Genomic DNA, 53582 nt, shown 5'->3' on the forward strand with positions numbered 1-53582 from the left:
ACTGGTCGAGATTGCCCCCGGCCTGGACCTGGACCGGGACATCCTCGCCTATATGGACTTCAGACCCGCCATTTCCAGCCGGCTGCATGTAACCGACCGCAGCCTCTACAGGCCCTGAAACGCCGGGATACCGAAAACAAAAAGGGGCGCCGCAATGGCGCCCCTTCTTCAACTGAAACAGTCCTTTACAGAACTTTCTTCAGTTCTTCCTCAAGCTGAGGTACCGCTTCGAACAGGTCCGCAACGAGGCCGTAGTCCGCGACCTGGAAGATCGGGGCTTCCTCGTCCTTGTTGATCGCAACGATCACCTTGGAGTCGGACATACCCGCCAGGTGCTGGATCGCGCCGGAGATACCGACGGCAATGTACAGCTGCGGAGCCACGATCTTACCGGTCTGACCGACCTGCATATCGTTCGGCACGAAGCCGGCGTCAACCGCGGCGCGGGAGGCACCAACCGCAGCGCCCAGCAGATCCGCGACTTTTTCCAGCATCTGGAAGTTCTCGCCGTTCTGCATGCCACGGCCACCGGAGATGACAATACCGGCACTGCCCAGGTCCGGACGATCGGACTCGGCCAGCTGCTCACTGACGAAGGAAGAGGTGCCCGCGTCGTGCGCACCGTCAACGGTCTCGACAGAAGCAGAGCCGCCTTCGCCGGCAACCGGATCGAACGCCGTCGGACGCACGGTGACGACCTTGATGTCGTCGCTGCTCTTCACCGTGGCGATGGCGTTACCCGCGTAGATCGGACGCACGAAGGTGTCTTCAGACTCGACGCGGATGATGTCGGAAACCTGGGCTACGTCCAGCAGGGCCGCAACGCGCGGCATGAAATCCTTACCGGTGGTACCGGCAACCGCGAAGATATGGCCGTAGTTCTTGCCCAGGTCGGCAACCAGCAGGGACAGGTTTTCCGCCAGGAAGTGGCCGTAAGCGGCGTTGTCCGCAACCAGGACCTTGTTGACGCCTTCGATCTTGGCCGCATCTTCGCCGACGGCTCCACAGTTCTCGCCGGCAACCAGAACGTCGATATCACCACCTACAGCCTTGGCCGCCGCGACGACATTCAGGGTCGCCTGCTTCAGGCTGCTGTTGTCATGTTCAGCAATTACAAGGATGCTCATTTAGATCACCTTCGCTTCGTTCTTCAGTTTGTCGACGAGTTCTGCCACATCGGCAACCTTGATACCGGCCTGGCGTGCAGCCGGTGCTTCCACCTTCAGGGTGGACAGGCGCGGAGCCACATCAACGCCCAGATCCGCCGGGCTCATGTTGTCCAGCGGCTTCTTCTTGGCTTTCATGATGTTCGGCAGCGAAGCGTAACGCGGTTCGTTCAGACGCAGGTCGGTAGTCACAACCGCCGGCAGGTTCAGGGAAACCGTCACCAGACCGCCGTCAACCTCGCGGGTCACGTTGACCTTCTCGCCTTCAACAACCACTTCGGAGGCAAAGGTGCCCTGAGCCATGCCGGCCAGTGCCGCCAGCATCTGGCCCGTCTGGTTGTTGTCGGTGTCGATGGACTGTTTGCCCAGGATAACCAGCTTGGGCTCTTCCTTATCGACCACCGCCTTGAGCAGCTTGGCGGCTTCCAGGGACTGGACTTCCTCGTCGGTCTCGACGTGGATACCGCGGTCGGCACCCAGTGCCAGTGCGGTACGGATCTGCTCCTGGGCAGCCTTGGGACCAATGGAAACCACAACAATTTCGGTGGCAACCCCTTTCTCTTTGAGGCGAACCGCTTCTTCAACAGCGATTTCGCAGAAAGGGTTCATCGCCATCTTGACGTTGGCAAGATCGACACCGGTGTTATCCGGCTTGACGCGAACCTTTACGTTGTAGTCGATTACACGTTTTACAGCGACCAGAACCTTCATAGATTCCTCGTTCTTCTACGATGGGTTTAAGACTTGCAATCATGCAGTATCTGACGGGCATTGCCTCATCCATACCAATGATTCCTGTCGCACCGATTCGTCCAAGGACCAATCGTACGGTTTCGTCGAGACCTCTTTTCCGGCTTTTCCAGCTCTTTATCAGACGGGCCTCTCACCAACGGTGCGTGCGGCAGCCGCACAAATGCACACAGAACCATGGGGCAGCTTGCAGTTTGGCCCCTTAGTAAAAGCGCCATAATACTGACGACAAAGCCCAGGGGGGTCAATAGTCGTGCAGGCATTACACAGCACCGTCATCGGTATTACAATGGCGCCCGGTAAGGCATTTAATGGCCGTCGCGTTGGCGACGCCACTATACAGCCGCCGGCAGCCGCTGACCTCTCCTGCCTGATTGCATTTGGGGCCAATGGTTCGCCACATTGCCACGGGGCATGGCGAATTTCAAACAAACGTTTGTTTGACTTTTATTATATTGTATCCTTTGCCCTTGTGACACAAGCCTTCAGGCGGTAACACGTTCGTTTGTCGCCCAGGCTTCGGGTACTATATACTCCGCACAGCGATTTACCAATACCGCAGTGCGAACCAGTCGATTCACAATATTGATCTTTGTCGTCTGGACACCCTAAAAACGAGAGAGAACCGGATTCTTCTTCGCTGCTTCAAAGGTGCGCGTCGAAATCCCAATATCCACAATGAAGTTTGAGGAGACCAACGTGGAACGCGAATCGATGGAATTTGATGTTCTGATCGTCGGTGCGGGCCCAGCAGGGCTGTCCGCGGCCTGCCGCATCATGCAGATGGCACAGGAATCCGGCGAGGAACTCACCGTATGCGTCGTCGAGAAGGGCTCGGAAGTGGGAGCCCATATCCTGGCCGGCACCGTTTTCGAGCCGACCGCCCTCAACGAGCTCTTCCCGGACTGGAAAGAGAAAGGCGCCCCGCTGAACACGCCGGTTACCCGCGACGACATCTTCGTCCTGCGCGGCCAGGACTCAGCCACCAAGGTCCCCAATGCCTTCGTGCCGCGTAACATGCACAACCACGGCAACTACATTATCAGCCTGGGCAACCTGTGCCGCTGGCTGGCGGAACAGGCCGAAGGCCTGGGCGTCGAGGTCTACCCAGGCTTTGCGGCCTCCGAAACCATCATCGAAGAGGGCCAGGTCAAGGGCATCATCACCGGCGACATGGGCGTGGCCCGTGACGGCAGCCATAAAGACGGCTACATGCCGGGCATGGAACTGCGCGCCAAGTACACCCTGTTCACAGAAGGTTGCCGCGGCCACCTGGGCAAGCGCCTGATCGAGGATTTCAAACTCGATGAAGGCAAGGATCCGCAGCACTACGGCATCGGCATCAAGGAACTGTGGGACATCGATCCGGAGAAGCACGAGCCGGGCCTGGTCATCCACACCACCGGCTGGCCGCTGAATGAGTCCGGCTCCACCGGCGGGTCCTTCCTGTATCATCTGGAAGGCGGCCAGGTGTACGTCGGCTTGATCACCGACCTGTCCTACAGCAACCCGCACATGAGCCCGTTCGAGGAATTCCAGCGCCTGAAGCTCCACCCGGAGATCCGCAAGCACCTGGAAGGCGGCAAGCGAGTGGCCTACGGCGCACGGGCCATCACCAAGGGTGGCTACAACGCCCTGCCCAAGATGAGCTTCCCGGGCGGCCTGCTGCTGGGCTGTGACGCCGGTACGCTGAACAGTTCCAAGATCAAGGGCTCCCACACCGCCATGAAATCCGGCCTGCTGGGCGCGGAAGCGGTCTTCGAGGCCCTGAAGGAAGGCAAGACCGGTGAGGAAATCACCAGCTTCGCCGAGCGTTTCGAGAACAGCTGGCTGTACAAGGAACTGTACGACGAGCGCAACTTCGGTCCGGCCATGCACAAGTTCGGCAACATCATCGGCGGCGGCATTGCCTACCTGGAGCAGAACATCCTGCATCGCAGTCTGCCGATCACCTTCCGGGATACCATCCCGGATTACGCCACGCTGAAGCCGGCCGATCAGGCGAAGAAGATCGACTATCCGAAGCCGGACAACAGCCTGACCTTCGACCGACTGTCCTCGGTGTTCATTTCCAACACCAACCACGAGGAAGATCAGCCGGTTCACCTGAAGCTGACCGATCCGGATATTCCAATCCAGGAGAACCTGCCGAAGTACAACGAACCGGCGCAGCGCTACTGCCCTGCCGGCGTGTACGAGGTGGTGGAAGCGGACGACGGCAGTGGCAAGAAGTTCCAGATCAACGCGCAGAACTGCGTCCACTGCAAGACCTGCGACATCAAGGATCCGGCCCAGAACATCACCTGGGTTACGCCGGAAGGCGGCGGTGGTCCGAACTATCCGAACATGTAATAACGTTCGGCCGGACTAAAAGGCGACCTTCGGGTCGCCTTTTTTATGGCAAGGTCATCGTCATACAGCCGGACTCGCGCCCCGCTTTTCTTCGGACATAAAAAAGCGGCTCAATGAGCCGCTTTTTCGATAACCCACCTGAGGCTTAGTGCACGTGGCCGTGCTCTACCTCTTCTTCGGTCGGCTCGCGGGTTTCGATGACTTCCACATCGAAGTTCAGGGTCTCACCGGCCAGCGGGTGGTTGGCATCGATGGTCACGCTGTCTTCCTGGACTTCAACGACACGAACGACCTGCGGGCCGCCCGGAGTCTGTGCCTGGAACTGCATGCCCGGCTCGATGGTGTCGACGCCTTCAAAGGCGGAGCGCGGAACCGGCTGCACCAGCTCTTCATTCTTCTCGCCGTAGCCTTCGGCCGGCTCAACGGAGACCTGCACCTGGTCACCAGCCTGCTTCTCGTTCAGCGCTGACTCCAGACCGCTGATAATGTTCTGTGCGCCTTCCAGATAGGTCAGCGGCTCACGACCTTCCACACGGGAAGAGTCGAGCTGCTCGCCCTGGTCGTTGGTGAGCGTGTAGTGAATGGTAACAACACGAGGTTGGGCCATGTGATCTCCTTGCGTGCCGCAAAATAAGCAATGTGTTTAACTCGGTAATCGAAAGTGTGCGTGAACAGGCGGACTGCACAGAGGGACTAACGACAACCATCCTCGTTCGAGAGCCAGGCTCGACAGTAAAACAAAGATGTTTAGTGCAACAGCTTAACAAAGGTCTCGCTGCGTACGCTACCTGAGGTTGAGACCGCAGCCCGGTTTTTCAAGGGGGCCGGCCAGATTTTTGGAGCAAGCCGTCCGGCCCCCGTCACAACGCCTGGCGTTGCATCAGACCTGTCCCAGTTCAAAGAACCGGCCATCGCTCCATACGCCCAGCACCCTGTCGTCCTCCGGGCTGGCCACGGCGTGTTCGGCCAACTCATAGTAGGCTGGCGTCACCAGCCGGGCCTCGAGGCCCTGAACAATGCCAACCAGCGGCCGTGGCTCGCCGTTGTCGTAATGGTCCATCCGCAGGGGATGCTCCGGGCCGATAACCAGCGATTCGCCGGTGTTGAGCGTCAGCGTCAGCATCTGTTCGCGCCCTTCCCCGCTGGCCTCAAGCCCATGAGCCAGCAAGGGCGTATCCTCGACCTCCAGGCGCCACTTCTCGACGGGCGTTACGAGATAGTATTCGCCGTCATCCTCGCGACGCAGGATGGTTGAGAAAAGCTGCACCATCGCCTGACGCTGCAAGGGGTTCCCCTGGAACAGCCAGGTGCCATCCCGCAGGATGCGCATATCGATGTCTCCGGACAGTTCCGGGTGCCACTTGTCCAGCGGCGGACGACCCTCGAAGGCGGCCCGAGCCTCGCTGATCTGCTCTTCAATGCGCTTGGTTTGGTCTGTCATGTTCTCTCCCGTTTATCGAATTCCGGCTCGCTCCGCCTGGGCTCCCTGATACTTGTCGATGGGAAAAGACCACATAGGTCTGGATGGCTCCGTCTCTGGTTCTCTGTGTGGTAGTGTCGTCCTGGTGGGCCCGACCCGGATCATTCAAGACGTCGACATGAGGATACCCAATCGTATCATGGACCTGGATCGCGAATTTAAACTCGACCCTGATATCAGCTACCTCAACCACGCCGCCGTTGCACCCTGGCCTGCCCGGGCCACCGACGCCGTCGCACGCTTTGCCCGCGAGAACGCCGAACGGGGCGCGCAGCACTATCCGCGCTGGATGGAGGTCGAGGGCCAGTTGCGCGAGAACCTCGCCCAACTGCTGAACGCCCCCTCAGCCGACGACATCGCGCTGGTCAAGAACACCTCGGAAGCCCTGTCCTTCGTGGCCTACGGACTGTCCTGGTCCCCCGGCGACGAGATCATTATCTCCGACCAGGAATTCCCATCCAACAGCATTGTCTGGGAATCCCTCGCCGACCAGGGGGTCAAGGTTCGCAAAGTCAGCCTCAACGGGCCCGATTGCGAAGCCGATATCATCGCCGCATTCAATGAACGCACCCGCCTGTTATCCATCAGCTCCGTGCAATACGGCACGGGGCTGCGGGTGGATCTGGAACGGCTCGGCCAGGCCTGCCGGGACGCCAATGTGCTGTTCTGCGTCGACGCCATCCAGAGTCTGGGCGCCCTGCCGATGGACGTACAGGCCGCGCAGATTGATTTCACCATGGCCGATGGCCACAAGTGGCTGCTGGGTCCAGAGGGCCTTGGGGTTTTCTATGTACGGCCGGAACTGCGGGACCAGCTCAGGCTGAGCGAATACGGCTGGCATATGGTGGATAAACGGGGCAACTTCGACCAGAAGAGCTGGCGTATCGCACCGTCGGCGGTTCGCTTCGAATGCGGAAGTCCCAACAGTCTGGCAGCCCATGCACTGGAAGCCAGTACGGCCCTGCTGCTGGAATATGGTATGGACCGTGTGCAGGCGCAGCTTTTCAACAAAGTCGACGTCCTGGCGGAGGCGCTGCGGCAGATCCCCAAACTCGAGATCCTGAGCCCATTGGACGAACGCCGGCGCTCAGGGATCCTGACGTTCCGGATCGATGGCCAGGATTCCCAGGATCTGTATAAGGCGCTCATGGACGAACGGGTGATCTGTGCCAACCGGGGCGGCGGCGTCCGCTTCTCCCCGCACTTCTACACGACGGAAAGTATGATGGGTCAGGCGGTGACCCGTCTTCGAAAGCGGCTTGGCACCCGCTGAATCAGGCGAGGAATTGCGCCTTCAGGTCGCCGCAACCGGGCCCGACGATGGGCAGGTCGAGTACCACTGCCTGGCTGGTCATGAACGGGATACCGCGGCGGTGGCCGTCCACCAGCAAGGTGGACAGCGATCCCACCAGGGGCATGTGGGAGATAATCATCAACGTATGCGGCAGGTTGTCCTCGGTCAGCAGCGCATCCAGGCACTCCCCCGGATCGTCGTCCGGGGTCAGGAACGGCCGTTCGATGACCGGCACGTTGATCACCTCGCCCACGATCGAGGCCGTCTGCTGGGCCCGGGTCAGGGTCGAGCACCAGATCAGCTCCGGCCGCCAGCGGGAGGACGCAATGTCACTGGCCACCCGGCCGCATGCGAAGCGGCCGGCCTCGGTCAGCTCCCGCATCTGGTCGATGCTGTGCCAGCCGGCTTCACCGTGTCGCATGATGATCAGTTTCACAGCAGCCACCCCTTACACCTCAGGATGACAGGGTGCGTGGCAGGATAAACTCCACGTCCGAATTCTGCACCGCTGTCATCAGCCCATTAATGACGTCATGGATCGAGGCATCGCTGTACAGGATCTTGTGCAGACCGCCAACCAGCGGCATGGGCACCCCCATGTCCTCGGCCTTGTCCTTGACCAGCTGCAGCGTGCGTATGCCTTCAGCCACCTGCCCCAGTTCGGCAACGGCATCCTCCAGTTCCTGACCCTTGCCGACAGCGTAACCGATACGGAAGTTCCGGCTCTTGGACGAGGTGCAGGTCACGATCAGATCGCCGACACCGGCCAGGCCCATGAACGTCATCGGGTTGGCCCCGAGACTCACGGCAAACCGGCTCATTTCCGCCAGACTCCGGGTGATCAGCATGGCGCGGGCATTCTCACCCAGCGACAGGGCCGACGCCATGCCCGCCACGATCGCATAGATATTCTTCAGGGCGCCGGCCAACTCCACGCCGTAGACATCGACATTGGCGTAGACCCGGAAATAGTCACACCCCAACAATTGTTGGACCCGATTACGGACTTCCGGCTCCTTGGCCGCAATAACGGTCGCCGTCAAATCCCGCTCAGCAATCTCCTGCGCGAGGTTGGGGCCGCTCAGCACGCCGATACGGGTGCGCGGAATCTCCTCCTGGAGGATTTCGCTCATCAGGCGGAAACCGTCCTTCTCAATGCCCTTGGTCAGGCTGACCACCACCTGCCCATCCTCGAATTCGGCCGCGTGCTCACGGATCACATCGCGAAACGCCTTGCTTGGAATCGCGAGAAAGATCGCTTCGGCGCCATGGACGGCTTCGCGAAAATCCGTGGTGGGTCGAATGTCGCCCGCCAGCACGACATCCGGCATGTATCGGGTGTTCGTTCCCTGGGTACGGACTTCCTCAACCTGCGTCTCATTTCGCATCCAGAAGCGGACGGTATGGCCGTTTTCCGCCAGGACCTTGGTCATCGCCGTGCCGAAACTGCCGCCGCCGAGTACGGCAACCTGCCGGCCGGTGGGAGCGGATGGATGGGCGGATGTCGCTGTTTTGCTGTCAGACATGAAAATACCGTGGTGTGTGAATCAGGGATGCAGGGCGACGGGCGGCGTTCGGGCGAAGCGGATCAGCATGGCAAAAACAGGCGGATGCGGCACCCCGGATCAGGGCTCCTCGCACTCCAGCGCCCGTACCAGGTTCTTGAACTCTTCGCGATTGCGGCTGTTCATGCCCATCAGGACCCGGTGTGCATCCAGTACCTTGTCACGGACCTGCTGCTCGCTGGCCCGCAGCACCGGAATCTCTTCCAGCTCTTCAATCCGGGAGGCGGGTTCGCGCACGATGATGAAAATCTTGTCGAATCCCATGGATGTAATGATGCGGGTTACGTCGGGATTGGTGGAGATCAGTGTCGGCAGGAAATGGCTGCGCTTCTCGGCTGCCATGGCGATCTTCGCCAGCAGCCCCAGCGTGGTGCTGTCGATAATCTCGGTTTCGGAGAGATCAATGACGACCGTGCGGAATTCGGGGTCGTTTGTGATGGACTCAACCAGATTGTCCAGCGTCGAACACAGGTTCAGCCGGATTTCACCGATAAACTTCAGGACATAAATCCCTTGTTGCTCAGCTTGCAGTATCTTGTAGCTAGACATCTTAGTTCGCCACTACGTCTGTCACTGTCACAATAGCGATATCGTCCGGCAATTCCGTGATTGCGTCGAGGTTCAGCGCATCACTCAGGGATGCGATAGTGTGACGACCTCCGGAGACGACTTCAAGTAGTTGTCGTTCCTTTTCATCGAGGCTGCGGGCCTTGATGACTTCCAGGATTCCGTCGGAAAACAGGATCAGGCGGAATCCCTCCTCCAGCGGCATCTCATAGACCTCCCAGGTCGGGCTCTCAAACAGGCCGACCGGCAAGCCGGTACCTTCCAGAAAATGCCACTCGCCCTTCGCATTACCGACCATCGGCATCGGGAAGTGTGCACCGACGGCATAGGCCAGTTTGCGCTCCCGATGGTAGATGATCCCGGCAAACACGGTCAGGTGCTTGCCCAGGCCGGTGTCCAGCAATTCCGAATTGATGCGCTGCAGGAACCGGTCCGGATACAGGATATCATTGCTTGATCCCCTTCTTACATTACGTTGTAGCCGATTCGTCAGATTCTTCAGTAATACGGTCACAAACGCCGAACTGGCGCCATGGCCGGAAACATCGGCAATGTAGACCAGCGTCCGGTTCTCATCCAGCGGGAAATAGTCGAGAAAATCGCCACTCAGGTAGAGGGACGGCTTGATCATATGATCGATAGACACCGCAGACGACTCAAAGTGCCGGTCCGGCAGCATCTTGAGCTGCACCTTGCGCCCGGCCCGCTGATCCGCCCGCAATTCCGCAATCCCGGCGCGAAGGTCGCGGTTGGCCGCTTCCAGTTCCTGGCGGTAGACCTGGTTCAGCCGCGACACCCTGACCCGGTCGAACATCTTGGCCAGGACGTCGTCCAGCAACTCCTTGTCGCGGTAGGGTTTGATCACGAAGTCGGCGGCACCGGCGCGCAGTGCCGAGATCACCTCTTCGGCCGTTTCCGAGGCATGGCAGGCGATGACCGGCACGAAGGCCTCTTCGTCATCCATACGGTCGACAAGTTTGCGGATGCCATCGGCGGAAACGTCGGCAAAAATCGCATCGGGCATGTCGTCCTCGAATGCGGCCTCGGCCTTCTTGATACTGGCGTGCATACTGACATAAAAGCCCCGGGATTCCAGGAAACGATCCAGTTCCTTGGCAGCCGCGGGGTCCGGATCAATAATCAGAATGCGCTCAGTGCGCGATCCCATTTAAACTTCCTCCGAGAACACCCGCTGTATCAACGGGATATCACATGGCCATTTCAGGGGCTCCCCTTATCCGCTATTCTGGCACGGCGGCGACATATAACAAGCCTGAGGAGGCCTTTCCCGCATGCCACGAGCGATAGATGACCTGCTGGGCGCCTACGACAAGCTCATCATGGATCCGGTACATGGCGGTATCCCCTTGTATCGCCACGAGATTCAGGTAATCGACCACCCGCTGTACCAGCGTCTGCGCAATATCTGCCAGAACGACATCCTGAGCCTGGTCTTCCCCGGGGCGACCCACTCGCGGTTCCTGCACAGCATCGGCGTGATGCACGTGGGAACCCGCATGTTCCGTTCGATGATCAACGCCTATCTGCGGGAACAACAGCTCAGCCGGGATGTGGACCTGACGCTGACGCAACTCGAGGCGATCGACTACCTGTCCAAGATCATTCGCCTGGCCTGCCTGCTGCACGACAGCGGGCATTCCAGCTTTTCGCACCAGTTCACCCAGGCGCGCCGGATCAAGGAACTGATGAGCCGTCCGAGCCGCTTCCGGGATCTCTGGGAAGGCATCGATATCAGCGACATCTATCGCCAGCCGCCGGAGGAACTGGAGCACGAGCACTACTCCGTCCGGGTCGCCTACGACGTCCTCGAAAACACTGATCTGGAAGCCGCCGGGCTGCATCGTAACGATGTCCTGGGCATTATGGAAACCACCCGCGTTTCCCCGTCCGACACCTTCTGCCGCCACGCCGAGACGTTCTGGTCGTTTATTGCCGGGCCGGACGCCCACGCCGGTGCCCTCCAGGACACCTCGACCCCCCGCCTGGTGATGGATCTGCTGTCCTCGATCGTGTCCGGCGAGATCGACGCGGACCGTGCCGACTACATGCTGAGGGACGGTTTCCACTCGTCCGTCACCATCGGCGGGTTCAATCTCGACCACCTCCTGAGCAACCTGCGCTTCGGCTGGAATGTGGAAGAGCCCTGGCTGGGACTGGCCATCACCCAGAAAGGCCTGGGCGCGCTGGAGGACTTCGTCTACAGCCGCTACCAGATGTACCGCAAGGTGTATGCCCACAAGACGGCGCTGGGCTTCGACTGGCTGTTGCGGGAAGCGATCAACGAGGTGCTGGAGGATCCGGAGACGTTCGACTGGGTCGATGTGTGCCTGAGCCGCATGGATTATTTCGCCGAGCTGACGGACAACTTCTTCTGGGAAGCCTTCCGACGCAAGGCCCGCCAGGTACCGAACAGCTACTCCAAGTGCATCGTGGACCGGATCCGGCTCGATCACCTCGATACCCGGGAGAACCTGGCACCGGAACAGCAACAGGCGCACATCGAGAAGTTGGCCGGCATGCTGGGCACGTCCCCGTCCGAGGTGGTCACCTGCACGATGCGCGCCCGCTTCTCCAACATCCAGGACAACTTCAACGGCATCAAGGTGCTGATGCGCGAACCGGTGACCCGGCGGCGCCACCTGAAGCGGATTACCGACGTCAGTGCCTTCTTCTCAAAGTTCGGGGACGGCACCATCACCCATTTCTATCGTCGTCCGGCCCTGCTTCGCGGGACCTGAGCATTGAGCCAGCCAGGGCCAGCCCGCTCTGGAAAGCGCCTTCGACCCGGCCCCCGGCCAGCCAGTCACCACAAAACCCGATACGCTCCCGGGCATGCCAGATATGGCCGGGGCGGTCGCCACCGTCCCGGGTCTTGGCGTAAAGCCAACGGTGCGTCAGGACCGTCTCCGGAAGCGTCGACAGGTGGGCACACGCGCCGAAGGCATCCAGTAACTGATGGGCAACCCAGTCCGGATCCGCGCCCCGGTGTTCTTCCGACCAGTCCGCACGGGCATGCAGCACCCACCAGCAACCGTCGTTCTCCCGGCCGGGCTTGCTGCTGTTGTTGGCGGCCCACTGCAAGGCCGGGTGCCGGCAACTGAAGCCATCCACGCCCGGACAGGGGTTCTCCGGAAAAGCCGCCATGACCGCCCAGCAGGCATCCAGTGGCAGCGCCACCAGTTCGTGGGCGGAGTCATCGAGGCCGGTGTCCGACGCCGCCAGCAAGTCGCGGATCTGCGCCGGCGGTGTGCTGATGACGACGGCATCGAACATGCCCTGCTCCACCCCTTCGGTATCCTCCAGCGCCCAACCGGATCCGGCCGGCAATACCCGGGCAATGCGGGTGTTGTAGTGAATCGCCAGGTCCGTTGCCAGGGCACGGGAGATGACGCTCATCCGCGGAACGCCGACGTACCGGGGGCCGGCCATGAAATCGGTCCAACGACCATCGTCCTGCTGGAAGCGGAGCTGGCCGTGCCATTCCCCAAATGAGTCATTTCCGGCCCAGTTTTCCAGGAACCGGCGAAACGCCGGATCGCGGATGGTGAAATACTGCGCCCCGATATCGATCGTTCCGTCCGGCACCCGCCGCGCAGCCAGGCGACCGCCCGGGCCACGGCCCTTCTCGAACAGGGTAACGCTCAGCCCGGCCTCCCTCAGTTGAATTGCAGCCGTCAGTCCGCTCATCCCTGAACCAACAATCGCGACGCTTCGTATAACGCTTTCGACTGGTTGAGTGTGATCCATGTGCAAGGTGAGGCATCCAAAGTGTTGGTTTTAAACGTACAGTCATCGCCGCCAGGTCCCGGGCGCAACCGGGGTCAGGGCATTCGCATCATCCAGACCGTGTATTGATAAGGCATCGACGTTCATGACCCGAGTTCAGCATTGCTATTACAGTATCCAAAGGTGGTTCGATTCCGAAGCGCATTCGGATCAGCTTGACCGGCAGTCCCGCGCTTTCAACTGGATTCGGGTGCTGCCCTTCCTGGCGCTTCACCTGGCCTGCCTTGGTGTGATCTGGACCGGATCCAGCGCGTTTGCCGTTGGCTTTGCGATTGCTTTCTTTGTGGTGCGCATGTTTGCCATCACCGGTTTCTACCATCGTTATTTCTCACACAAGACGTTCAAGACCAGCCGGGGCTGGCAGTTTGTCTTCGCCCTGCTGGGTGCCAGCGCCGCCCAACGCGGCCCGCTCTGGTGGGCGGCCCATCACCGGCACCACCATCAGCATTCCGACGCCCCGGAGGATCTGCATTCGCCCCAGCACGGCGGCTTCTGGTGGTCCCACATCGGCTGGTTCACCTGTGATGCCGGCTTCGCCATGGACGACAAGCGGGTGCGCGACTGGCTCAAATTCCCCGAGTTACGCTTTATCAACCGCTTCGACGCCCTGATGCCCGCCGTCTGTATCACCCTGATCTACCTGCTGGGCGAAGCCCTGGCCCGCTGGGCACCCGGTCTCGGCACCAGCGGCCTGCAACTGGTGGTCTGGGGTTTCTGCATCTCTACGGTTGCCCTGTTCCACGCCACAGTATCGATCAATTCCCTGGCCCATGTCTGGGGCCGGCGCCGCTTCGAAACCGAGGACGACAGCCGCAACAACGTCTGGCTTGCGCTGCTGACCCTGGGTGAAGGCTGGCACAACAATCATCACCGATGGCCACTGTCCGCCCGCCAGGGCTTCCGCTGGTACGAAATCGACGTTACCTATTACCTGCTGTGGCTGATGGAGAAGCTGGGCATCATCCATGACCTCAATCGCCTGCCCGAGCACATCCGTCAAGAGGCCATCGAGATTGACCGTCAACACCGGAGGGATGTCGCATGACCGTCATGCCGGAGACCTGCCTGGATCGATTCCAGCGGCTTTTCAACCAGATGTCCTCGGATCGGATCGGAGCACTGGAGACCGTCTACAGTCCCGATGTCCGGTTCACGGATCCGTTCGTCTCCATAGAAGGTCTGGACGCGGTGACTGATTATTTCACCAGCGCCTATACCAATGTTATCAGTTGCCGCTTCCACTTCGACGATGTGATCGGCGCCGATCACGCCGTCTGCCTGCCCTGGACGATGACGCTCCAGCATCGCCGCATCCGCCGCGGGGCGCCGGTACAGGTGGACGGTATCAGTCACTTGCAGCTGGCTGACGACCTGGTTATTGCGCATCGCGATTATTTCGACGCCGGTCAGTTACTTTACGAGCACTTGCCGGTGCTGGGCTCGGCGGTCCGTCTGATCAGGAAATACGCGGCATGAGCCACTCCACGCTTGACCGCCCGATAACCCTCTGGCTGACGGGCGCGACCTCCGGCATCGGCAGGGCGCTGGCCCAGGCCCTGCTGGAACAGGGCCAGCGGGTGATCGCCACCGGGAGGCGGCGCGAATCGCTGGAGACACTGGCCGCGTCCTACCCCGGTCAGGTCACCGTTGCGCCGGCCGACACCACGGATCGCGAAACCCTCGGCGCGCTGTCCGAAACGTTTACCAGACAGGCACCGGTGCAAATGGCGATTCTTAACGCCGGCACCTGCGAGTATCTGGACGTACGGAGCTTCGACGCCGATGTGATCGAACACAACCTGCATACCAACGTCACGGGCACCGCCCGCAGCATGGAAGCCGTGCTGCCCGCCCTGCGCCACGCCCGCCGCCAGGGCCTGCCCGCCGAACTGGTGATCGTCGGCTCCTCGGCCTGGTGGTTCCCATTCGGCCGGGCCGAGGGTTACGGCGCCTCCAAGGCGGCGCTGGCCTACCTGGCCCATTCTCTGCGGGCCGATCTGGCGGCCGAAGGTATCCGGGTCACGCTGGTTTCCCCGGGATTCGTGAGAACACCGCTAACCGATCGCAACGATTTCCCCATGCCCTGCCTCATCGAGGCCACCGAGGCCGCCGATCGTATCATCAGGGGACTGCATCGCGGCGCCGCCGAGATCCATTTCCCCCGGCGCTTTACGGTGACACTGAAACTGCTGGGCGCATTACCACAGAGCTGGATGGACCGACTGGCCGCCCGAATGACCCGATCATCCAAGGAACACCCTGAATGACAAACCGACAGAAAATAGCCGTCGTCGGCGGAGGTATCTCCGGCCTCACCAGCGCCTGGTTGCTGGCCGATCATCACGACGTGACCCTGTTCGAGGCAGCGGATTACGCCGGCGGTCACACCAACACCCGCCCGGCCGAACTGGGCGGTCGCACCTGGGCGGTCAACACCGGTTTCATTGTGTTCAATGACTGGACCTACCCCAATTTCATCAAGCTGATGGACCGGCTCAACGTTGCCTGGGAAGAGAGCGACATGAGCTTCAGCGTGGCCTGCGGGAGGACCGGGCTGGAATACAACGGCACCAGCCTCAACACCCTGTTCGCGCAGAGACGTAACCTGCTGAATCCGCCGTTCCTGAACATGGTCCGGGAGATTCTCAGGTTCAACAAGCAGACCCGCATTGATCTCGCCGCCGGCAGGATCAGTGACGACGAAACCCTGGGCGAGTATCTCAACCGCAACCGCTATTCCCGGTATTTCCGTAACTTCTACATCGTGCCGATGGGTGCCGCCATCTGGTCGGCTCCGGAAATCGTGCTGGAGCAGTTTCCGGTTCGGTTCTTCCTGCAGTTCTTCAACAACCACGGCATGCTGTCGGTGGACGACCGGCCCACCTGGCGCGTCATTTGCGGCGGGTCGGCCAGCTACGTCGACCGGATGATGGAGAAACTCGGGCCACTCACCCGGCTGAGCAGTCCCGTTTCCGCCATCCGCCGCTTTGACGATCACGTCGATGTCGCCGTTAATGGCCAGACCGAATCCTTCGACCAGGTGATCCTGGGCTGTCACAGCGATCAGGCGCTGGCGATGCTGGCCGATCCGACCGACGCGGAAGCGGATATCCTCGGGGCGATCGAATACCAGGATAACGACGTGGTGCTGCATACCGACGACCGGCTTCTGCCCCGCAGCCGCCGTGCCTGGGCCGCCTGGAACTATACGATTCCGGAACACCCGACCGAGCCGGTCTCAGTCACCTACGACATGAACATCCTGCAGAATTTCGACGACGCACCGGAAACCTTCTGCGTCACCCTGAACCGGTCCGATGCCATCGATCCGGCCCGCATTATCGAGCGATACAGTTACGCCCATCCGGTGTTCACGATGGCCGCGGTCAACGCCCAGCAACGCTACGCCGAGATTGGCGGTCACAACCGGACCCACTTCTGCGGCGCCTACTGGTTCAACGGCTTCCACGAAGACGGCGTGCGCAGCGCCCTGCGGGTGACCAGCGCCTTTGGGGTGGGGATATAGCCATGATGGACGCACGACTCCACAGCGCCTGGCTGGCCGGCCGCATACGCCATCGCCGGCTGCGGCCCGTCAGCCACCAGTTCCAGTACCGGACCGGGCTGCTGGCCCTGGATCTCGATGACTGGCCGCATATCGGCGGTATCAGCCGGCTGTTCTCCGTCGGCCGCTTCAACTGGCTGTCACTGCACCGCAGCGACTACCTGGCACCGGCAACGCCCGACCTGAAACAGGCGGTCCAGGACCAGGTGGAAGCCGCCACGGGCTGGCGTCCGGACGGCCGGATCGAGCTGATCACCCATCCCCGCTACCTGGGCTACATCTTCAATCCCGTGAGCTTCTACTGCTGCTACGCGCCCGAGGCGAGCCCGGAAAACGGCGACCTGCCCCGGGTCGTTGCCGCCCAGATCACCAACACACCGTGGCACGAACGCCATGTCTATTGCCTGGAGGGCGCCCCGCAACAGAACAGCCGGTCGGGATGGCACACACAGCAGTATCGCTTCCACAAACGCTTCCACGTGTCGCCCTACAACCCGATGGACCAGGAATACCATTGGGTTTTCAGTGCCCGCGGACCGGAGTTGCGCATCCACATGAATGTGCGCCGTGACGGAAACAGGGTTTTCGACGCGACACTGGAAGTCCAACGCACTCCTTTCAATCGTAAAACAGTCCGGAACCACATTCGCCGGTTTCCACTGGAAACCATTAAGGTGGCCGCCGGTATCTACTGGCACGCCCTGAGGCTGAAGCTCAAGGGGGCGGTTTTCCAGCCCCACCCCGACAAGCTCGACCGGCAGGACCCGGCCTACCGGCTGGGCCACGACGATCACGGCGAACGGGTTGATGACGCCGTACCCGGAACAGGAAAGGTAAGCTCATGGAGAACCTGAACAGCACCACCACTGAGCCCCGTCGCGCTTCGCTGGCCAGCGACTGGGCCCGCCGGATTGTGATCAGCCAGCTTCAGCAGCTCGAGGCTGGCGTACTGACCATCAGGGAAACGGGCCGCGCCGATACCATCTGCGGCGATGGAGACAGCCGGTTTCCGCCCGCCGAGATCCGCATCCATGAAGCCTCGGCCTGGCGCGACATTCTCACCGGTGGCGGCATCGGCGCCGCAGAGGCCTATGTCGCCGGCGACTGGACGTCACCGGACCTGACCGCACTGCTGCGATTCTTCACCCGCAACATCGATCGCATGAACGCCTTCGAGGACCGGTTCAACTGGATCACCAAGCCGGCGCTGAAAGGCCTGCACTGGCTCAACCGCAATAGCCGCGAAGGCTCACGCAAGAACATCCAGGCCCATTACGACCTCGGCAACGCGCTGTTCGAGATGTTTCTCGATCCGACAATGATGTACTCGTCCGCCGTTTATCCGGACGTCACTGCCAGTCTGGATGAAGCCGCGGTGTTCAAGCTGGACCTGATCTGCCGCAAGCTGGGTCTGGGACCAGAGGACCGGGTGATCGAGATCGGCACCGGCTGGGGCGGTTTCGCCCTGCACGCCGCCCGTCAATACGGCTGCCACGTCACCACGACCACCATTTCCCGGGAACAACACGACCGGGCGCTGGAGCGGATCCGCGGGGAAGGCCTGGAAGACCGCATCACCCTGCTGTTCGATGATTACCGGGACCTGACCGGCCAGTACGACAAGCTCGTGTCCATCGAGATGATCGAAGCCGTCGGCCCGCAGTACCTGGACAGCTACTTCAGTCAGATCAGCCATCTCCTGAAACCGTACGGGCTGGCGCTGATCCAGGCGATCAACATGCCGGAGCAACGCTACGACCGGGCCCTGCGCAACGTGGACTTCATCCAGCGCTACATCTTCCCGGGCAGCTTCATTCCGTCGTTCGGCGCCATCCTGGATTCGGTGCGGCGCCAGAGCGACCTGGTGATGATCCAGAGCGAGGACTTCGGCTTCCATTACGCGCGCACCCTGCGCGACTGGCGCCAGCGCTTCATGGCGGCCCGTGGCCGGATTCGTGGACTGGGCTATGACGAGGCCTTTATCCGGCTCTGGGACTTCTACTTCAGCTACTGCGCAGCCGGTTTCTCCGAGCGGGCCATCGGCGTGTCCCAGATCCTGTTCGCCAGGCCCGGCAACAAACAGGACCCGCGACTGACGCCATGAACAACCGGGGGCCGCTCCACAATGGCCTGAACTTTGTCCTGTTCCAGGCCGGCTGGCTGGTCTGCGTGGTCTATCCAGGGCCCGTAGCGGTGGTGTCCGCAATGCTCATACTGGCGCTGCATCTGGGCGTGATCAGCCGGTCACCGATGGGCGAGGCGCGCTTCATCCTGATCGGTACCCTGCTCGGCACCCTGCTGGACGGTCTCTGGTTCCGCGCCGGTCTCCTTGTCTGCCCGGAGGGGCAGCCGCTCTGGATCCCGCTCTGGCTGGTCGCGCTGTGGGCCCTGTTCATGACCACGCTGTGCCACTCGCTGGCCTGGCTGGGTGAGCACCGCAGCCTGATGGTGGCGCTGCCGCCCTTCGCAGGGCCGTTCGCCTACTGGAGCGCGGCCAAACTGGGCGCCGTTACGCTGCCAGAGCCCACCATCAGCCTCATCGCCATCGGGCTGGGCTGGCTGGTCCTGTTCCCACTCCTGATGGTAGTCCGCCAGCATACGGTCCGGGAGGATGCGCTGGTATGAAACAGCTGACGTCCCTGCTCCTGGTTCCGGCCCTGTGCCTGGGCGCTGACGGGCCGGCTGAGTACCGGTTCTCCGGGACGGCCACCGGTGACGATGGCATCCGGCTGTACGAGGAACATCACACGGTGAACGGCGAGTGCCGGAATGGTCACTTCGTGCCGCGGACACACGGCGTCGACTATGTCGCCCTCGACGAGTCACTGGGGCGGCTCAATCACACCTTCGCCCGCAAGCAGATCGATTACTCCCAATCGACCTGGCGTCCAACCGTGGATTTCTCCCAGCCCAACTTCGATGAGCGGCTGATGATCCGCAATGTGAACGACCGGCAGGCCCGGCTGCGCTGGCAGACACCCACCGGTGAGCAGGAGACCTTCGTCGTGCCGCTCGACCGGGACACCGTCATTGACGCCGGCTTCGTGCACTTCATTCGCGATCACTGGGCCTCGCTGGAACAGGGACAATCCGTGGCATTCAGCTTCCTGGCGCCAACCCGGGGCGAAACCTACGGGTTTGTCGCCGAGCCGACCACCAGCGATGCCGTCGATGCCCCGATGGTCATCAACATGCGCCCCACCGGTGTGTTGCTGCGCTGGGCCGTCGACCCGATCATCCTGGGCTTTGACGACCAGGGGCGCCTGACCGATTACGTCGGCCTGGGCAATATCCGCCGGGATCAGGATCGCAACTACAACGTCCAGTTGCGCTACCCCGGCGGCGACATTCCCTGTCCGCTCCTGCCCCAGGCCAATTGATCCGCAAGGCGTCACAGGTCGGGCAGTTCGACCCTTTGTCCCGCCGGCCGCTGTGGTAGACTCGCGTCATCACCTACCATCCGCCGAACAGGACAGACAGTCAGCCGATGATCGTCGCATCTTTCAACGTCAACAGTATCCGCACCCGCCTGCACCAGCTCCAGGCTGTTATCGATACCTACCACCCCGACATTATCGGTCTCCAGGAAACCAAGGTGACCGACGAGGAATTCCCGGCCGACGATATCCGTGCCATGGGGTACGACGTCTATTTTCACGGCCAGAAGACGCACTACGGCGTCGCCCTGCTGACCCGCCATGAGCCCGAATGCATCCAGAAAGGCTATCCCTGGGACGATGGCGAGGCCCAGCGCCGCATGATCGCCGGCCGCTTCAACATCGGCGGCAAAGATCTGACCGTCATTAACGGCTACTTTCCGCAGGGGGAGAACCGGGACCACCCGGTAAAGTTCCCGGCCAAGGAAAAGTTCTATGCCGACCTGAACCGCTACCTGGCGGAAGTCGCCAAACCCGACGACCCGGTGATTGTCATGGGTGACATGAACATTTCACCCCGGGATCAGGACATCGGCATTGGCGCCGACAATGCCAAGCGCTGGCTGCGAACCGGCAAGTGCAGCTTCCTGCCGGAAGAGCGGGAATGGATGAGCACGCTGGAAAGCTGGGGGTTGACCGACGTCTTCCGTCACCTGCATCCGGAAGAGGCGGACACCTTCAGTTGGTTCGACTACCGCAGCAAGGGCTTCGAGCGCGACCCGCGCCGCGGCCTGCGTATCGACCTGATCATGGCCAGCAACGGGCTCCTGCCCAAGGCGAAAGCCTCGGGTGTGTCCTACGACATCCGCGGCATGGAGCGCCCTTCGGATCATTGCCCGATCTGGGCCGAATTCGACCTCTGATCCGCCAGACCGGGCTACGGAACTGCCATGAAGGTGAAGACCCGCGACAGGATTCTGGACACCAGCCTGACCCTGTTCAATATGGTGGGCGAACCCAATGTCACCACCCTGCTGATCTCCGATGAGATGGAGATCAGCCCCGGTAACCTCTATTACCATTTCAAGAGCAAGGGCGACATCGTCGGCGAGCTGTTTGGCCGCTACGAGGAGGAATTGCTGGATCTGCTGGAAGTACCAACAGATGTGGACGTCAGCCTGGAACAGTTGGGCATCTTCCTGCACCTGACGTTCGAGGCCATCGCCCGCTATCGTTTTCTGTACCAGGACCTGGTCAACGTGCTGTCGCGCTACGACTCGCTGCAGAAGCGGTTCCGCAACATCCTGAAGCTCAAGCGCCGTGCGTTCGCGACGCTCTGCAGCAGTCTGCGCCGCCAGTCCTTCATGGCCATCCACGACCACGAACTCGATGCCCTGTGCGAACAGCTGACGCTGACCCTGAGTTACTGGGTCAGCTTCGAGCTGCTGTCGCACCTGAATAACAAGGATAACGTCGACCTGGGGCGCGGCGTGTTCCAGATGATTAACCTGATCACGCCCTACCTGACCGACGATGCGGCCGAGCAGGCCCGCCTGATGGCGCAGGATTACCTGTAATACGGGAAGGTCGCAGGAACAACGCCCGCGAATCGGCGGCTATTCCTCTTCGCTGCGGGTTTGCCTGCGCGCCTTCTCCTCACGCACAGCCTTGAGCTCGGCTTCCAGGGCCGAGATGCGGGCTTCCAGCGCCTCGATTTCTTCCCGGCGGTGGATGCCGAGTCGACGCAGGGCACCGGATACGCGCTGGTCAAACAGGCCTTCAAGGCGGTCCCAGGTGCCACTGGCCCGCTCCTTTACCCCTTCGACGTGCCCTTCCACGTTACGCACATGCCGCTCGACCACCCCCCGGGTCTTGCTTTCCAGTTCCTCGCCCTCATGGACCAGGCGATCGAAAAAACGGCCGGCGTCTTCCTCCGCCTTGGTGTACGCGCCCAGACCCGCCAGCCAGATCTGTCGGGCCGACCCTTTGATGCGATCCGCCAACTGGGCATCGCGCTCCTGGTCGTTGTCGTTGCCGTTGTCGTTGCCCTTCTCTTTGTCGCTGTCACTACTCATAGATACCTGCTCCAACAGCACGGCCGGATTGTAAAGACCGTTCTGAATAATGCCATTCCCGGCCTGTTTTCGTCGGGTCTCATTGTATTACATCCAACGCACAGAATCAGGCCCTGTGGGGACCGTTCGCTCCCCCGTGGAACGCCCCTCGGCAGCGCCGGGCCTGTCGTCGGCACAAGACAGGCCGATCGCCCGAGAAGCCGCGCCAGCACTGATCTTTCGACACGCTATAAGAGTCATTTCGTTAGAAGAAAATAATTTCAATCGAAGCGGCCAAAAACTTGAGATGTGTAAAATATAAACAATACTGAACTTACCGGTATCCCTGCTGATGCCGGTTTGTCTGGAAGTCTTTCATGGATACTACTCGCACGCCTCTGCCCGGCCTCCCGTGCCGGGCTTTTTTTCTGCCCCTCGATCGGTTTTTCGGTCTCCATCGCTTGCCGTCGCACACCAATATTATATATTATACTTAATCATTAATTGTCTACCCTTTAACCAGACATGGGGACACACGGCGATGGGCGAGCTGGCTATCGATATCCACGAAATGCGGGCCTCGGCTGACCGCGCCAGTCAGTTCCTGCGCAGCCTGGCCAATGCCGACCGGCTGATGCTGCTTTGCCAGCTCAGCCAGGGCGAGCTGGGCGTCAGCGACCTGGAGGCGTCGACCGGTATCCGCCAGCCCTCGCTCTCCCAACAGCTGGGCATCCTGCGCCGGGAGGGCCTGATTGCACCGCGCAAGCTGGGCAAGCAGGTGTTCTATCGGATCGACGAACCCAAGGTGCTGGTCATGGTCCAGCAACTCTACGACCTGTTCTGTGCGGAGGACATCACACCATGATGATCGACTGGGCTCACTTCACACCGGTATCGGCCCTGGTTGGCGGCCTGATCATCGGCCTGGCGGCCGTGCTGCTGATCCTGATCAACGGCCGGATCGCCGGTATCAGCGGCATACTCGGCGGGCTGCTCACTCCGAGCCGTGGCGAGAGTGCCTGGCGGGCAGCCTTCCTGCTGGGCATGATCGCAGCGCCGCTGCTCTGGCTCGCACTGGCCGCCCTGCCCGCCATACAGATCGAGGCGTCAACGCCCCTGCTCATCGTCGCCGGACTGCTGGTTGGTTTCGGCACCCGACTGGGGTCCGGCTGCACCAGCGGCCACGGTGTCTGCGGCCTGTCCCGGTTATCACCCCGTTCGCTCGTTGCCACGGTGCTGTTCATGGGTGCCGGGTTCGCGACCGTCTTCGTCGTTCGCCATGTGCTGGGAGGTGTCTGATGCGTACGCTGCTCTTTGCCTTCGTGTCCGGCCTGATCTTCGGGCTTGGCCTGCTGGTCTCCGGCATGGCCAACCCGGCCAAGGTGCTGGGTTTCCTGGATCTGGCCGGCGCCTGGGACCCGTCCCTGGCCCTGGTCATGGTCGGTGCCATCCTGGTGGGACTGTTCGGCTTTACCGTGGCGCGACGGCGCAGGACCAGCCTGCTGGGCCACCCCATGCGACTGCCGGACAGCACCGTCATTGACCGCCGGCTCGTGATCGGCGGCCTGCTGTTCGGCGTGGGATGGGGGCTGGCCGGCTTCTGTCCGGGCCCGGCGATGGTGGCCCTTGGCGCCGGTAAGGCCAAGGCGCTCATTTTTGTGGTGGCGATGGTCGGCGGCATGGTCCTGTTCCAGGTTTTCCAGTCCCTGGAACAGCGGCAGCACAGGACCGTCGGTTCCTGAGGCGTCGCGTACAGCAGGGCCCCACTCGTGTTACTCTCGCGGCATAAACCCGCCCGGCGGTCATGCCGCGCCCGGCAAGCATTCAACAGGAGACTGTCATGGAACTGCACAAACTCGACGACGACCTGACGGTTGCGCCCCAGATCACGGTAGAGGATGTGGCGGAAGCGGCCCGGGCCGGTTTCAAGACGCTGGTATCGAACCGACCCGATGGCGAAGGCGACGATCAGCCGGCCACCGACGACATCGCCCAGGCCGCGCGTGAGAATGGCATGGAATGGGTCTATCTCCCGGTGCAATCCGGCAACGTCACCGATGACGACGTGGAAAAATTCGCGCCCGTGCTGGAAACCGCATCCAAACCCATCCTGGCCTTCTGCCGGACAGGGACCCGCTGCTCCACCCTCTGGGCCCTGTCCCGCGCCCGTCAGCACAATATCGACAAGCTTCTGCAAACCGCCCGCGCGGAGGGGTACGATCTTGGCAAGCAGCGTGAGCGAATGCTCCGCCTTGCCGCCGAACGCAAAGGCTGACCCGGGACCGGGCGGCGATGAGGGAACGACTCTCCACGATACTGCCGCCGATCGGCTGGCTGCGTGATTACCACAGGACGACGCTGGCCCAGGACCTGCTGGCAGCTTGCATCATGACGGTGCTGGTCATCCCCCAGTCACTGGCCTACGCCCTGCTCGCCGGCCTGCCCGCCCAGGCCGGCCTCTACGCCAGCATCCTGCCGGCGATCGGCTATGCCCTGTTTGCCAGCAGCAGCGCCCTGGCGGTGGGCCCCGTTGCCCTGATCGCCCTGATGAGCGCCACCACGGTCGGTGGCATCCAGGCGGCGGGGGTGGTCGATTTTGCCACCGGGTCCCTGGTGCTCGCGCTGCTGTGCGGGATGATCCTCTTCATCATGGGCGTCGCGCGGCTGGGGTTCATGGCCAATTTCATCAGCCATCCGGTCATCTCCGGGTTCATATCCGGCTCGGCGCTGATCATCATGCTCAGTCAGGTGGGCACGTTGCTGGGTATTCCTTCAGGGGGCAGCACCGTTCCGTCGCTGGTATCCTCGATCGCCCACAGCCTCGGACGTTTCAGCGAGGCAACGGCAGCGATCGGCATCGGTTCGTTGGTCTTCCTGTTGCTGGCTCGCCGCTATAGCCAGCGCCTGCTTGTGGCGATGGGACTGCCCGTCGGGATTGCCTCCACCCTGGCCCGGCTGGCCCCCATGCTGGTGGTTGTGGTGACGGCTGTCGTCACGGCCCGGAGCCATCTGGACGGCGCCGGCGTGGCGGTCATCGGCGACCTCCCGGCCGGTTTGCCGGATCTGTCGCTACCGGCCATCGACCTGCCGCTTGTCGAGGTGCTGCTGGTCCCCGCACTCCTGATCAGCCTGGTGATCTTCGTGGAATCCACCTCGATCGCCCACGGCATCGCAGCACGACGCGGCGAGCGGCTGGATGCCAACCAGGAACTCATGGGCCTGGGTGCCGCCAACCTGGCCGCGGCCGTGTCCGGCGGGCTTGCGGTGGCCGGTGGTTTTTCCCGTTCCGTGGTCAACATCGAAGCCGGGGCACGGACCCAACTGGCCGGCGTCTTCAGCGCCGTCGGCATTGCGCTGGTAACGGTATTCTTCACGGGCCTGTTCCACTACCTGCCCAAGGCCACGCTGGCCGCCATCATCATCGTTGCCGTCACGACCCTGGTCGATTTCCGTGCACTGGCCGATACCTGGCGCTATTCCCGCCAGGATGGCCTGGCGTTACTCACCACCCTGCTACTGACGCTTTTCGCCGGCGTGATCCCGGGCATCCTCGCCGGCGTGGCGCTTTCCCTGATGCTGTACCTCTACCGCACCAGTCGCCCGCATGTCGCCGTGGTCGGCCGCATCCCGGGCACCGAGCACTTTCGCAACCACCAGCGCTACACGGTGGAAACCGACCCGCAGATGGTCATCCTGCGGGTGGACGAAACCCTCTACTTCGCCAACGCCCGATACCTGGACGACTGCGTCAGCGAACTGGTGCGCCAGCGCCCGGAAGCCACCGATTTCGTGCTGATGTGTACCGGCATCAACACCATCGATGCCTCAGCACTGGAAACGCTGGAAGCGATCAACACGCGCCTGCGGAGCGCCGGTGTCAGGTTGCATCTGACCGAGGTCAAGGGCCCCGTCATGGATCGGTTGCGGCGCACACGCTTCCTGCAGAACCTGTCCGGCGAGGTCTTCCTCAGCACCTTCGATGCCTGGCGAACGCTGACGGATAGACACTCGCTATCGACGAGTACCATTGACTCATCCAGCGAAAACGCTAATCCTTCCGGCGCACACTGACGTATCTGGAGCTTTCGCTGCAGGAACAGCTCCTGCGGCACCACCCACTTGCGATTGTTGACGGAAACACGCCATGCGTTACCAGGGTCCAACCGGATTCAAACACCAGCAACCCCAGAAAACCGGCATTCTGATCACCAACCTGGGCACGCCGGACGCGCCGACCGCGCCAGCCCTGCGCCGGTACCTGAAGGAATTCCTGTCCGATCCCCGGGTCGTCGAATTCCCGCGCCTGCTGTGGTGGCTGGTCCTCAATGGCATCATCCTGCGAATCCGGCCCAGGCGCTCCGCCGCGGCCTACAGCAAGGTCTGGACGGCGGAAGGATCGCCCCTACTGATCCATACCGCCAACCAGTGCGAGATGCTGCGCGAACGCCTCCAGGCCCGCTACGGCGATAACGTGGTGGTGGCCTTTGCCATGCGCTACGGTTCCCCGTCCATTGCATCGGTGCTGGAGCAGTTACAACAGGCCGGCGTTCGCAAGCTGCTGGTATTGCCGTTGTACCCCCAGTATTCGGCGTCCACCTCGGCCTCTACCTTCGATGCCATCAGCGCCGACTTCAACCGGCGCCGCTGGCTGCCGGATTTCCGCTTCATCAGCCACTATCCCGACTATCCGCCCTACATCGAGGCGATGGCGCGTCATATCGAAGCCCACCGCGCCCGGCACGGTGCCGGAGACAAGCTGATCCTGTCCTACCACGGCGTTCCCAAACGCTACCTGCTCAACGGCGATCCGTACCACTGCGAATGCCTGAAGACCTCGCGGCTGCTGGCCGAAAGGCTGGGGTTGGGCGAGAACGATTACATGACCACCTTCCAGTCCCGGTTCGGACGCGAGGAATGGCTCCGGCCCTACACGGACGAGACGCTCAAGGCACTGCCCGACAAGGGCGTGAAATCCATTGACGTGTTCTGCCCCGGCTTTGCCGCCGACTGCCTGGAGACCATCGAGGAAATCGACCAGGAAAACCGCGGCTATTTCATGGCCGCCGGCGGCGAGCGGTTCCAGTACATTCCGGCGCTGAACGCCGAGGATGTGCACATCGACGCCCTCGAGCAGCTGATCGAGGAAAACCTGAAAGGCTGGTCCCTGCGCAGCCCCGGCGCCAAGGCCCTGCGGGATCGGGCGCAGCGGGCGAAGGCTCTCGGCGCCGCAGAGTAGATGACTGGACACCCAGGGAAACGGAAGCCGGGCGGCTTCCGTTTTTCGTTTCAGTGCTTAGGACACGGCATCCGGGAGACGTCCACAGCTGGCCAGTTGCCCGCCTATCTCACGGGACAACGCCAGGGCATCCACCACGAAGTACTGACGTTCCTGTAACCCACACTGGCGAAGGATCGCCGGCAACGAGCGAAACTCGATGCGAAAGGTCAGCCGGGGGACGTAACGATAGGTCCGGCCCTTGTGGGTCCAGCTCACCAGCGGAGCCAGATGCGCCTGACCATTGGGATCGGTCTGGCGCTGGGAAGCGACATCCTCGCGCCAGTGGATGTGCAGATCCGCCACGCCGTAACGCGCCTCCATTTGACGCTCTTCGGTCAACCCGATAACCCGGTTTACTGCAATGCTCATCGTTGAGCCTCCTTTGCCTGGGCCGCTTTCGGGCCCGATCAACAAGAAATCCAACTCATCTCGTTGTTGTCACGGATCGTCCTGATCACGCTTTCTTGTACTGTCCACTATATGGGCAAAAGCATCGACTTCACGTCGGGAACCCGGCTGTGGCCCGATATGACAGCGTTTCAACGGGATATGACCGGCGCCTGACCTGATTGCACTGATAAAAGTGGTCCGGGTTCGAACGGCGTACGAACAGAAAAATAGGCATCGGGGGGTGGTAAAACCGGGGGTTTAACCTCTAAGTTATAAGCTGTAACGGAGAAAGTTCGGGATAAGTCTGTCATAGAGTGACAAGTCGCTCGGGAATGGAGGCCCATTCCGTCTTCCATGAACGTGCCGGTTCGCCACGGCATGCCAATCAGGAGAACGCCTATGAACAACGCTGAACTGCAAGCCCTCAAGGAAAAGTACGTCGCGGCCGGAGCTGCCAGTCCGAACGATCAGTTCGCTGACCGGGCGAAGAATGCGGAAGTCTGGGATGCTGATGGCAAACGCATGATCGACTTTGCCGGGGGTATCGGCGTTCTCAACATCGGCCACCGGCACCCGAAGGTGGTGGACGCCGTGAAGGCCCAACTGGACAAGGTGATGCACACCTGCCAGACCGTGATGCCCTACGCTCCCTACGTCCAACTGGCTGAAAAACTGTGCAAGATCGCCCCGGTGACCGGGGATTCAGCCAAAGCCTGTATGTTCAACGCCGGTGCGGAAGCGCTGGAAAATGCCGTCAAGATTGCACGCTGCGCCACCGGGCGCCACGGCGTGATCTGCTTTGACGGCGGCTATCATGGCCGCACCCTGATGACCCTGGCCATGACCGGCAAGGTACTGCCCTACAAGCATGACTTCGGCCCCATGCCGGGCGGTGTTTTCCGTGCGCCCTTCCCGATTCCCTACCACGGCATCACCGAGGAAGACGCGCTGGATGCGCTTCGCATGCTGTTCAAGACGGACATCCCGACCAAGGATGTCGCAGCCATCGTCATCGAGGCGGTCCAGGGTGAAGGCGGTTTCTACATTGCCCCCCCGAGCTTCCTGCAGGCGCTGCGCAAGATCTGCGATGACCACGGCATTGCCCTGATCGTGGACGAAGTGCAGTCCGGCTTTGGCCGCACAGGCAAGATGTTCGCCATCGAGCACAGCAACGTGAAGGCGGACATCATGACCATGGCCAAGAGCATGGCCGGGGGTATGCCGGTTTCCGCCGTCGTCGGCAATGCCCGCATGATGGATGCCTCCGGCCCCAACAGCCTGGGCGGCACCTACAGCGGCAGCCCGCTGGCCTGCGCCTCGGCACTGGCGGTGCTCGAGGTGTTCGAGGAAGAAGACATCCTCGAGAAGAGCGTGGTCCTGGGCAACAAGCTGGAAAAACGCTTCCTCCAGTGGCAGGACAGGTTCAAGCACGTGGATCACGTCCGCCACCTGGGGCCGATGGCGGCCTTTGAGCTGGTGACCGACAAGGTCTCGCGGAATCCGGAGCCGGAAATGACCGGCGCGCTGGTGAAGAAGTGCAAGGAGAGAGGCCTGGTCCTGCTCAACTGCGGCCTCTGGGGCAACTCGATCCGGGTGCTGATGCCGATTACGATCGAAGACGATGTGCTTGAGGAAGGCCTGGCCATCATCGAGGAAAGCCTGGCCGAGCTGGAAGCCTGATGTGACGAGACGATGGGCGGGCACCTTCGGGTGTTCCGCCCGGCACGCCTGATCCTGTCTCCGCCGTTGTGTCGACCCGTATCCGGCAATCACGGCCTGCCAGTTTCCTGCGGCCAACATTGCTTTACCCCACCGTAGGGCCTGTTATCCTGAGGCTATATCACCGCCGAAGGAGATAACCTTGAAACTCAACTGCGATCTCGGCGAAAGCTTCGGCACCTGGACCATGGGTAATGACGAAGCGGTCATGCCCCTGATCGACATGGCCAACGTCGCCTGCGGGTTTCATGCCTCCGACCCGGACATCATGGTCAGGACAGTGCGCCTGGCCATGAGCTACGGTGTCGCGATCGGCGCCCATCCCGCCTATGCCGACCTGCAGGGTTTCGGTCGCCGCTCGATCCCCCACACCGCCGAACAGATCCACGCCCTGATCTGGTACCAGGTCGGCGCGCTCGACGGCATCTGCCAGGCCGTCGGCCAGCGGGTGGCTTACGTCAAACCCCACGGGGCCCTCAACAATGACATGATGAAAGACCCGGCCATCCTCGAAGCGGTCCTGAAGGCAGTACACGATTACAGCCCCGACCTGCCCCTGATGATTCCCACAACGCGCCTGCATGGGGAGCACCGGGCGCTCGCCGCACAACACCAGGTTCCGCTCTGGCTGGAAGCCTTTGCCGACCGCGCCTACGACAACGAAGGCCAGCTGGTGTCGCGGCGACAGCCCGGCGCCGTCCACCACGATACCGACACGATCGTCGCCCAGGCCCGCAGCTTCGCCGAACAGGGCGGCGTCCGGAGTGTGGAAGGGCAGTGGCTTGACCTGCCTGCGGACAGCCTCTGCGTGCACGGCGACAACCCGGAATCCGTGGCCGCTGTGAAGGCGATACGCGAGGCGCTGGGAAAAGCCGCGTGAGCATTGAGCCCGTCTCCGAAGACAGCGTGCTGATCCGTTTTGGCGACCAGCTGGATGAGCAGTTAACACCCCGGATCCTGGCCGCCCAGGCACGGATTGCCTCGCAACTCGGTGACTGGATCATCGACCAGGTGCCCGCCTACACCACGTTGCTGGTGGTCTATGACCTGCACAAGGTGGATTTCCGGCGGGTGGTCGCTGGGATCGAACCCATCCTTGCAGGGATCGACGAAGGGACGTCTGCACCTCGCGACAAGGGCCGCCTGATCGAGCTACCGGTTTACTACCACCCCGAGGTCGGCCTGGACCTCGAGGCCGTGGCCGAACGGGCCGGCCTGACCATCGAGGACGTCATCGTCCGGCACAGCGCCACGACGTACCGGGTGTTCGCCATGGGCTTCGCCCCCGGCTTCGGCTTCATGGGGACGGTTGATCCGTCCATCGCCACACCCCGCAAGTCCACGCCGCGCCAGCGCGTACCCGCGGGGAGCGTCGGCATTGCCAACCAGCAGACCGCGGTTTACCCCTCGGTGTCGCCCGGCGGCTGGAACATCATTGGCCGCTGCCCCACCCAGCTGTTTTCACTGGAGCGCCTGTCGCTGCTCCAGGCGGGCGATCGGGTCGCCTTCAGGGCCATATCCCGTGACGAGTTCGTCGACCAGGGAGGTGAGCTGTGAGCGGCCTGGAAGTCCACGACACCGGCCTGCGCGCCACACTCCAGGACGAGGGCCGCCGCCACGGCCAACACCTGGGACTGGCGGTGGGTGGCGCCGCCGACCTGCATGCGTTCCGCTGGGCCAACAAACTGCTGGACAATCCCCGTACCAGCGCCTGCCTGGAAGTCCTGATGGGCGGATTCAGCGCCGAGGCCACCGGCACGATGAGCATCGCCGTCACCGGTGCGGCAAGTCGCCTGTTCATCAACGATCGCCGCCAGTCGCTCTGGCGCACGCATACTTTACACGCTGGCGACACCATCAGCCTGGAACCCCCGTCCAACGGCCTGCTCAACTACATTGCGGTGCCTGGCGGCTGGCAGGGCAACGAGCTATGCCAAAGCCGATCCATGACGCCCCGGGAAGGCTTGCCGGGCCTGACCGTCATCGAACCGGACCAGTTGATCGAAGCGACCTCATCAGACGTCGCCCCGGAACGGCATGTCCCCCAACCGTTCCTGCCGGACTACGCCGCCCCGCTGACCCTGAACGTGATTCCGGGGTATCAACACACGGCTTTCAGTCATGATGCCCGCCGTACATTGACCACCAGACCCTATACCGTCACCCAGCAGATCGATCGCATGGGCTACCGCCTGTCCGGCGCCGCGATCAAAGCCCCGGACATGACCCTACTGTCCGAAGGCATCGCCCTCGGCGCCCTCCAGATCCCGACCGATGGCCAGCCCATCGTCCTGCTCAACGACCGCCAGACCATGGGCGGCTACCCCAAGATCGGGACAGTGGCGGCATTGGATTGCAGTCGACTTTGCCAGCGCAAACCGGATACGGAAGTCCGTTTCCGGTTTGCGGAGCTGGCCAACGTGCAGTGTGAGCGGGTGGTGTTTGAGGCGTTTTTTGGGAGGACGGAGTGGGCAGACAGCCGTACCCTGCGCTGGCGTTAACCATTCATGGACCGACGATCACCCGCCACATCGGTATCGCTGGGGAATTTGGCCCCGCTTCCCGGCAATGTCCTCTTGACGCGCCATCAGGATGCGAAGGTCCCTTAAACTGTCCGAAAAACTGAAGACAGCCTGGTATTTCGAGGCAAGATCATCCGCTTGGTCATCAAAACCGACCAGTAGGATTTTTGAGCTATCGCCTGTCGTTATCAATATATCCTGAAGTACTTTCTGGAGGTTTTCTTCACGACTCCGTGTCGTTCTATCGCTCAATCGGCGGAGCGCTTCGATTTTCTCCAGAGTGGACTTGTCGCTTGTATTGACGATCAACCTGAGATCGTCGCTGGCCATAGATGCCGAAAACTCTTCGCTGGAAACCCTGTTCAGCTCATTGATGGCATCCGGTTGCCCCACCAATGAACGACCGGAGGCCACCCAACCCGCCAGGCCGTATCTCAGGATGCTGAGCGTTTTCACACCGGCTTGCTCGGCCCTGGCACAAAGTTCCGCCATGGCATCGGTCTGGAATCCTTTATCGACGACCAGCAGCCGCTGGTGTTTCAGCAAGTTGCTGTGGAGCAGTTCGTTTGGACTCAGGTTAACCGAACTCGCGATATGCGCCGCCTTGAAGTCATCGGTCGGGCGCACATCGACAATCAGGTCCGCCTCGGCGGTTTCTGGATCCAGCGACACGAAACATTGGGAGCTCCGCTCCCTCCCTGGCCAATCAGGCTGAATCCCCAACTGGGCCAGATAGGATTTCTCGGCCCGGCATTCACCGGAATAACCCTGGGCCATCGCCGTGAGGGACCAGGCGGAAAGGACACCCATAAAACAAACCGGCAACAGATTGGCCAGTCGAACGCCCGGCTTCATTTACAGATACTCCGAAAGGGAAGGCAATCAATAACCAGGTTCATCCGATTTCGCCAAATTGTACTTGCCAGTGAAAAAGCCAAACTCTACCCCGCAATTCCATGTCACTGTTCGTCAACGGCCTTCAGGCGCAACAAGCATCAGGCCGTTGGATCGTCGCCAATGCTGTGCCTTGTCATATCCGAGGAACAAGGACGGCCCTGACCCGCGTGCCGTCCCCATGCCCTCAAACTACTCAGAGACAGGTAGTGCACCGATATCCCAGTTGCCAACCCTCGCTTCACCCGTCGCGTAGAAATCAAACCCAAAGTCTGGATAGGCACTTAAGTCCACCCCCTGGCCCTGTGCGGCTGTGTCTTCTGGAGCCAAGCGGTAGTCACCATTAGGTGCATCGACAAACTGGACGGTCCGGGATCGGAAATCTTCATCCGGGCTGCTGCCATCCGCACTGACATTGTTTCCAGTGACATTCCAAAAATCCTGCCATGAGGTAAGGTCCTTGAATTGATTCCCGATGGCGAGATTGTTCAGAACGGTAGTGTTTCTATTCTCAACACGCAGACCATAACCGTTTCCAATCAGCGTGTTATTGAAAACAAAAGCAGGGCCGGCGATGTATATGCCATGGTTTGTATAGCTGCCGGTAAATCCACTGATGATGTTGTTCCTCAACACATAGGTCGCGTTGGGATCGCTTGCAGAGATACCCGTCGACGAACTGGGTTCGAGCGTCATTTCGCCTTTAATAATCAAGTTGTCGATCGTAATGACCGACCCACTCACCTGACGGTCTATGTCCACGCCATACGCATAGTTGTACCCCTTGTTCCGGATAACAATTTCACCACCTTCACCCTTGATATGGACAAACGGCGCACGGATAAAAAGAGCTCGGGGATAGTCACCAACTCCCGAAACGTCAAGGCGATACCCCTTTTCCAATACAATCGTGAGAGGAAACTCTTTCGTGCTCAGAGTATGGAAGATGGTCACCGGTTCATGATCGACAACGCCTGAAGTCGCCCGCACCCGTATAAGCAGCGGGTGATCATGTGCACTAGGCTCACCCATCATGGCTTCCCACAAACTGTGATAGTCCACATCGGCTTCAGGGTTCGTATCCACCGTGACGAGCCTCGCGCCTCCCGATCCCGATGGAGACACCACAATCACAAAGGTCTGTTTGGCGAGCCCACCCTTGCCGTCGGTGACCTGCAACTCAACCGGGAACTCGCCGACCTGGTCGCTCGTCGGTGTCCAGGTGATTTCGCCCAGGCCCGGATCAATCGACATCCCGTTGGGCTTCTGGACCAGGCTATAGGTGAGGATGTCATTGTCGTGATCGCTCGCCTGAACGATGTAGTTGTAGTCCGCTTCCTCGTCAACCTGCGTCACAGGCAAGCTATCAATGAATGGCGGCCAGTTGGAAACAGCGCCAACCGAGAATGCACCAACCGACCAATCGTTCCCTCGATCATTTCCTAGCGCATCGACATGGAAGGGATAGGATCCCGCACTGCTCAGGTTCACCCCCTGTGAGACAGCCGCTTCATCCCAGGGGGCCAGTTGATAGTTGCCAGCGTCGGCATCAACAAATTCAACGGTTCGTGAACGGAAGTCCGGATCCGGACTCGTATCATCCGAACTTATGTTGTTTCCCGTGACCGTCCAGGTGTACCCCCAGGAACCGTAATCAACAGCACTGTTGTCGACCGACAGATTGTTGCGCACTGTCGCTTCGGAGGTCTCAATACGAAGCCCGTAGCGGTTACCCACAAAGGTATTGTTGTCAATGAAGGCCGTTCCGGACACATAAACACCGGCATTTTGATAGCTGCCCCCAAAGCCAGTCACCAGATTATTTCGAACGATGTAAGTGGCATTTTCGTCACTTAACCGAAGGCCGGCACCACTCTTGGGACTACCGGTGATATCACCTTCAATCCTGAGACTCTCCAGTCGAATGATCGAACCCGCAGCCTGCCCGCTGACCTGGATGGCGTCGACAAAGTCATTGCCGCTATTACTGACACGGATCCGGCCACCCTCGCCCCTCAACGTGACATTGGACTCGCGAAGATTGATGGCATAGCCGTATTTCTGAACCGATGCATCCAGCAAATAGCCGTCTTCGAAGATGATGGTCAGACGGTTTTCCGCCGTCGGATTGATGGCAACGATATCAACAGGTGCTGTATCGGCGAGTCCCGATGTTGCCCTCGCCCTGATAATCAGGGGCTGTGTCAGGTCGCGGGATTCACCGGCTATGGCAGCCGCCAGGCTGTTATAGTCCGCCCCACTGTCCGGGTTGGTATCAACGATCACAACGTGCGCATTGGGTTGATCTTCCGGCGCAACGTTTACGCGGATTGTCTGCCGTGCAACACCGCCGCCCTGATCAACCACCTCGACGACAATCGCCAGCGTACCCTGCTGATCAGCACCCGGCGTCCATTGCACCAGCCCCGTCTGCGGATCCACCGTCACGCCCTCTGGCCCATCCACCAACCGGTACGTGAACGTGTCACCTTCCCGACCGCTGGCCTGGATCTGGTAGGTGTAGGCCTGGCCTTCCACCGCCGTGTAGTCCGGTTCCGATGTCACCGTGGGCGCACTCGCCTCGATTGCCCAGGCCAGGGCCTCCGGGTGTGGCGTGATGGCGGTGTCAGCTTCGACGATGAGATCGGCGGCGCTCCAGACGCTCTCGCCCCCGTTGACCGTCCCGAACGCAATTGGGTAACCGGAGGTGGGTGTCAGACCACTGTCGGTGAGGTTCGTCGCCGTGGCCGTGGCGCTGTTCACGCCCAGCCCCAGGTTGCGCAGCTGTACCTGGTAACGGTACTGGCTCGTACCGCCGCCCAGGTCGGTTTGGCCCTGCAGGGCGAAGCCGCACAGGAACAGGCTCTGATCCGTAGGCTCGTTGTCCCGGTTGGTGATCGGCGCGTCCGGCGTCACGATGCCGTTGAAGCGGATGTCGTCGCTCACCGCCGGGGCGATTTGCAGGTAGTAAGGGCTGTCGCCGTCGACGTCGCAGTCGTCCACGCCGGCCACGCGGACCGTCTGGGGTGTGGACCAGTTGTCCGGGGTGAACTCCAGGTAGGCCGGGTCGTTCAGCAGGATGCCTTCGCCGCTGTCGGAGACCGACAGGTTGAGCAACACGGTGGTGCCCTGCTCCGGGGCGTGGTCCAGGGCCACCTGGAAGGTGGCGTCCTGGGTGCCCTGTTCGTTGGTGATGGCGTCGCCGTCGGCGGTGACGGTGACCGCCACTTCCGGGGCCAGCTTGCGCACGATGCAGCAGTTCTCGACCGTCACCGGGGTGGTGCCGTCGTCGATGACCGCCTTGAGCACGTAGTCCCCGACGGGCATCAGGCTGAGGTTCCAGTCGAAGCGGTCGGCTTCGCCGTCGGGGTCCTCCTCTATCCCGTCGGCGATCAGGGTGTCGTTGGCGTAGAGGCGGATGCTGGCGTTGCTGTCCGGGTCCTGGTCCACCCACTGGACGGGGATGCTGCCGCCGTAGACGGCGATGGACTCACTGGGCGTGACGAAGCTGAACGTGGGGGCGTCGTCGATCCCGTCCTTGTTGGTAAAGAACCGGTGCTCGCCGCTCCAGGCACTGCCGGCGCCCTTGGCGTCGACGGTACGCGCCCGCCAGTAGTACGTCTGGTGGTTGGCCACGGCCGCCGGTACAGTCCACTCGGTGGTGGCGCTGTTGACCTGCTGGATCCGGTCGCTGAGGCCCGCATCGCTGTAGAGCTCGAAGGTGTAGGTGACGGTGTCGCCGTCCGGGTCGGTGACCGGATGCACCGATAGGGTCGGGGTCAGCACTTCCACCCAGGCGGTGTCGGCCGGGTTGGCCAGGGTTGGGGTCTCCGGCGGTCGGTTGTCGCTCTTGACCTGGAACTGGCCGGTGGTCCAGGCGCTCTCGGCGCTGCCGTCGGACGCCTTGGCGCGCCAGTAGTAGGTCTGGCCCTTGACCAGACCGGAGACGGACCAGCTCGTGGTTGTGGTGCCTTCCTCGACCGTGCCCGAGGTCTGCAGGGCGGCGCTGTCGAAGGTGTTGACGGTGTCGAGCTGGAAGGCGTAGGTGACGCCCTGGCGCTCGGGGTCCTGGCTGTTCTCGACGGTCAGATCGGTGGCCGTGTCCGGGATCACGGCGTTGACGGCCGGGGCCACGAGGGCCGGCGCCGGCGGGGCCAGGTTGGAGGTGGAGACGATAAAGCTGGCCGGCTCGCCCACGGTGGTGGCGCCATGCTCGTCGGTGGCGATGGCGATCCAGTAGTACAGCTGGCCGTTGAGCAGCGGCGTGGAGACGGTCCACTGGGTCTGGCCCTGACCGCCCTGCGCGAGGCCGGCGACCCGGGCGACCGGGTTGCTGAAGGTCGTGTCGGTCTCGTCGTACACCTCAAAGGTGTAGGTGATGGCGTCCTCGTCGATGTCGGCGCTGTTGTTGACCACCAGCGTCGGGGTCTCGGTGTCCACCAGGGTCTGGTTGGCCGGCTTGCTGAGGGTGAAGGCCGCGGGAGCGTCGTTCTGGGTGTTGACGAAGAAGCGACCGTCCACCCACTCGCTGGCGCCGCTTGCGGTGCGGGCGTTGACCCGCCAGTAGTAACGCTGGTTGTCCTGCAGGGTGGCGCCCCCCAGGGTGCTGCTGTCGAGCACGACTTCGGTGGTGTCCACGCCTTCGGCCACGGAGCCGATCTCGGCCACCGGCTGGGTCAGGCTCTCGTTGCTGTAGAGTTCGAAGGTGTAGGTGACATTGCCCCGGGCGCTGTTGTCGCCGTTGACCACCCGCAGGGTGGGCGTCAGCGAGGTGACTTCGGCGCCGTAGGCTGGTATATCCAACTGCGGCGCCGCCGGGGCGGCTTCCTTGACGGTCGGGTCGCTGTCCCGGTTGAACTCTTCCAGGTCGGTGACGCCGTCACCGTCGGTGTCTTCGGTGCCGTCGTGGGACAGGTCACCAAAGTGCTCCCGCTCCCAGTCGTCGTTCATGCCGTCGCCGTCGGTGTCGTCGTTGGGGAAGACAACGACCTCGGCGGCGCGGGAGGCGGTCAGTTCGCCATCGCTGGCCATGAACTGGAGCGTGTAGCTGCCGGCCTGGCCAACGGCCGGGAACCAGCTGAACACGCCCTCGCCGTTGCCCTTGTCCTGGAAGCTGGCGCCGGCCGGCAATCCCGTGGCGGACAGCGCCGGAACGGCGCCGTCGGGATCGCTGGCCTGGACCAGGAAGCCCACCTGGCCGGTCTCGTAGGTGGTGTAGTTGGCGATGTACTGCAGCACCGGCGGGGCATTGACCTGGGCCTGGCCGCCGAACGTGAGCGTGTAGCTCTCCGCGGCGGCGGTGTCGAAGAGGTTGAGATAATGATCGAAGTGGATCTTGTCGTCCTGCAGGGTCTTGGACAGCCAGTAGTTGGCCGGATCCAGGGCGCTGCCATCCGCGCGAGTGACGGCGCTGAGCACCTGGTCGCCCTGGTACGGGTCGGCCAGCTTGATGTGCACGGCCCCGCCGGGCGGGGTGACGGTCAGGGTGCGGTTGATACCGTTGCCCGAGTCACTGCCGCCGCCCAGGCTGCCGTCGATGCGGGTGACGGCCAGGCAGTCGGTGCAGTTGAGCAGGTCCAGGCCGGTGTGCTCGGACTCGTACAGCAGCGTGGTGGCGCCGTCGAGCGCCAGGAAGTCGCGCACGTGGTCACGCCCGGGCAGGTCCACCCGCACGTCGTGCAGCAGGAAATGGGTGTTCACCGCGTCGACCAGGGAGGTCAGTTCCCCGCCGTACTCGTCGGCGTGGGTAAAGCGGGCGTCGAAGTCGGTGAACTTGCCCGTCAGCGAGGTCTCCATGATCCAGCGGCCGGTGGTGTTGCTGTGGGACGGGATGTCGCCAAAGTCGGTCAGCAGGGTCTTCTGGGCCGGGGCGTCGTCGACGAAGCTGCCGGTGATCAGGAAGTCCACCAGCAGGTTGTGTTCGTTCTCGATGATCTTGGGCTGGGCAGACTGGATCTTGACCGCATGGGCGGTGCCGCTGCCGGTGTTGGCCACCCGCACCCCCAGGTTATACGGTTCGACCGGCTCGACCTCGTCGGTGAACGGGTTGTCGCCGTTAACCTCGTTGGGCAGGAAGTAGTCCAGGGTCAGGTTCGGCTGGGGCTTGACGACGATGGTGTCCGGCGCCACCTCGATGGTCTGGCTCTCGCCGCCGTAGGTGAAGGACAGGGTCGCGCCGACGTAGTAAAGCTGCCCTTCACTACCCTCGCCGCCGGCGCCGACGGTGGGCACGATCAGCCAGCGCAGCTCGGCCACCTCGGCCGGGTCGATCTGGCCGTCGGTGATGGCGCCGTTATCGCCCTGCGTCACGGAAGCGATGTGCTGGGAGGCGTCCAGGTCGATAAAGAAGGCGGCCGACTCGTTGCTGGAATCCGACGAAGCCAGCACGCTGTTGCCGTCGCTGTCCTCGAACTGGATGTTGACCTTCACGTTCTCCAGCGCCATCGAGTCCAGACTGTTGGTGATGCGCATCGTGGCCTCGAAGGCCTGGCGTTCCAGGGTCAGCTCCTGCGCAATCTGGATCTTGACCACCGCGCACAGGGACTCTTCGGCGGCAGCGGCGTGAGCGGACAAAAGCACCATCCCTGTGAGCACCCAACCGCTCAACTTCAACATCCATTTCATTTAAATCCATTCCTATTCTGAAGCATTTTAAATGCAAACAATCCCAAACCTATGGCTTTTGAATGAAAACTTCCTAAAACACTTAACAATTAATCCAAAGACCACAAATAAAATTGTGCCACTACACTCTCTATGTTTGATCGGCTAAGCGCAGCAGCCGATAATCAAAATCAACGACTAATACAGCGCCTTCTTTGATTGCTTTTTTTATTTCACCTTCAAGAAACTCAGTCGGCTGGCCCGATGTTTCCAGAAACTGCTCAATTCGATTTAAATCAAATATCTCATAGTCTCCAACAGCCCTTCTAACATCGACCTCTAAGCCATCTTTTTTCCTTATAAATAGCAATCCAGATCCGTGCTTAAAAAAATGCCACTCGTCATCACCGACAGCAATTAGTCCACTTCTAGGAAAATCAAGTAAAAACTTAAGGTCACGGCAGTCAGGATAAGCTCTAAAGAAAGCAACTAACAAAGAGCTTTGTAAGACCAAAAAATCGTGTATTTGTTTGATCAAGTTACTCATAAAGCATAGCCTCTGCTGCTTCTCTTAATAATTGCTCCGCTTCTGCTTCGCTGGCCTTGTGAATGCGAATTGGAACTTCGTTGATCTTTTCTCTTGCCGCGGCCTGAGCCCGATGATGTCCATCAAGTATTATCTTCTTTCCTCCCCCTACATCGGCAACGTCTATAGGTTCTTGGTTATACTCGCCCGCTTTGCGATATTTTTTTCGATAACTATTTACCCTTGACTCAGACATTTCTGCTGGAGTCTGTCTTCCAATAAGCTCTTTGGGATTAGCCGAATCGTTGTCGGGACAAGTATTATGAACCCAGACCGCCGCCTCACCCACGAAGTAACTGTGGTAATCCGCCACACTGAAGTTGTACGTCGGTGACGCCTTCTCCTCCTGTTCCAACGACACCACCCGCAGGGAGCCCCCGCCACGGGTTTCTACCTGATCACCCGGCTTGAGATTCTCGACCCGCGTCCAGGACCGGCCGGCCAGCCAGAAGGGATGGTTCGGCGTCACGCGCACCACCGTTTCCGTGTCGTCGTCATCGGCGAGGGTCAGTCGGAGCACCGTATTCGGCGGGTTCTCCACCAGTGCCACCACCGGCTTGAGCGCCACGTCGCCGGTCACGTCCTGCTTGGCCCAGACCTGGTCGCCGACCTTAACCTCTTCGATCGGCTTGGCGCCCTCGGCGGTTTGCACCAGGGTGCCCGCCACGAAGCATTTGCAGGGGGACGACGCGCGCTTGGCCGCCGCCTGTTCTTTCAGTGCCCGCTGTTCGGCCCGGGCCGATCGTTTAGCCTTGAGCAGCCAGCCCAGCTTAGGCAAGCCTTTAAGGAGGAGGCCTCCAACACCGATCCCAGGGGTAAAGATCTCCCCAACACCGTGAGTGAACCGGTAGATCCCCGAGCAGTAGTCCACCCCCCCGTTGATCCCCAGTCTTTCCCGCACGCCCCGGGTGCCGCCGCCGATGCCCGGCACCCAGTCCGGTATAATGCCGGTAACGCCGTCCACCGTCCCCACCACACCATCAACAAACCCCTGCGGCAGGGGGATGGGATTGCCGTGCTCATCCTTCGGCGCGATCAGGTCGAACACCATGTCAGAGAAGCGACGACCTTGCAGCCCATAGGGATCGATGGCCATCAACGGACTGAGCCGCGCATAGGCATAGCGGTTCAACCCGCCACCCAACCCAAGCGGGTCCGCCTGGATATAACGGCCCAGCGCCGGGTCGTAGTCCCGCATGTAGTTGTGGTGCAGCCCCGTCTCGGCATCGTAGTACTGCCCGGACAGGCGCAGGTTGTTGGTGACTGTTTCCACCTCCGGATACGCCTGCCCGAAGGCGTCGTAGCGCGCTTTCCACACCACAGCGCCGTTGCCCTGGATCAGTGTCAGGGGCCGGCCCAGGTGGTCGGTCTGGTAGTAGTAGGTGTTCCCGCCCTGGCGCATGAACAGCGGATCGGTCATCCAGGAACTGCCCGGCAGGTACTGGTACTCGCGGATCAGGCTGCCGTCGGCCCGGTACTCGGCCGACAGGCCGTTCATGGTGTACAGGAAGTAGGTGCGCACGCCCCCCACGTCCTTCCAGATCCGGTGGCCCAGCGGGTTATAGCCGTACTTGGCGATCACACCGCCGGCCCCGTCCTCGACCCGCACCAGGCGTTCGTCGGCGTTGTAGACGTATACCCGGTCCGGCGACTGGCCGGTCGGGTCGCTGCCCTGGCTGCGCAGGTTGCCGTTGGCGTCGTACTGGTAATAGGTGTCGCCCTGGCGGGTCAGCTGGTTGCCGTCGTTGTAGATCAGCGTGGTGGTGCCGTCGGTGCCCTCGGTGTGGCCGGTGCGGTTGCCGCTGGCGTCGTAGTCGAAGGTCTCGTCCCGGCGTTGCGGGTAGTCGGCTCCGGTCAGCCGGTTCAGGGTGTCGTAGGTGTACTGGTAGTCGCCGTGATCCGTCTGCTGGCTGGTGATGTTGCCCACCAGGTCGTAGCCGTAGGCGACCTCCATGAGCGCCGTCTGGGCCGGGTCCTGGAGGGTGTTGCTCGTCATGTGCATGACGCCGTTGTAGCGACGCTCGATGCGGGAGCCGCCCGGCAGGGTGATGGTCTGGGGCTGGGTCCACTGGTAGTCCCCGATGCCGATGGCCCCCACGTCGGGGATGGTGACAGAGGCCGGCTGGCCGGCGGCGTTGTACCCGTACTGGTAGGTCACCCCTTCCGGTGTGGTGTAGCTGGTCAGGACGCCATCGGCGTTGTAGCCGTAGCTGAACGTCTTGGTGAAGGGGCCGTAATCGGTGGTCACGCTCGCCAACTGGCCCAGCTCGGTGTAGGTGTAGGTGGCGGCGGTCTCGCCGTCGTCGTAGCCGGCCACCAGGCCGAGATCGTTGTAGGTAAAGGCAACGGTTTTGGCCGGCGTGGTGTCGCCCGGGGCGGCGTAGACCTCGACGGCGGTGAGCTGGTCGGCGTCGTCGTAGGTGTAGACCCGTTTCTGGCCGTCGGGTGAGACGGTTTCCTTGAGGTTGCCGTTACCGTCGTAGGCGTATTCACGGCGCTGTTCGACGCCGTCCGCGCTGTAGATCTCAGCGGTCAGGAAGCCGTTGTTGTCGTATTCCATCCGGACGGCGCGGTTCTCCGGATCCTGGACCTGCACCAGGTTGTTGGCGTAGTCCCAGGTGAAGCGGGTGATCCCGCCGGCGGCATCGATCAGTTGGGTGACGCGGCCCAGTTCATCGTACCGGTATTCCACCGACCGGTTATCGGCGCTGATCTTGCGGACCAGCTGGCCGAGGATGTCGTACTCGAAGCGCTGGGTAGAGCTGGTGCCATCGAACTGGGTGGTAATGGCACTGACCAGTTGCTGGTTGTTGTACTCGTAGGACTGGGTGAAGGTGGGGAACGTCGCCTTCTGCAGCACCAGTTTGTCGTAGGTGTAGGCGATGCGGTTGCCCGCCCCGTCCACGGTTTCCAGGGGCTGGCCCAGGGCGTTGTAGCGTTCACGGATTTTCTCGGTACCGGCCGAGGTGCCGGTCAGTTCCCGCCGGCTGGCGTCGTAGTGCCGTTGGGCCTGCTGGCCGAGGGCGTCCTCGACCTGTGTCCACTGGTCCCGGGCATCATGGCCGTAGGTGGTCTTGCTGTCGTTCGGGGCCACTTCGCTGATGCGGTTACCGACCTTGTCGTAGCTGTAGCGGGTCACCCGGCCCAGCGGGTCGGTCTCCGTCAGCAGGTTGCCGGCTGCATCGTAGGTGTAGGTGTAGAGCGTGTCCCGCGGCGTGGTCATCGTCAGGACATTGCCCATGACGTCGTAGGTGTAGGTGGTCTCGTACCCCTCACCATCGACCCAGCGGATGCGGTTGCCCCGGTCATCGAAGTAGGACGCCCGTTCGATGCTCTGCCCGCCGGGCCCGCTGACGCGTACGGTGGTGCTGTCCTCGGTATGGGTGTAGTCGATATGGCGCTCGACGGCGGTGCCGATGGCCTGATCGCTGTCGATCAGGCGACCGGCATCATCGTAGGCGAACTGGAAGGTGGTCCCGGCCGGGTTGGTCAGTTGCGTGAGGTAGTCGTACTGGCTGCTGAACTGCCGGGTAGTGATCGCCCCGTCGGCGTATTCGGTTTTCAGGGGGTTGCCCCACCGGTCCTCGTGGGTGATGGTGGTGCGCCCGCTTTCATCCACCTCGCGGCGGATCAGTTCCTTCCAGTTGTAATAGACGGTGTTGTACAGCTCCCCGTCGATGCTCATGGAGGAGACTTTCTTTTCCTCCGTCGCCGGCAGGGGCTGGCTGCCGGCGGCTGCGCCGATCTGGGCCTGGAGGTACAGACCCTGCGGATCGCCGTTCCAGGTTTTCTGTTCGGTGACGCTACCGTCTTCGCCCTTGACCGTGAAGTCGTAGTACTCGCTGCCGTTTTCCTCGACGTAGCCGTAATTGTAGACGGTGCTGGCCCCGTCGGGATGGACGATCTCGACCACCCGGTCTTCGCTGTAGTTGTAGGTGGTGGCCTGGAGCTTGGGATCGATACGGCGGTAGAGCCGGCCCTTGTCGTCGTACTCGTAGGTCCAGTCGTAACCGAGCACGTCGGTCACGCCGGTGAGCCGTTCACCGGTGTAGTGGTAGGTCACCTCGCGACCGCTGTAGTCCGTGACCGTGGCCACGCGGGCGGAGTCGCCCACGTAGCCCAGTGTCATCAGGGTCCGGTCCTGCTTGTCGCTGACAGTGGCGATCCGGCCATGGGCGTCCCGGCCAAGGACGTAATAGTTGTTCTCGGCATCACCGTACCGTTGGACATGGCCGTTGGTGTCGTAGTCGATCCAGTCGCCCTGACGGTTGTGCCAGGTAAAGCCGTCGGTGGTCGCTTCCAGGTAGGTGCCCCGGTAGCCGAAGCGCGGTTGGCCGGTGACCCGCGGGAAGGTGGCGTCCTGCCGGCTGATGGCCGCCCATTTGTCATAGTGAGGGCCGGTTTCGTCGATCTCGCTCTCCGCCCCCTTGGACTGGAACGTCAGGTCTTGCCAACGCGCGTTCCAGATCCAGCCGGCCTCCGGGGTATAGACGCGCGTCTGGCGCACCGGTACGCCTTTGGCCTGGACCCAGAGATCCATTTCCTGCAACCGGAACGCGCCGGTGTGGTAGGGCTGCTCTTCCATTCGGATGACGCCCGGTGTCGCCCAAGCCAAACTGGAGACGGCCAACCAGATCCCTACCGCAAGCGCGAACTGCAATCCCTTCATGATGCTTCCGTTACTGCTGTTGTCCTTAACGAGCCCGGCCGTGGCCGGGATCCCTGTGTTTTCCTGTGCCTTCCCGGCGGTCCGGGACGACACCTTCGTGCGGGTCGGGCGCCTCATCAGTAGCCCCCTTCCGTGCCGGCCTTGCCGCCGCAGTTATCACCGCTGCCGTCGCTGCCCGGGCAGAAGGACTCGGCGGTACCGATCGAGGTGGTCGGGGCCGGACTGTAGTTAGTGCCGCCGCCACCGCCGCCGGCGTAACCGCCGGTGAAGATACCGCCACCGCCGCTTCCGCCGCTGCTGCTGCAAGAGGTGCCCGAAATGGCATTCCAGACCATCCGCGCCGCGCTGTGGAGGACGCTGCCGGCGGCACATTGGGCCGAGTAGTTGCAGACCGCCTCATAGTTGCGCCGCAGACAACCAGAACCGCCATCGCCAGGGTTGAAGTCCTTCAGCGCCACGATCCGGTAAGGCACCCGCACCACCTGGTTGGGCCGGACCACGTCCGGGATATCGCCCAGGTACTCAAAGCGGGCGTAGTCGTCGCCGCTCGGCAGGTTCGCCGCTACGTCGTACGCCTCGAGCGCGCCGTGGTTGGTGAGGGTGAACTCGCCCTGGTAGACATCACCCTTCTCCATCATCGGCAGGTTGACCGACATGGGGTCGAACAGGATCACCGGGGCCGGGACGTTGGTCTCATAGGTGGCATCCAGCACCACTTCGTAACGGTCCTCGAGGGTGATTTCCTTGACCGAGAACTCGACGTTGATCAGGGCGTTCATCAGGAACACCTCTTCGGTCGCGGTCACACCCGGTTTGACCCACAGGTGGCCGGTGACGGCATCGTGGTCGAACGCCGAGGCCCGGTAGGTGTAGCGGCCGGCCGGGAGGTCTTCCAGCAGGGCTTCCCCATTGGCGTCGGTGGTCTTGGTGTAGGTCTCGCTCAGGACGTTCTCGTTCTGCAGCTTGACCTTGACGTTGGCCAGGCCCGGGATCGGCGTGCCGTCATCCCCCGGTGTCGCGGTGTAGATGTCGGACGCGTGGATGAACACGTCGCCCTCGCCGGACTGGGTGACGGCTACGGAGACCGGGACGGTGAAGGTGTCGAAGTTGTCGCTCTCTACTTTGATGCGGAACACGTAGTTGCCTTCCGGCACACTGTCGTCCGGCTCGACGGCCACCTGGATGCCCTGGCCGCTGTCGACCGGCAGGCTGCCGAGCTGGCTCGCCGTCAGCAGCTTGAACCAGTCCGGGGCAGCCCCGTCCTCGCCGTCGGTCAGGGACAGGCGCACGTTCTCGGCCGCGGCCACGCCGGTGTTCTGCAGGGACAGGCTTTCCTGCTGCGACTGCCCCAGGCTGACGCCGGTCTCGATCACGGACGGCTGGGCCTGCAGGACCGGTTTGGCGGCGGTCAGGTAGTAGTGCACGGTGACCGTGTCCAGCGGTGCGCTGCGGTTGTCGGCCATGACGTTGAAGCGCAGGGTGCCCTCGTCAGCCGCCAGGGCCGAGCCGCTGAACGTCAGGTTCAGGTAGGCCTGCTGGTTGGCGCCGATATCCCGGGCCGCGCCCACGTCGTACTGCAGGCCCTCGGGCAGCGGCAGCGGGTCGCCGTTGGCGTCCTGGGCGTTCTGGTATACCAGCCGGACGCGGCTCAGGTCAGTGGCGTAGCCCGACTTGACCTTCACCTTGAGGGTGTAGTCGTAATTGCGCGGCACGGTGATCTTGGCCTGGGTGGGCGAGACACCCGCCCCTTCGACGATGAACTGGCCGTCTTCCGGGCGCTCCAGCATGTCCGGGTGCAGGACGGAGACGCGATAGTCCCCGGACTCGGACAGGCCCGGCTCGAAGGTGTAGCTGAAGGCACCGCTGGCGTCGGTGTACACCGGGAAGCTGCGTTCGAAGCCGCGCACGGTCAGCACCAGGGTCAGCGGGACGTTGCCCAGCGGCTGGTCGGTGGCCCGGTCCAGGGCCTGGCCGCTGATGTCGACGCTGTCCCCGGCGAACACGGTCTGCGGGGTGATGGCCGTCAGGGCCCCGTAGTACGGGGTCTCTTCCAGGGAGGCCGGCTGCTTCGCCTGGGTGCCGGCGATCTGGACGAACGTGTCCCGGCCGGTGTGGTAGCGGAAGTGGTCGATCTCCAGGGTCACCCGGATGTCGTCCGGGGCGGTGCCCGGCACCCGCAGTTCAATCGGGTCGGACAGGTAGGTCTCACCCGGGCCTACCCGGGCGACGGTTTCGCCGCTGGCCACGGTGATGACGTGGCCGGTCACCTGCTGGACCGGCTGGACGGCCAGGACGTTGCCGTCGGCGTCTTCCAGGCGCAGGCGGACTTCCGACGAGGCCTGGTCGCCGTCGTTGCGGGCCATCAGGATTTCCGTTTCCACCTCGGAGGGGTTCTCGATGCGCAGACGGGCTTCACCGGTGGCCCCGCGAACCAGGTGCTCCAGTTCCAGGCCGGCCACCAGGCCGGACTGCCCGACCGGGGTCTCGGCCAGTTGCTGGATGGTGACGGACTCCCCAGCCTGGGGTTCCAGCACGATCTGGATGTCCAGCGATGCCAGGCTCGGCAAGCCGTCGTAGCCGCCGATGATCACCGGTACGTCGGTATAGCTGCCCGGGTCGACCGCGAACCGTTCGGACCAGTGCACCCGCGGCTGGCCCTCGTCCATGACGATGACCTTGAGGCGGGCCTGGACCACGGGCTGTTCGCCGGTGTTGGTCACCCGGAACGGCACCCGGTTCATCACGCCCCGCTGCAGGGCATCGGTGCGCTCCGGTTCGGCCAACGCCACTTGCAGGGCCGGCAGGGTCAGTTCATGGGCGATGCTCTGGACGCCATTGCTGTCCACCGCCTTGACGCTGTAGCGGCGGTCGGCTGGCGCACCGTGGGTCGGCGTGCCGCCGTTGTAGGTGGTGTCCTCGAACGTCGGCGCCGTCAGTGGTTCTTCGTTGAGCGGCACCGGTTCACCGTCAGTGACACGGTAGATGTTGTACTGCACCGAGGACGGCCGACTGTGATCCCAGGTCAGCACCGGCAGACCGGCGTCGGACAGGTGGATGCCCAGGTCGCTGACCGGCAGCAGGTCCACGTTGACGTAATCGCTGTTGGACGGCAGGGACTCGTTGCCCGCCTCGTCCACGGCGGTCACCACATACAGGTGCTCGGTGGCCGACGGGCGCTTGTCAAGGGCGATCAGTTCCGGGATGTCGGTCTGGTTAGGGGTGACGTCCGTCAGGTCCGGGTTCTCGGTACCTTCCGGCAGGTCCAGACGGTAAAGGTTGTAGCTCAGTGCGCCGTCCGCGACTTCGTCTGCCGGCGGCTGCCAGCGGCCAACGACGCCAGCCCCGTTCAGCTCCAGCGCGAACGCCACCGGCGCGCTTGGCGGCGTAGCATCCGCCGAGACGGACACCGGTTCGCTCTGGGCGCTCTCGTTGGTCTGGCCGTTCTTGGCGCGGATGCTGGTGATGGCGTACTGATAGACGCCGTCTCCGGCCACCAGCGTGGCGTCGTCCACGAAGCGCATCTGGGCCGGGTTATCCAGCGTCTCGGCTTCAAGCAGCTCGCTGTCGGTGGGCGACTGGCGATAGAGCCGATACTGCGCGGCACCGTCCACCGGGTTCCAGGTCAGTTCCACCTCGCCGCCGGGCAGGGCCCGGGCATTCAGGCCGCTGGGGCTGTCCACCGGCGGCAGGTCGCCCTGGTACACCTGGAAGCGCGACGGGCCATCGATGCCAGTCGCCTTATTGCCCAGGTCGTCGGTGGCGCTGTAGGCGAACGTCAGGATCTCGGCGGTATCCTGGCCGCTGTCATCCCGACCGGCATCGGCCGGCAGGCGGAAGTCGCTGGTGTAGACCGGCGCCCCGGGCGTCGAGGCGGCGGCATCCAACGTCAGCGGCAGGCCTGACTCGTAGCCGGCGACCACATCGCTGTCCGAGGCACCTTCGATCGACGGGATCAGTACCGGCTGGGTGCCGTCCGCCGGCGTGTCATTCAGCGCCAGGGTCACCTGTACGGCCTGCCCTTGCCCGCCCTCATCCAGAGTGTTGCGGATCGGGGCGCTCGGGGCCAGCGTCAGGGCGGTGGCCTGGGGACCGTCGGTGTCGATGACGATGACGCTGCCGTCGTCCACCTCGGTGCCGCGATTGCCCACCTGGTCGTGGGCAGACAGCACGGCGTAGGCAGTGCCGGAGATGGCCGTCTCGGTCAGGGTAAAGCTACCGGTGTAGACCAGCGGGTCGTTGTAGTCCGGCTGCAGGTCGACCACCTGTGGGATGCCGCCGCTTACGGTGAGCGCCAGGTACGGGGTGTTCCGCAGGGCTTCGCTGAAGGTCACGGTGACGTTGACCTGCCCCGGTCCGAACCGGTTGCCGTCGGCGTCATAGGCTCCCATCGGGGTGTACTCGATGTGGGTGGCGTGCGGTGGTGTGCTGTCCGCCTCGGCCTCGGCGATCGGTGACGGTACACTTTCGGTACCAGGCACATTGACCGAGACGACGCGGTAATAATAAGTGCCGTCGGACTCCGGTAGATCGCGGTAGGTGCTGCCTGTTAACGGGCTAGCCGTCAGGGGGGTGGCTTCCGCAGTCGCGGTGAAGGGCTCATCCGAACGATAAACCAGGAAGCCGGCAACGCGGTCGTCGTCCGGCGCGCCCCAGGCCAGGTTGATCTCGCCCAGTTCGCGGCCAGTGGCGCTCAGGCCGGTCGGCGCATCCGGTACCGATGTGTCCCGCACGATCGTGCGTTCGGCACTGGCGTCGCCATACACCATCCGCGAAGCGTAGGCCGCGGTGGCGGACAACACGTTCGCGCCCTCCTCCAGCGGTACGCTGACGCTGAAGCGGCCATCGCTGCCCGCCTGGACAGGCTCGGCCAGCGGCTGGCCGTTGACGGTCACGGCCACCAGGGTGTTCGCCTCGCTTTGGCCGGTAACGGTTTCGGTCTCGGCGTTGGTCTGGTAGCCGTCTGCCGGGCTCAGGAAGGCCGGCGCCGGTGGCGTCGCCAGGCTGACCTGCAGCGGCACGCTGATCGTGGTGTCGTTACCGATGGAGTCGCTGACCACCGCTTGCAGCGTGTAGGTCCCATCCGCCAAGGCCTGAAGGTCCAGCGCCACGTTGAACGCTGGCGTGCCGGTCAGCGAAGTGCCCAGCGCCTGGCCGTCCAGGCTGAACACGGCCTTCGCCAGGCCGGACTCGTCCTCGGCAACCAGATTCAGGATGCCGCTGTGGGTGACGGTGCCGCCACCGGTCAGCTCCACTTCCGTGCCGTCCTGCTGCATATAGAACAGGCGCGTCACGTCCGGGCCGTCCTGATCCTCTTCCGGGGTCAGGGTGATCGGCGCCACATCGGGGCTCTCACCGCCGGACAGGTTTACGGCGGTGACCGCCACATAATACGGCGTGTCGTTCTCAAGGCCCGCTACTGACGAACTGCGCGACGACGCGCTTACCACCCGGCTTGGGCTCATGCCTGCCACCGAGCTGAACGGCTCCGGTGAGACGTAGAGGCGGTACTCGTGCACCAGGTTGGCTGGTTGCGAGGCACTCCAGTTGACCTGGACCCGGCCGGCCAGGCCTTCGCCGGTCAGGTCCGTGGGGTTGGCCAGCAGGGTGACGCCCTGGTCCTGCAACGGGGACGTCTCGTTGCCATCGTTGTCATAGGCCACAACATGCAACGGGTGCTTCGTCGCCGGTTCCAGGCCTGTCAGTTCGTATCTCACTCGACCGTTCTGGACCGTGGCGTCCGTCACGGGAATGTCGATTGCCGTCGTATTGCCCGACGATCCAACGGTGACCCGATACCCCGCCAAATCGCCGTCGGAATTGTCGGACGCCCCCCAGCTCAATGACAATGTACTGCTGGTGGGCTCCACGGCGAGACCCGAGATGGCATCGGGCGGAACAACATCCACAGGCGTCAGCGATTTACTGTCGACGGCGGTCATTTCCAACCCACCCTCATCGCGTGCCGTTACCGCGACATACACCGTTGCACCACGCGACAGGCCAGCGAGCTTGTAATGCTGGGTTCCTGCCGGGATGCCCTCGGCGTATGGCGTCAGTGCCTCGGTCGACTCAAACGGCGATGGGCTGAGGTACACACGATACTCGGCAATATCATTGCCATTCTCGAATTCGTCGTACCCGGACCAGGTCAGTTGGATGCTGGTGCCGTCTCCATTCTCATCCGCCGAGACGGTCACCGGACCCGGCGCTTCACTGTTGTAGGCGATACTCGCACTGATGGCTGGGCCGGTGTTGCCGGCTTGATCACGCTGGGCGAAGGTTAGCTCGTTGGTACCTTCTTCCAGGGCCACTTGGTAATTCCAGTCCGTGCCGCTGCCCGAAGCGTTAACCGGTGCGCCATTGACCAGGATGGTGGCACCCGCCTCCCGGGTACCGCTGAAACGATGAGCATTGATATTCGTCAGCGTCGGATAGTCGTCAAGCGTGACGACATCCGGGGATTGGGTATCGACTGTGAAGGTATAGCTGTGGACACCGCCACCCGACGGCGAGGCGTTGCCACGCCGATCCTCGATCCGTGCCTTGAGCGCGTACTGGCCATCGACAAGCGGCGCCGAAGGAACAATGGCAATATGATCATCCGCCAATGTCACGCTCACGGGTACGGACTGCCCGTCCCTCTCAAGGCGGATTTCGGAGGCGTCGAGATCAATGCCGGTACCCGACTCCGAGACGGACAGGTTGATCTGGTCAGGGGGGGACGGCAGATAGCCACTGACATCGACGCCACTCACGTCCGGTGCCATGGAATCCACATTGACGGATACGATCAAGGGATCGCTCTGAACGCCGGCTTCGTTAACACCGTAGATCTCGATGGCGTTGTCGCCCTCTTCCAGCGCGACGTCTACGGCCCAACTACCCGACCCGAGCGCCAGGGCTTTCTGACCATTGACCCATACGGACAGCGGCTCATCACCACGCTCCCCGACGAGCTGGATGGAACGGTTGCTGGATTCAATGGTGCTTAAGGCATCATGAGAGGTCAGCGTCAGCGCATCCGGGCGATTGGCGTCAACGACAAAGCTGTACTGATAGACGTCGCTGGCCGTTCCGGTCTCGCCATCGCCATTCTGGTCCATGCCATGGCCATCCAGGCTTTGAATATCCGGGCCAATGGAAATGGAGTAATTGCCTTCCGCAAGAGGCTCTGAGAGCACCAGTCGATAATCGACTTTTGTCAGTTGGACGATGTCAGCGATGAACGGAAGGGGCTCATTACTATTAGAGTCAACAGCAATGTCGTCGGATGTCAGCGAGGCCAGATCGAGTTCATTGGAAACACGGACATCGATGCTTTGGATCTGGCCTACCTTCGCCGCCAGTGAGGTGGAAACGATTTTTATCGGGCCCGAGACTTGCTCGACAACAACGGTACCGTCCTCACCTTGGCTCCCATTGTAATCGCCGCCTTTAGCAGACAGATGTGCTTCAAGGTCATTCGTCAGGGATGTCTTGTAATAGAGCGCCAGTCGACCACCACCACCATCGCCCCGATATCTACTTCGGCCGCCGTTGGCGGTTACTTGTCCGGATTCACCCATTTGAATTGAACCGGTTTTAATCCAGACAGAACCACCGGCACCACCACCGTAGTTATAGCTGGTGCCATTGCTATCAATCGATCCATTTATCTCCATGGAGGAAGCGACAATCTTGATTGCGCCGCCGCCCCTGACCACGGTGCTACCGTAGAATGCGCCAGTTCCCTGTGTCGCCGGTTCATCCGCATTGCCGTATACATCGAGAGGTTGGCTACCACTATAGGCGCCACCAAGACCACCATGTGACCCTCCAACCTGAGACGGCTGGTCTTCACCAGGTAAGAGCCCTTTGCCCGAGGCAGTCAGCCGTCCATCTTCATCGATTACAAGTTCGCTAACCTCGAGGGATAAATTGCCCCCTGTGCCGGTCTCCTGATCGAAAGGAGCTACCTGTAATAAACCATCGGCTCCAATCTCAAGCCGATCATACTGATAGTTCCCTGCTGGCAGCGTCATTGTGTAACCCGTTACCTCCAGGTCAGCTCCCTCCGGCCGGTTCCAAGTCCCCGTATAGTCGAAGGTGCTGCCCTGGAAGGCGTAGCTGCCCGTCACCGTCAGGCCATGGCTGGCCTGCTCCCAGCGACTGCCGTTGGCCATCGTCAACGTGTCGACCGTCAGATCGCCGGCCTGGTGCAGGGTGCTGCCATCCAGGCTCACCTGGGTGGCCGTATCCGCCGCCAGGGTAATGTCGCTGTTGTTGCTCGCCTCAAGCTGCGGTACCTCCGGCACCGTCAGCTCCAGGGTCGCATTGTCCACTACCAGCTTTGGCACCCAGGCTACGTCCAGCTTCACCTTCGCGTTACTGATCCGGATTTCATCGATCCCATCCGGTAGGCTGCTGATCTCGGTCCAGTTGCCGTTGCGATAGCGGTTGTGGACGATCAGAACTCGTTCGCCACTGCCTTTGTCTTCCAGTAGGACCGTCCCGGCTCCACCAGCATAGTCAGTATCGTACCGACCATTGCCGTCGGCTGAGGTGATCGACGTCAGGTCGCCATCCAGCGTGGTGTACTGCACGTGCACACGACCGCCGCCCCCAGCACCATAATGCCCATACCCTCCTTTAGCGCCAATGGCAGCCGTTCCCGAGACCTGCAATGTGCCCGCATCGATCCAGACCGAGCCCCCGGCTCCCGAGCCATAGCGCTGTCCAATACCATGACTGCTGATCTGGCCAGACAGGTCCAGGACATCGGCCTGGATCTTCAGGGCCCCGCCACCGCGGACGGTATCGCTGCGACGGCCGCCGTATCCCAGAGTGACCGGCTCGGCAATCGAGCCATAACCCGCTAACGATGAGCTGTTACTGTAGTTACCGCCTCGTCCTCCGTGACTGCCTCCGACATACCGGGGCTGGCCGTCCGCTAACTGGTAGCCCG

40 protein-coding genes (1 of these 40 only partly in view) are annotated in these 53582 nt (G+C 62.1%); 24 read left to right on the forward strand and 16 right to left on the reverse strand.

Features of this window, described 5'->3' with window-relative positions; translation table 11 throughout:
* On the forward strand, window positions 1-118 hold the end of the coding sequence (locus EZI54_RS10305; RefSeq protein ID WP_131481671.1) for an acyl CoA:acetate/3-ketoacid CoA transferase. The gene continues 1412 nt to the left of window position 1, outside the view; the window shows 118 of its 1530 coding nt (coding positions 1413-1530); its start codon lies beyond the left edge, outside the window; it ends in the stop codon at window positions 116-118.
* Window positions 119-185: 67 nt separating this feature from the next.
* Here the strand turns inward: EZI54_RS10305 and EZI54_RS10310 are convergent, their stop codons facing one another.
* Together EZI54_RS10310 and EZI54_RS10315 are read right to left on the reverse strand one after the other, a co-directional pair.
* Entirely contained in the window at window positions 186-1127 is a 942-nt protein-coding gene (locus EZI54_RS10310; protein WP_131481673.1) for an electron transfer flavoprotein subunit alpha/FixB family protein, read from the reverse strand.
* Window positions 1128-1877, reverse strand: a complete 750-nt coding sequence (locus tag EZI54_RS10315) for an electron transfer flavoprotein subunit beta/FixA family protein (RefSeq protein WP_131481675.1) — start codon at window positions 1875-1877, stop codon at window positions 1128-1130. It abuts the gene before it with no gap.
* Window positions 1878-2615: 738 nt separating this feature from the next.
* Here EZI54_RS10315 and EZI54_RS10320 point away from each other — a divergent pair.
* On the forward strand, window positions 2616-4268 hold the full coding sequence (locus tag EZI54_RS10320; RefSeq protein WP_131481677.1) for an electron transfer flavoprotein-ubiquinone oxidoreductase: 1653 nt from the start codon (window positions 2616-2618) through the stop codon (window positions 4266-4268).
* A gap of 145 nt (window positions 4269-4413) precedes the next feature.
* On the opposite strand, the gene EZI54_RS10325 is transcribed toward EZI54_RS10320, so the two are convergent.
* Together EZI54_RS10325 and EZI54_RS10330 are read right to left on the reverse strand one after the other, a co-directional pair.
* Window positions 4414-4875 carry an FKBP-type peptidyl-prolyl cis-trans isomerase gene (locus EZI54_RS10325; RefSeq protein WP_131481679.1) on the reverse strand — a complete coding sequence of 154 codons (462 nt, stop codon included), beginning with the start codon at window positions 4873-4875 and terminating at the stop codon, window positions 4414-4416.
* A 273-nt stretch (window positions 4876-5148) separates the two neighbouring features.
* Window positions 5149-5709: a DUF1285 domain-containing protein gene (locus EZI54_RS10330; protein ID WP_131481681.1), complete on the reverse strand. Its 561-nt coding sequence runs from the start codon at window positions 5707-5709 to the stop codon at window positions 5149-5151.
* 157 nt (window positions 5710-5866) lie between these two features.
* On the opposite strand from EZI54_RS10330, the gene EZI54_RS10335 reads away from it, so the two are divergent.
* Complete coding sequence (locus EZI54_RS10335) at window positions 5867-7021, forward strand: aminotransferase class V-fold PLP-dependent enzyme (RefSeq protein ID WP_242674413.1); 1155 nt, start codon at window positions 5867-5869, stop codon at window positions 7019-7021.
* 1 nt (window position 7022) lies between these two features.
* Here EZI54_RS10335 and EZI54_RS10340 read toward each other — a convergent pair whose 3' ends face one another.
* The 4 genes from EZI54_RS10340 to EZI54_RS10355 all read right to left on the reverse strand — a co-directional run bounded on the left by EZI54_RS10340 (window position 7023) and on the right by EZI54_RS10355 (window position 10342).
* Entirely contained in the window at window positions 7023-7478 is a 456-nt protein-coding gene (locus EZI54_RS10340; RefSeq protein WP_131481743.1) for a SixA phosphatase family protein, read from the reverse strand.
* Between the two features lie 19 nt (window positions 7479-7497).
* Entirely contained in the window at window positions 7498-8568 is a 1071-nt protein-coding gene (locus EZI54_RS10345) for an NAD(P)H-dependent glycerol-3-phosphate dehydrogenase (protein ID WP_131481683.1), read from the reverse strand.
* Window positions 8569-8667: 99 nt separating this feature from the next.
* Window positions 8668-9156, reverse strand: coding sequence for an STAS domain-containing protein (locus EZI54_RS10350; RefSeq protein WP_131481685.1), 489 nt, complete (start codon window positions 9154-9156; stop codon window positions 8668-8670).
* 1 nt (window position 9157) lies between these two features.
* A complete protein-coding gene (locus EZI54_RS10355; RefSeq protein WP_131481687.1) occupies window positions 9158-10342 on the reverse strand; it encodes a PP2C family protein-serine/threonine phosphatase in 1185 nt (394 codons plus the stop codon).
* Window positions 10343-10466: 124 nt separating this feature from the next.
* Here EZI54_RS10355 and EZI54_RS10360 point away from each other — a divergent pair, with 124 nt between their 5' ends.
* Window positions 10467-11933, forward strand: coding sequence for an HD domain-containing protein (locus EZI54_RS10360; RefSeq protein WP_131481688.1), 1467 nt, complete (start codon window positions 10467-10469; stop codon window positions 11931-11933).
* On the opposite strand, the gene EZI54_RS10365 is transcribed toward EZI54_RS10360, so the two are convergent.
* The gene (locus EZI54_RS10365) at window positions 11890-12942 is read right to left on the reverse strand and encodes an NAD(P)/FAD-dependent oxidoreductase (RefSeq protein WP_131481690.1); all 1053 of its coding nucleotides are present in this window, start codon (window positions 12940-12942) and stop codon (window positions 11890-11892) included. The genes EZI54_RS10360 and EZI54_RS10365 overlap by 44 nt on opposite strands.
* Window positions 12943-13066: 124 nt before the next feature.
* Between EZI54_RS10365 and EZI54_RS10370 the strand changes: the two genes are divergently transcribed.
* The 10 genes from EZI54_RS10370 (at window position 13067) to EZI54_RS10415 (ending at window position 21500) form a co-directional block, all read left to right on the forward strand.
* Entirely contained in the window at window positions 13067-14026 is a 960-nt protein-coding gene (locus EZI54_RS10370; protein WP_131481692.1) for an acyl-CoA desaturase, read from the forward strand.
* Window positions 14023-14457 carry a nuclear transport factor 2 family protein gene (locus tag EZI54_RS10375; RefSeq protein ID WP_242674415.1) on the forward strand — a complete coding sequence of 145 codons (435 nt, stop codon included), beginning with the start codon at window positions 14023-14025 and terminating at the stop codon, window positions 14455-14457. The genes EZI54_RS10370 and EZI54_RS10375 overlap by 4 nt, the downstream gene beginning before the upstream one ends.
* The gene (locus EZI54_RS10380) at window positions 14454-15248 is read left to right on the forward strand and encodes an SDR family NAD(P)-dependent oxidoreductase (protein ID WP_131481694.1); all 795 of its coding nucleotides are present in this window, start codon (window positions 14454-14456) and stop codon (window positions 15246-15248) included. The genes EZI54_RS10375 and EZI54_RS10380 overlap by 4 nt, the downstream gene beginning before the upstream one ends.
* Entirely contained in the window at window positions 15245-16507 is a 1263-nt protein-coding gene (locus tag EZI54_RS10385) for an NAD(P)/FAD-dependent oxidoreductase (protein WP_131481696.1), read from the forward strand. Before EZI54_RS10380 ends, EZI54_RS10385 begins: the two co-directional genes overlap by 4 nt.
* Window positions 16508-16509: 2 nt before the next feature.
* Window positions 16510-17400: a DUF1365 domain-containing protein gene (locus tag EZI54_RS10390; RefSeq protein WP_341352851.1), complete on the forward strand. Its 891-nt coding sequence runs from the start codon at window positions 16510-16512 to the stop codon at window positions 17398-17400.
* Window positions 17388-18650, forward strand: coding sequence for an SAM-dependent methyltransferase (locus tag EZI54_RS10395; protein WP_131481698.1), 1263 nt, complete (start codon window positions 17388-17390; stop codon window positions 18648-18650). The genes EZI54_RS10390 and EZI54_RS10395 overlap by 13 nt, the downstream gene beginning before the upstream one ends.
* Window positions 18647-19171, forward strand: a complete 525-nt coding sequence (locus tag EZI54_RS10400; protein ID WP_131481699.1) for a DUF2878 domain-containing protein — start codon at window positions 18647-18649, stop codon at window positions 19169-19171. The genes EZI54_RS10395 and EZI54_RS10400 overlap by 4 nt, the downstream gene beginning before the upstream one ends.
* Window positions 19168-19926: a hypothetical protein gene (locus EZI54_RS10405; RefSeq protein WP_131481701.1), complete on the forward strand. Its 759-nt coding sequence runs from the start codon at window positions 19168-19170 to the stop codon at window positions 19924-19926. Before EZI54_RS10400 ends, EZI54_RS10405 begins: the two co-directional genes overlap by 4 nt.
* A 107-nt stretch (window positions 19927-20033) precedes the next feature.
* The gene (gene xthA / locus EZI54_RS10410) at window positions 20034-20846 is read left to right on the forward strand and encodes an exodeoxyribonuclease III (RefSeq protein ID WP_131481703.1); all 813 of its coding nucleotides are present in this window, start codon (window positions 20034-20036) and stop codon (window positions 20844-20846) included.
* Window positions 20847-20873: 27 nt separating this feature from the next.
* A complete protein-coding gene (locus EZI54_RS10415) occupies window positions 20874-21500 on the forward strand; it encodes a TetR/AcrR family transcriptional regulator (protein ID WP_131481705.1) in 627 nt (208 codons plus the stop codon).
* Between the two features lie 39 nt (window positions 21501-21539).
* Here EZI54_RS10415 and EZI54_RS10420 read toward each other — a convergent pair whose 3' ends face one another.
* A complete protein-coding gene (locus EZI54_RS10420; RefSeq protein ID WP_131481707.1) occupies window positions 21540-21998 on the reverse strand; it encodes a phasin family protein in 459 nt (152 codons plus the stop codon).
* Window positions 21999-22518: 520 nt separating this feature from the next.
* On the opposite strand from EZI54_RS10420, the gene EZI54_RS10425 reads away from it, so the two are divergent.
* The 6 genes from EZI54_RS10425 (at window position 22519) to hemH (ending at window position 27213) form a co-directional block, all read left to right on the forward strand.
* Window positions 22519-22842 carry an ArsR/SmtB family transcription factor gene (locus EZI54_RS10425; protein ID WP_131481709.1) on the forward strand — a complete coding sequence of 108 codons (324 nt, stop codon included), beginning with the start codon at window positions 22519-22521 and terminating at the stop codon, window positions 22840-22842.
* The gene (locus tag EZI54_RS10430; RefSeq protein WP_242674416.1) at window positions 22839-23276 is read left to right on the forward strand and encodes a YeeE/YedE family protein; all 438 of its coding nucleotides are present in this window, start codon (window positions 22839-22841) and stop codon (window positions 23274-23276) included. The genes EZI54_RS10425 and EZI54_RS10430 overlap by 4 nt, the downstream gene beginning before the upstream one ends.
* Window positions 23276-23719 (forward strand): YeeE/YedE family protein, encoded by a 444-nt coding sequence (locus EZI54_RS10435; RefSeq protein ID WP_131481711.1) that lies wholly within the window; start codon window positions 23276-23278, stop codon window positions 23717-23719. The genes EZI54_RS10430 and EZI54_RS10435 overlap by 1 nt, the downstream gene beginning before the upstream one ends.
* Before the next feature lie 98 nt (window positions 23720-23817).
* A complete protein-coding gene (locus EZI54_RS10440; protein ID WP_131481713.1) occupies window positions 23818-24252 on the forward strand; it encodes a protein tyrosine phosphatase family protein in 435 nt (144 codons plus the stop codon).
* Window positions 24253-24269: 17 nt separating this feature from the next.
* Complete coding sequence (locus tag EZI54_RS10445) at window positions 24270-26048, forward strand: SulP family inorganic anion transporter (protein ID WP_131481715.1); 1779 nt, start codon at window positions 24270-24272, stop codon at window positions 26046-26048.
* Between the two features lie 73 nt (window positions 26049-26121).
* A complete protein-coding gene (hemH, locus tag EZI54_RS10450) occupies window positions 26122-27213 on the forward strand; it encodes a ferrochelatase (RefSeq protein ID WP_131481717.1) in 1092 nt (363 codons plus the stop codon).
* A gap of 57 nt (window positions 27214-27270) precedes the next feature.
* Here hemH and EZI54_RS10455 read toward each other — a convergent pair whose 3' ends face one another.
* Window positions 27271-27624: a hypothetical protein gene (locus EZI54_RS10455; protein WP_131481719.1), complete on the reverse strand. Its 354-nt coding sequence runs from the start codon at window positions 27622-27624 to the stop codon at window positions 27271-27273.
* 420 nt (window positions 27625-28044) lie between these two features.
* On the opposite strand from EZI54_RS10455, the gene gabT reads away from it, so the two are divergent.
* The 4 genes from gabT (at window position 28045) to EZI54_RS10475 (ending at window position 31865) form a co-directional block, all read left to right on the forward strand.
* Window positions 28045-29325 (forward strand): 4-aminobutyrate--2-oxoglutarate transaminase, encoded by a 1281-nt coding sequence (gene gabT, locus EZI54_RS10460; RefSeq protein ID WP_131481721.1) that lies wholly within the window; start codon window positions 28045-28047, stop codon window positions 29323-29325.
* A gap of 181 nt (window positions 29326-29506) precedes the next feature.
* On the forward strand, window positions 29507-30244 hold the full coding sequence (locus EZI54_RS10465; protein WP_131481723.1) for a 5-oxoprolinase subunit PxpA: 738 nt from the start codon (window positions 29507-29509) through the stop codon (window positions 30242-30244).
* On the forward strand, window positions 30241-30921 hold the full coding sequence (pxpB, locus tag EZI54_RS10470; RefSeq protein ID WP_131481725.1) for a 5-oxoprolinase subunit PxpB: 681 nt from the start codon (window positions 30241-30243) through the stop codon (window positions 30919-30921). Before EZI54_RS10465 ends, pxpB begins: the two co-directional genes overlap by 4 nt.
* Window positions 30918-31865 carry a 5-oxoprolinase subunit C family protein gene (locus tag EZI54_RS10475; RefSeq protein ID WP_131481727.1) on the forward strand — a complete coding sequence of 316 codons (948 nt, stop codon included), beginning with the start codon at window positions 30918-30920 and terminating at the stop codon, window positions 31863-31865. The genes pxpB and EZI54_RS10475 overlap by 4 nt, the downstream gene beginning before the upstream one ends.
* An 18-nt stretch (window positions 31866-31883) precedes the next feature.
* Here EZI54_RS10475 and EZI54_RS10480 read toward each other — a convergent pair whose 3' ends face one another.
* The 5 genes from EZI54_RS10480 to EZI54_RS10500 all read right to left on the reverse strand — a co-directional run bounded on the left by EZI54_RS10480 (window position 31884) and on the right by EZI54_RS10500 (window position 53220).
* Window positions 31884-32741 (reverse strand): rhodanese-like domain-containing protein, encoded by an 858-nt coding sequence (locus EZI54_RS10480; RefSeq protein WP_131481729.1) that lies wholly within the window; start codon window positions 32739-32741, stop codon window positions 31884-31886.
* A 231-nt stretch (window positions 32742-32972) separates the two neighbouring features.
* Complete coding sequence (locus EZI54_RS10485) at window positions 32973-39404, reverse strand: putative Ig domain-containing protein (protein WP_131481731.1); 6432 nt, start codon at window positions 39402-39404, stop codon at window positions 32973-32975.
* A 130-nt stretch (window positions 39405-39534) separates the two neighbouring features.
* The gene (locus tag EZI54_RS10490) at window positions 39535-39930 is read right to left on the reverse strand and encodes a DUF6896 domain-containing protein (protein WP_131481733.1); all 396 of its coding nucleotides are present in this window, start codon (window positions 39928-39930) and stop codon (window positions 39535-39537) included.
* On the reverse strand, window positions 39923-44638 hold the full coding sequence (locus tag EZI54_RS10495; RefSeq protein WP_165495730.1) for a polymorphic toxin-type HINT domain-containing protein: 4716 nt from the start codon (window positions 44636-44638) through the stop codon (window positions 39923-39925). The genes EZI54_RS10490 and EZI54_RS10495 overlap by 8 nt, the downstream gene beginning before the upstream one ends.
* Window positions 44639-44754: 116 nt before the next feature.
* The gene (locus tag EZI54_RS10500; RefSeq protein WP_207389193.1) at window positions 44755-53220 is read right to left on the reverse strand and encodes a fibronectin type III domain-containing protein; all 8466 of its coding nucleotides are present in this window, start codon (window positions 53218-53220) and stop codon (window positions 44755-44757) included.
* Between the last annotated feature and the right edge of the window lie 362 nt (window positions 53221-53582).

Origin of the sequence: Marinobacter halodurans (assembly GCF_004327985.1) — a bacterium.
Taxonomy (GTDB): domain Bacteria; phylum Pseudomonadota; class Gammaproteobacteria; order Pseudomonadales; family Oleiphilaceae; genus Marinobacter_A; species Marinobacter_A halodurans.

Bases quoted from the DNA above. Each gene is read 5' to 3' on its own strand.
- EZI54_RS10405 (WP_131481701.1), top strand. From the start codon at position 19,168: ATGAAACAGCTGACGTCCCTGCTCCTGGTTCCGGCCCTGTGCCTGGGC.
- EZI54_RS10350 (WP_131481685.1), bottom strand. From the start codon at position 9,156: ATGTCTAGCTACAAGATACTGCAAGCTGAGCAACAAGGGATTTATGTC.
- EZI54_RS10485 (WP_131481731.1), bottom strand. From the start codon at position 39,404: ATGAAATGGATGTTGAAGTTGAGCGGTTGGGTGCTCACAGGGATGGTG.
- EZI54_RS10455 (WP_131481719.1), bottom strand. From the start codon at position 27,624: ATGAGCATTGCAGTAAACCGGGTTATCGGGTTGACCGAAGAGCGTCAA.
- EZI54_RS10425 (WP_131481709.1), top strand. From the start codon at position 22,519: ATGGGCGAGCTGGCTATCGATATCCACGAAATGCGGGCCTCGGCTGAC.
- EZI54_RS10415 (WP_131481705.1), top strand. From the start codon at position 20,874: ATGAAGGTGAAGACCCGCGACAGGATTCTGGACACCAGCCTGACCCTG.
- gabT (WP_131481721.1), top strand. From the start codon at position 28,045: ATGAACAACGCTGAACTGCAAGCCCTCAAGGAAAAGTACGTCGCGGCC.
- EZI54_RS10335 (WP_242674413.1), top strand. From the start codon at position 5,867: ATGAGGATACCCAATCGTATCATGGACCTGGATCGCGAATTTAAACTC.
- EZI54_RS10490 (WP_131481733.1), bottom strand. From the start codon at position 39,930: ATGAGTAACTTGATCAAACAAATACACGATTTTTTGGTCTTACAAAGC.
- xthA (WP_131481703.1), top strand. From the start codon at position 20,034: ATGATCGTCGCATCTTTCAACGTCAACAGTATCCGCACCCGCCTGCAC.
- EZI54_RS10395 (WP_131481698.1), top strand. From the start codon at position 17,388: ATGGAGAACCTGAACAGCACCACCACTGAGCCCCGTCGCGCTTCGCTG.
- EZI54_RS10430 (WP_242674416.1), top strand. From the start codon at position 22,839: ATGATGATCGACTGGGCTCACTTCACACCGGTATCGGCCCTGGTTGGC.
- EZI54_RS10420 (WP_131481707.1), bottom strand. From the start codon at position 21,998: ATGAGTAGTGACAGCGACAAAGAGAAGGGCAACGACAACGGCAACGAC.
- EZI54_RS10370 (WP_131481692.1), top strand. From the start codon at position 13,067: ATGACCCGAGTTCAGCATTGCTATTACAGTATCCAAAGGTGGTTCGAT.
- EZI54_RS10330 (WP_131481681.1), bottom strand. From the start codon at position 5,709: ATGACAGACCAAACCAAGCGCATTGAAGAGCAGATCAGCGAGGCTCGG.
- EZI54_RS10390 (WP_341352851.1), top strand. From the start codon at position 16,510: ATGATGGACGCACGACTCCACAGCGCCTGGCTGGCCGGCCGCATACGC.
- EZI54_RS10440 (WP_131481713.1), top strand. From the start codon at position 23,818: ATGGAACTGCACAAACTCGACGACGACCTGACGGTTGCGCCCCAGATC.
- EZI54_RS10310 (WP_131481673.1), bottom strand. From the start codon at position 1,127: ATGAGCATCCTTGTAATTGCTGAACATGACAACAGCAGCCTGAAGCAG.
- EZI54_RS10445 (WP_131481715.1), top strand. From the start codon at position 24,270: ATGAGGGAACGACTCTCCACGATACTGCCGCCGATCGGCTGGCTGCGT.
- EZI54_RS10385 (WP_131481696.1), top strand. From the start codon at position 15,245: ATGACAAACCGACAGAAAATAGCCGTCGTCGGCGGAGGTATCTCCGGC.
- EZI54_RS10380 (WP_131481694.1), top strand. From the start codon at position 14,454: ATGAGCCACTCCACGCTTGACCGCCCGATAACCCTCTGGCTGACGGGC.
- hemH (WP_131481717.1), top strand. From the start codon at position 26,122: ATGCGTTACCAGGGTCCAACCGGATTCAAACACCAGCAACCCCAGAAA.
- EZI54_RS10345 (WP_131481683.1), bottom strand. From the start codon at position 8,568: ATGTCTGACAGCAAAACAGCGACATCCGCCCATCCATCCGCTCCCACC.
- EZI54_RS10315 (WP_131481675.1), bottom strand. From the start codon at position 1,877: ATGAAGGTTCTGGTCGCTGTAAAACGTGTAATCGACTACAACGTAAAG.
- EZI54_RS10435 (WP_131481711.1), top strand. From the start codon at position 23,276: ATGCGTACGCTGCTCTTTGCCTTCGTGTCCGGCCTGATCTTCGGGCTT.
- EZI54_RS10325 (WP_131481679.1), bottom strand. From the start codon at position 4,875: ATGGCCCAACCTCGTGTTGTTACCATTCACTACACGCTCACCAACGAC.
- EZI54_RS10495 (WP_165495730.1), bottom strand. From the start codon at position 44,638: ATGAAGGGATTGCAGTTCGCGCTTGCGGTAGGGATCTGGTTGGCCGTC.
- EZI54_RS10400 (WP_131481699.1), top strand. From the start codon at position 18,647: ATGAACAACCGGGGGCCGCTCCACAATGGCCTGAACTTTGTCCTGTTC.
- EZI54_RS10365 (WP_131481690.1), bottom strand. From the start codon at position 12,942: ATGGATCACACTCAACCAGTCGAAAGCGTTATACGAAGCGTCGCGATT.
- EZI54_RS10355 (WP_131481687.1), bottom strand. From the start codon at position 10,342: ATGGGATCGCGCACTGAGCGCATTCTGATTATTGATCCGGACCCCGCG.
- EZI54_RS10375 (WP_242674415.1), top strand. From the start codon at position 14,023: ATGACCGTCATGCCGGAGACCTGCCTGGATCGATTCCAGCGGCTTTTC.
- EZI54_RS10480 (WP_131481729.1), bottom strand. From the start codon at position 32,741: ATGAAGCCGGGCGTTCGACTGGCCAATCTGTTGCCGGTTTGTTTTATG.
- EZI54_RS10360 (WP_131481688.1), top strand. From the start codon at position 10,467: ATGCCACGAGCGATAGATGACCTGCTGGGCGCCTACGACAAGCTCATC.